Origin of the sequence: Nocardioides sp. R-C-SC26, from assembly GCF_021246465.1 — a bacterium.
Lineage (GTDB): Bacteria > Actinomycetota > Actinomycetes > Propionibacteriales > Nocardioidaceae > Nocardioides.
This window is the reverse complement of sequence record NZ_JAHRHK010000014.1, coordinates 1-57671: the sequence shown is the minus strand read 5'-3', so window position 1 is coordinate 57671 and position 57671 is coordinate 1. Positions and strand designations below refer to the sequence as shown.

At 71.8% G+C, this 57671-nt stretch carries 43 protein-coding genes and 1 riboswitch; of the genes, 15 read left to right on the top strand and 28 right to left on the bottom strand.

Annotation, left to right across the window (positions count from 1 at the left end; all coding sequences use genetic code 11):
- Positions 1-195: 195 nt before the first annotated feature.
- Both KSO97_RS13310 and KSO97_RS13305 read right to left on the bottom strand, forming a co-directional pair.
- Positions 196-459, bottom strand: a complete 264-nt coding sequence (locus KSO97_RS13310; RefSeq protein WP_232679660.1) for a glutaredoxin family protein — start codon at positions 457-459, stop codon at positions 196-198.
- Entirely contained in the window at positions 456-2036 is a 1581-nt protein-coding gene (locus KSO97_RS13305) for a class I adenylate-forming enzyme family protein (protein ID WP_232679658.1), read from the bottom strand. Before KSO97_RS13305 ends, KSO97_RS13310 begins: the two co-directional genes overlap by 4 nt.
- Before the next feature lie 276 nt (positions 2037-2312).
- Here KSO97_RS13305 and KSO97_RS13300 point away from each other — a divergent pair, with 276 nt between their 5' ends.
- The 3 genes from KSO97_RS13300 (at position 2313) to KSO97_RS13290 (ending at position 5373) form a co-directional block, all read left to right on the top strand.
- Entirely contained in the window at positions 2313-3110 is a 798-nt protein-coding gene (locus KSO97_RS13300; RefSeq protein WP_232679657.1) for an HAD family phosphatase, read from the top strand.
- 160 nt (positions 3111-3270) lie between these two features.
- Entirely contained in the window at positions 3271-4098 is an 828-nt protein-coding gene (locus KSO97_RS13295; protein WP_232679655.1) for a sigma-70 family RNA polymerase sigma factor, read from the top strand.
- 111 nt (positions 4099-4209) lie between these two features.
- Complete coding sequence (locus KSO97_RS13290) at positions 4210-5373, top strand: DUF5667 domain-containing protein (RefSeq protein ID WP_232679653.1); 1164 nt, start codon at positions 4210-4212, stop codon at positions 5371-5373.
- A 60-nt stretch (positions 5374-5433) separates the two neighbouring features.
- Here KSO97_RS13290 and KSO97_RS13285 read toward each other — a convergent pair whose 3' ends face one another.
- From KSO97_RS13285 to KSO97_RS13265, 5 genes are all read right to left on the bottom strand, one after another.
- Positions 5434-6699: a lysophospholipid acyltransferase family protein gene (locus KSO97_RS13285; RefSeq protein WP_232679651.1), complete on the bottom strand. Its 1266-nt coding sequence runs from the start codon at positions 6697-6699 to the stop codon at positions 5434-5436.
- Between the two features lie 5 nt (positions 6700-6704).
- Entirely contained in the window at positions 6705-7820 is a 1116-nt protein-coding gene (locus KSO97_RS13280; RefSeq protein WP_232679649.1) for an NAD-dependent epimerase/dehydratase family protein, read from the bottom strand.
- Between the two features lie 44 nt (positions 7821-7864).
- Positions 7865-7966, bottom strand: coding sequence for a 30S ribosomal protein bS22 (locus KSO97_RS13275; protein WP_008356322.1), 102 nt, complete (start codon positions 7964-7966; stop codon positions 7865-7867).
- A gap of 151 nt (positions 7967-8117) precedes the next feature.
- Positions 8118-8327, bottom strand: coding sequence for a helix-turn-helix domain-containing protein (locus KSO97_RS13270; RefSeq protein ID WP_308188304.1), 210 nt, complete (start codon positions 8325-8327; stop codon positions 8118-8120).
- Positions 8328-8460: 133 nt separating this feature from the next.
- Positions 8461-9657 carry an acetoin utilization protein AcuC gene (locus KSO97_RS13265; RefSeq protein WP_232679647.1) on the bottom strand — a complete coding sequence of 399 codons (1197 nt, stop codon included), beginning with the start codon at positions 9655-9657 and terminating at the stop codon, positions 8461-8463.
- Between the two features lie 163 nt (positions 9658-9820).
- Here KSO97_RS13265 and KSO97_RS13260 point away from each other — a divergent pair, with 163 nt between their 5' ends.
- Positions 9821-11146 (top strand): hypothetical protein, encoded by a 1326-nt coding sequence (locus tag KSO97_RS13260; RefSeq protein ID WP_232679645.1) that lies wholly within the window; start codon positions 9821-9823, stop codon positions 11144-11146.
- A gap of 82 nt (positions 11147-11228) precedes the next feature.
- A complete protein-coding gene (locus tag KSO97_RS13255) occupies positions 11229-12899 on the top strand; it encodes a DUF885 family protein (RefSeq protein ID WP_232679643.1) in 1671 nt (556 codons plus the stop codon).
- Between the two features lie 67 nt (positions 12900-12966).
- Here the strand turns inward: KSO97_RS13255 and KSO97_RS13250 are convergent, their stop codons facing one another.
- The 4 genes from KSO97_RS13250 to KSO97_RS13235 form a co-directional block, all read right to left on the bottom strand.
- On the bottom strand, positions 12967-14835 hold the full coding sequence (locus tag KSO97_RS13250) for a Na+/H+ antiporter (RefSeq protein ID WP_232679641.1): 1869 nt from the start codon (positions 14833-14835) through the stop codon (positions 12967-12969).
- Positions 14836-14983: 148 nt separating this feature from the next.
- Positions 14984-16585 carry a 2-succinyl-5-enolpyruvyl-6-hydroxy-3-cyclohexene-1-carboxylic-acid synthase gene (menD, locus tag KSO97_RS13245; protein ID WP_232679639.1) on the bottom strand — a complete coding sequence of 534 codons (1602 nt, stop codon included), beginning with the start codon at positions 16583-16585 and terminating at the stop codon, positions 14984-14986.
- Positions 16582-17556 (bottom strand): o-succinylbenzoate synthase, encoded by a 975-nt coding sequence (locus tag KSO97_RS13240; protein WP_232679637.1) that lies wholly within the window; start codon positions 17554-17556, stop codon positions 16582-16584. Before KSO97_RS13240 ends, menD begins: the two co-directional genes overlap by 4 nt.
- Positions 17553-18548, bottom strand: coding sequence for an AMP-binding protein (locus KSO97_RS13235; RefSeq protein ID WP_232679635.1), 996 nt, complete (start codon positions 18546-18548; stop codon positions 17553-17555). Before KSO97_RS13235 ends, KSO97_RS13240 begins: the two co-directional genes overlap by 4 nt.
- 192 nt (positions 18549-18740) lie before the next feature.
- Between KSO97_RS13235 and KSO97_RS13230 the strand changes: the two genes are divergently transcribed.
- Positions 18741-20111, top strand: coding sequence for an MFS transporter (locus KSO97_RS13230; protein ID WP_232679633.1), 1371 nt, complete (start codon positions 18741-18743; stop codon positions 20109-20111).
- A 164-nt stretch (positions 20112-20275) separates the two neighbouring features.
- Entirely contained in the window at positions 20276-21169 is an 894-nt protein-coding gene (locus tag KSO97_RS13225; protein WP_232679631.1) for a 1,4-dihydroxy-2-naphthoate polyprenyltransferase, read from the top strand.
- A gap of 76 nt (positions 21170-21245) precedes the next feature.
- On the opposite strand, the gene KSO97_RS13220 is transcribed toward KSO97_RS13225, so the two are convergent.
- Complete coding sequence (locus KSO97_RS13220) at positions 21246-26396, bottom strand: Ig-like domain-containing protein (RefSeq protein ID WP_232679629.1); 5151 nt, start codon at positions 26394-26396, stop codon at positions 21246-21248.
- An 8-nt stretch (positions 26397-26404) separates the two neighbouring features.
- Positions 26405-26944 carry a hypothetical protein gene (locus KSO97_RS13215; protein WP_232679627.1) on the bottom strand — a complete coding sequence of 180 codons (540 nt, stop codon included), beginning with the start codon at positions 26942-26944 and terminating at the stop codon, positions 26405-26407.
- Between the two features lie 64 nt (positions 26945-27008).
- On the opposite strand from KSO97_RS13215, the gene KSO97_RS13210 reads away from it, so the two are divergent.
- A complete protein-coding gene (locus KSO97_RS13210) occupies positions 27009-28484 on the top strand; it encodes an MFS transporter (protein ID WP_232679625.1) in 1476 nt (491 codons plus the stop codon).
- Here the strand turns inward: KSO97_RS13210 and KSO97_RS18045 are convergent.
- Together KSO97_RS18045 and KSO97_RS13200 are read right to left on the bottom strand one after the other, a co-directional pair.
- Positions 28444-31005 carry a LuxR C-terminal-related transcriptional regulator gene (locus KSO97_RS18045; protein WP_269782506.1) on the bottom strand — a complete coding sequence of 854 codons (2562 nt, stop codon included), beginning with the start codon at positions 31003-31005 and terminating at the stop codon, positions 28444-28446. The genes KSO97_RS13210 and KSO97_RS18045 overlap by 41 nt on opposite strands.
- Positions 31006-31100: 95 nt before the next feature.
- Positions 31101-31361: a DUF4229 domain-containing protein gene (locus KSO97_RS13200; RefSeq protein ID WP_232679624.1), complete on the bottom strand. Its 261-nt coding sequence runs from the start codon at positions 31359-31361 to the stop codon at positions 31101-31103.
- 57 nt (positions 31362-31418) lie between these two features.
- Between KSO97_RS13200 and KSO97_RS13195 the strand changes: the two genes are divergently transcribed.
- Positions 31419-31691 carry a hypothetical protein gene (locus KSO97_RS13195; RefSeq protein ID WP_232679622.1) on the top strand — a complete coding sequence of 91 codons (273 nt, stop codon included), beginning with the start codon at positions 31419-31421 and terminating at the stop codon, positions 31689-31691.
- A 101-nt stretch (positions 31692-31792) separates the two neighbouring features.
- On the opposite strand, the gene KSO97_RS13190 is transcribed toward KSO97_RS13195, so the two are convergent.
- From KSO97_RS13190 to KSO97_RS13165, 6 genes are all read right to left on the bottom strand, one after another.
- Positions 31793-32473 carry a class I SAM-dependent methyltransferase gene (locus KSO97_RS13190; RefSeq protein ID WP_232679620.1) on the bottom strand — a complete coding sequence of 227 codons (681 nt, stop codon included), beginning with the start codon at positions 32471-32473 and terminating at the stop codon, positions 31793-31795.
- Positions 32474-32489: 16 nt separating this feature from the next.
- On the bottom strand, positions 32490-34517 hold the full coding sequence (locus KSO97_RS13185) for an acyl-CoA dehydrogenase (RefSeq protein ID WP_232679618.1): 2028 nt from the start codon (positions 34515-34517) through the stop codon (positions 32490-32492).
- A gap of 202 nt (positions 34518-34719) precedes the next feature.
- Complete coding sequence (locus KSO97_RS13180; protein WP_232679616.1) at positions 34720-35805, bottom strand: phosphatase PAP2 family protein; 1086 nt, start codon at positions 35803-35805, stop codon at positions 34720-34722.
- Positions 35806-35830: 25 nt separating this feature from the next.
- Positions 35831-36841 (bottom strand): ABC transporter ATP-binding protein, encoded by a 1011-nt coding sequence (locus KSO97_RS13175; protein ID WP_232679615.1) that lies wholly within the window; start codon positions 36839-36841, stop codon positions 35831-35833.
- Positions 36842-36851: 10 nt separating this feature from the next.
- The gene (locus KSO97_RS13170; protein ID WP_232679613.1) at positions 36852-38519 is read right to left on the bottom strand and encodes an iron ABC transporter permease; all 1668 of its coding nucleotides are present in this window, start codon (positions 38517-38519) and stop codon (positions 36852-36854) included.
- 40 nt (positions 38520-38559) lie between these two features.
- Positions 38560-39627, bottom strand: coding sequence for a thiamine ABC transporter substrate binding subunit (locus KSO97_RS13165; RefSeq protein WP_232679611.1), 1068 nt, complete (start codon positions 39625-39627; stop codon positions 38560-38562).
- Positions 39618-39725, bottom strand: a riboswitch (TPP riboswitch). Its footprint overlaps the gene before it by 10 nt.
- 138 nt (positions 39726-39863) lie before the next feature.
- Between KSO97_RS13165 and KSO97_RS13160 the strand changes: the two genes are divergently transcribed.
- Positions 39864-40769 (top strand): alpha/beta hydrolase, encoded by a 906-nt coding sequence (locus KSO97_RS13160; RefSeq protein WP_232679610.1) that lies wholly within the window; start codon positions 39864-39866, stop codon positions 40767-40769.
- A gap of 14 nt (positions 40770-40783) precedes the next feature.
- On the opposite strand, the gene KSO97_RS13155 is transcribed toward KSO97_RS13160, so the two are convergent.
- The 4 genes from KSO97_RS13155 to KSO97_RS13140 form a co-directional block, all read right to left on the bottom strand.
- The gene (locus KSO97_RS13155) at positions 40784-41893 is read right to left on the bottom strand and encodes an MBL fold metallo-hydrolase (RefSeq protein WP_232679608.1); all 1110 of its coding nucleotides are present in this window, start codon (positions 41891-41893) and stop codon (positions 40784-40786) included.
- 10 nt (positions 41894-41903) lie between these two features.
- On the bottom strand, positions 41904-42707 hold the full coding sequence (locus tag KSO97_RS13150; RefSeq protein WP_232679606.1) for an SDR family oxidoreductase: 804 nt from the start codon (positions 42705-42707) through the stop codon (positions 41904-41906).
- 89 nt (positions 42708-42796) lie between these two features.
- Complete coding sequence (locus KSO97_RS13145) at positions 42797-43909, bottom strand: diacylglycerol kinase (protein WP_232679604.1); 1113 nt, start codon at positions 43907-43909, stop codon at positions 42797-42799.
- Between the two features lie 81 nt (positions 43910-43990).
- Positions 43991-45238 (bottom strand): NADH:flavin oxidoreductase, encoded by a 1248-nt coding sequence (locus tag KSO97_RS13140; protein ID WP_232679602.1) that lies wholly within the window; start codon positions 45236-45238, stop codon positions 43991-43993.
- 136 nt (positions 45239-45374) lie between these two features.
- On the opposite strand from KSO97_RS13140, the gene KSO97_RS18365 reads away from it, so the two are divergent.
- Positions 45375-46997: a metallophosphoesterase gene (locus tag KSO97_RS18365; RefSeq protein WP_232679600.1), complete on the top strand. Its 1623-nt coding sequence runs from the start codon at positions 45375-45377 to the stop codon at positions 46995-46997.
- 40 nt (positions 46998-47037) lie between these two features.
- On the top strand, positions 47038-47949 hold the full coding sequence (locus KSO97_RS13130) for an oxygenase MpaB family protein (protein ID WP_232679598.1): 912 nt from the start codon (positions 47038-47040) through the stop codon (positions 47947-47949).
- A 136-nt stretch (positions 47950-48085) separates the two neighbouring features.
- On the opposite strand, the gene KSO97_RS13125 is transcribed toward KSO97_RS13130, so the two are convergent.
- Positions 48086-48517 (bottom strand): MarR family winged helix-turn-helix transcriptional regulator, encoded by a 432-nt coding sequence (locus KSO97_RS13125; protein WP_232679596.1) that lies wholly within the window; start codon positions 48515-48517, stop codon positions 48086-48088.
- 132 nt (positions 48518-48649) lie between these two features.
- Here KSO97_RS13125 and KSO97_RS13120 point away from each other — a divergent pair, with 132 nt between their 5' ends.
- Positions 48650-50101 carry an MFS transporter gene (locus tag KSO97_RS13120; protein ID WP_232679595.1) on the top strand — a complete coding sequence of 484 codons (1452 nt, stop codon included), beginning with the start codon at positions 48650-48652 and terminating at the stop codon, positions 50099-50101.
- Between the two features lie 28 nt (positions 50102-50129).
- Here the strand turns inward: KSO97_RS13120 and KSO97_RS18360 are convergent, their stop codons facing one another.
- Complete coding sequence (locus KSO97_RS18360) at positions 50130-52382, bottom strand: SpoIIE family protein phosphatase (protein WP_232679593.1); 2253 nt, start codon at positions 52380-52382, stop codon at positions 50130-50132.
- Positions 52383-52478: 96 nt separating this feature from the next.
- Positions 52479-55322, bottom strand: coding sequence for an FAD-binding and (Fe-S)-binding domain-containing protein (locus KSO97_RS13110; protein ID WP_232679590.1), 2844 nt, complete (start codon positions 55320-55322; stop codon positions 52479-52481).
- Positions 55323-55469: 147 nt separating this feature from the next.
- On the opposite strand from KSO97_RS13110, the gene KSO97_RS13105 reads away from it, so the two are divergent.
- Together KSO97_RS13105 and KSO97_RS13100 are read left to right on the top strand one after the other, a co-directional pair.
- Positions 55470-56054 (top strand): TetR/AcrR family transcriptional regulator, encoded by a 585-nt coding sequence (locus KSO97_RS13105; RefSeq protein ID WP_232679588.1) that lies wholly within the window; start codon positions 55470-55472, stop codon positions 56052-56054.
- Between the two features lie 70 nt (positions 56055-56124).
- Positions 56125-57671: MMPL family transporter (locus KSO97_RS13100; RefSeq protein WP_232679586.1), on the top strand; the 1547-nt coding region annotated here is incomplete at its 3' end.

Below are 57671 nucleotides of genomic sequence, written 5' to 3'. Positions count from 1 at the left end.
GACGGGACCGGCGGGACGCCTCGGGAGCGCCACTGCGGGCTCGCGGCCCGCTCACTGTAGGAGTTTGTGAACGCGAGAACAAAATGAACGACCGGACGGGCTAGCACACGTGAGAAGTGCCACACGCGGCGGGGGTCGTACCCAGGAGTCGTCCCCCCGACCGGCTCCGGAGGTCGGCCGGCGGCGCGGCGTCGATCAGGAGTCCGGAGCGGTGAGCGCCGCTCGCAGACGTCCGGCGTCGACGCGCCAGAAGTCGTGCTGTCGACCGTCGACGAAGGTCACGGGGACCTCGTCGGTGAACTGCCGCCGCAACGCCGGGTCGAAGCCGGGGTCGTCGATGAGGACGACCTCGTAGCGCTCACCGAGCGCGGCGCAGACCTCGCCGACGACCTCCTCCGCGATCTCGCACAGGTGGCATCCGGCGCGCGAGTAGACCCGGACCCGGGCCGCAGTGCTCACGAGACGGACCCGCCGGGCTCGTCGACCAGGCTGAGCGCCCGGCGCCGCTCGCGCCCTCGCAGCCGGCCCTTCTGCACCTTGCCGGTCATCGTGAGCGGCAGCTCCGCCACGACCTCGATCCGCCGGGGCACCTTGAAGCGAGCCAACCGCGCCTCGCAGGCCGCACGGACTGCCGCCTCGATCGCGGCGGGATCACGCTCGGGAGCGACCACGAAGCACAGCACCGCCTCCCCCGTGATCTCGTCGGGCATGCCGATCGCCGCGACGCCGCGTACACCGTCGACCTCGCCGACCACGGCCTCGATCTCGGCGGGGTAGACGTTGAACCCGGAGACGATCACCAGCTCCTTGACCCGGTCGACGAGCACGACATCCCCGCGGTCGTCGATGAAGCCGACATCGCCGGTGGACCACCACCCCTCGGCGTCGGGTCCATCGGCGCCGTCGGGCCAGTAGCCGCTGAACAGGTTCGGCCCCCGCAACTGGATCTCGCCGGGGTCGTCGCCCTCGACGGGACGGCCGTCGTCGTCCACAAGACGCAGATCGATACCGCCCAGCGGCGCACCGACCGAACCCACCCGCGGATCGTTCGAGCACAGCGTCGAGGTGACGACCGGCGCGGCCTCGGTCAGGCCGTAGCCCTGGTGGACCGGCACTCCGGTACGCGCACCGAACTCCTCGATCACCTCCGCGGAGAGGGGAGCCGAACCCGAGAGCACCATGCGGACCGGGCCGAGGCGACCCTCCAGGTCGACCCGGCTCCAGTGCGCGAACACCGGCGGCGCCGCGGGCACCACACTGATCGCCTCGTCGTCGATGAGGTCGAGGGTGTCCTGCGGGTCGAAGCGGTCGGCGAGGACGAGCTTGGCCCGATGGCGCAACACCGAACCGAGCACCGCATTCAACCCGTAGACGTGGAAGAGCGGCAGCACGCCGAGCACGACGTCGTCGCCGTGCACCATCGGCGGCTCGACCGCGGCCACCTGCTCGATGTTCGCCATCAGCGCGCGGTGGGTGAGCATCACGCCACGCGGCAGCCCGCTCGTGCCGCTGGTGTAGAGCAGCGCCGCGAGCAGCTCGTCGTCCAGCAGCGGCGGCGTCGGGCGTGCGGGCATGGCCCGCAGCTCGGCGTAGGACCTCTCCCCCTCGCGCAGCTCGACATCGACGACGACCGTGCGCAACGACGTCTGGCCGGCCGCTGTCGCGGCGTAGGCGTCGACGGCCTCGCGGACCGTCGTCGCGGCGTGGTCGTCGGTCACGACGAGACGCGGTGCGCAGTCGGCGAACAGCAACGCCAGCTCGGTCGGAGTGGCGCCCGGGTTGACCGGAACGGCGACACCGCGCGCCCGCAGCACGCCGAGATAGGTCGCGACGAACTCGAGACTGTTGCCGAGCACCATCACCACGCGGCTCCCGGCGAGGACGCCGAGCGTGGCCAGCCCGGTCGCGACGCGGCCGACCTCGTCCTCCAACTCACCCCAGGTGACCGAACGGCCGCTCGCCTCCACGATCGCGAGCCGATCCGGCGTCTGGGCGGCAGCGTCGCTGACGAGAGCGGAGACGTCAGCCGCAGGCATGGCGAGAGTGTAGTGAGCGCACGACGGGTCCGCTGGAGACTGCGTCCACCGCCTCCTCGGATCAGTACTGTGACGGCATGGCCCCCAGCGACCGGCCCCGGCGCCTCGATCTGCAACAGCGTTCGACGCTGGCCGGCGAGGCTGCGGCGGGGGGCGCCGGGGGGGGGGGCGCGCGCGGCCCCCCCCCCCCCCCCGCGGCGGCGGCGCTCTTCCCTGGGNGGGGGGGGGCCCGCGGCGGGGGCGGGGCGGGGGGGGGGGGGGGGGGCGCCCGCCGAGGTGGAGGCCGCGCTCGACCTCCCCCCCGACCCGTCGGCAGCGGCGTTCTTCGACGTCGACAACACCGTGATGCAGGGCGCGAGCATCTTCCACCTGGCGCGCGGCCTGCACCGGCGCAAGTTCTTCACCACCCGCGACATCGTCGGCGCGGCCTGGAAGCAGGCCTACTTCCGCGTCGTCGGGGTCGAGGACCCCGAGCACGTCGCCGAGGCCCGCACCTCGGCACTCGGCTTCATCGCCGGGCACACCGTCGCCGAGCTCGAGGAGCTGGGCGAGGAGATCTTCGACGAAGGCATGGCACACCGGATCTGGCCCGGCACCCGCGCGCTGGCCCAGCTCCACCTCGACCAGGGGCAACGCGTCTGGCTCGTGACCGCGGCGCCGATCGAGATCGCCCAGATCATCGCCCGACGCCTCGGGTTGACCGGGGCCATGGGCACGGTCGCCGAACACGTGGACGGCGTCTACACCGGGCACCTGGTCGGCGACATGCTCCACGGACCGGCCAAGGCCGTCGCCGTCCGAGCGATCGCCGAGCGGGAGGGGCTGGACCTGAGCCGCTGCTCGGCCTACTCCGACTCGGCCAACGACCTGCCGATGCTGTCACTGGTCGGCGACCCCGTTGCGATCAACCCCGATGCACGCCTGCGAGCCCACGCCCGCGAGCAGGGCTGGCGCATCCGGGACTACCGCACCGGCCGCAAGGCGGCCCGAGCCGGGCTCGTGGTGGGCGCCGCCGCCGGCGCCGTCAGCGGTTCGATCGCGGCCGGTGTCGCGCTCCGGCGACGCCGCGGCTGAGAGGTCGCCGAGAGGGGTTGTCGAACCCCACTCGCCACTCCGCGTTCACGACCTGGTATCGAATTTCTCCGTTCCCTGTGAGAAAGCCTCATTCTTCGCCTACCATCGCCGATGGCTCGCTTGAGGGATTTCAGGGGTGCGAGCCACCGGGGAGGGCGCCATGCCGGCACGGCCGCAACTGGCGCGTGGGCTCGACGCCCTACGCGCGGCCGTCGCGCATGCCCTGACGCCGTCGTGCACCGGCCCACTCCTGGCCCTTGCCGGGTCAGGCGACCTCCGCCCGACGCCTGCGCGTCCGACCGTCGGGCCCGCGCACCAGCACGGCATCGCCTGGTCCGTCGCCGACGACCTCACCCGCACCGTGGCGCCGTCTGGCGGCTCCGGAGCCGGATTCGGCGATGCCGACCTGGCGACCTCCTCGGAGAACTCCGAGGGCGACCGCGTGCGGATCATCGCGCTCGTCGAGCTGGCCCGCGGCGGCGACTCCGAGGCGTTCGGCCAGCTGTACGACCATTACCACGCCTCGGTCTACCGGTTCCTCTACTACCGGACGCGCTCGGCCACGATCGCCGAGGACCTCACCTCGGACACCTTCTTCCGCGCGCTGCGGAGCATGACGACCTTCCGCTGGCAGGGCAAGGACTTCGGCGCCTGGCTGATGACCATCGCGCGCAACCTCGCGACGGATCACTTCAAGGCCAGCCGCACCCGTCTCGAGCTGACCACCGACGACATGGGGGACCATGACGACGCGACCGACGGCCCCGAGACGGCGGTACTCAGCAGCCTGACCAACGAGCTCCTTCTGCAGGCGCTCACCCAGCTGCCCACCGAGCAGCGCGACTGTCTGGTGATGCGATTCCTCCAGGGCATGAGCATCGCCGAGACCGCCGACGTGCTCGGGCGGAGCGAGGGAGCGGTCAAGCAGCTGCAACTGCGCGGCGTCCGCAACCTGGCGAAGCTGATGCCGGAGGGGATCCGTGACTGAGATGCGATCCGTGATCCACCCAACATCGCCCGCCTCTGCCGTAACTCGGCGCCGGTCCGGTTCGTTGCACCAGGTGACAGGCTCCCCCGAAGCGATGACAGGACGATCGTCATGAACCCCGTGTTCCCGGCACGCCGACGTGCTGAGGAGTTCCACGCCCACCTCGAGCGCGGCGCCTCCGCCGGTGCCGAGTGGGACGAGCTTGCGGGAGTCGTCGCGGCGCTGCGCACCATCGAGCGCCCCGATCCCCGCCCGGAGTTCGCCGCGGACCTGCGGTCGCGCCTGATGGCAGCAGCCGAGAGCGCCCTCGCGCCCGACACCGCCGTCCAGCTCGCCGCCCGTCAGGCCCCGGCACCCGCGCGCAGCCGCCGCGATCGTCGTGTGGCGGCGACCGTGGGTGGCTTCGCGATCCTCAGCGCCGGCACCTCGATGGCCGTGGCGGCCCAGTCCGCGCTGCCGGGCGACACCCTCTACCCGCTCAAGCGAGCGATCGAGAACGCCCAGGCGGGCATCACCGACGGCGCGGACCAGAAGGGCACCGTCCTCCTCGACAACGCAGCCGGACGTCTGGACGAGATCGACCGGCTCACCCGCAACGGTGGTCAGGACGACGCCACCGTCATCGCCCGCACCCTCGACGACTTCGCACACCAGGCGACGCAGGCTTCGGACCTGCTGCTCGGTGACTACGCCGCCTCGGGCAGCGCGGCGGCCATCGAGGAACTGCGCACCTTCACGGCCACGAGCCTGGCGGCCCTGCGCGACCTGGAGTCGTCGGTGCCGCGTGAGGCACGTGCCGCCCTGATCGCGGCAGCGAAGGTGATCGGCCTCATCGAGCAGCAGGCCGCAAGCCTCTGCCCCAGCTGCTCCGACGCCCCCCTCGCCTCGCTCACCACGGCGGCCGCCGACCTCGGTGGGCTGGTGCGCGACATCGTCGAGAAGTCGACGTCCGCCGTCACCGCCTCGCAGGACGCACCGCGGCCCGCCAAGCAGCGCGGCAAGCGCCCCTCGAAGTCCACCCCGGCGTCGCCCGCCCCGGAGACCGCCTCCTCGCAGGAGGAGATCCCCCCGAGCCGCGCACTCCCCGGTCGCTCGACCGACGAGGCGTCCTCGACCAGCACCGGTCGGACCAACGACAACCCGTTGGGGGAGCTCGTGACCAACCTCGACACGGCGCCGATCACCGACCCGCTGACCGAGGCGCTCACCGAGACCCTGACCCAGGTCCAGGACCTGACGTCGGTGCTGCTCAACGGCAAGAAGTCCCAGAGGTAGGTCCGGGACGAGTTCGTCCGTCGCACTCCCCGGAGCGCGACGAGGTCATCGGGCGCGGGGTCAGCGGAAGATCGACTGCCGCTGCATGAGCAGCGAGTACAGCGTCTGCTGGATCGTCTCGCGCACCTGGTCGGTGACATCGAAGACCAGCATCGGGTCGTCGGCGGCACCCGGCTCGTACTCGTCGGTGCGGATCGGCTCGCCGAACTCCAGCAGCCACTTGGACGGCAGGGGCACCAGGCCCAGCGGGCCGAGCAGCGGGAACAGCGGCGTGATGGGGATGTAGGGCACCCCCAGCAGCCGGGCCAGGGAGGGGATGTTGCCGACCAGCGGGTAGATCTCCTCGGCTCCGACGACCGCGAGCGGGATGATCGGGACGCCGGTGCGCAATGCGGCGGAGACGAATCCGCCTCGACCGAAACGCTGCAGCTTGTAGCGGTCGGCGTACGGCTTGCCGATGCCCTTGAATCCCTCGGGCCACACGCCGACCAGCTCGCCACCGCGCAGCATCCGCTCGGCGTCCTCGCTGCAGGCCAGCGTGGCGCCGCCCTTCCGGGCAGCGGTGCTGACGATCGGCATCTTGAAGACCAGGTCAGCCCCGAGCGCGCGCAGGTTGCGGCCGGTGTGGTCGAAGACCGAGACCGCCGTCATCAACCCGTCGACGGGCACGGTGCCGGAGTGGTTCGAGACGACCAGCGCGCCGCCGGTCGTGGGAATGTTCTCCACCCCCCGCACCTCGATGCGGAACCACTTCTGCGCGATCGGACGCAGTGCCGCGATCAGGAACCGCTCGGTGATCTCGGGGTCGAAGCCGTACTCGTCGACGATGTAGTCGCCGGTGACGCGGCGGCGCAGGAACGCCAGGAACTCCGCGAGCTTGGGCTCCCACTGCTCGCCGAACAGCTCCACGGCAGCGTGCTGGAACGCTGCGAGCCATTCGCCGGTGGGGATGCCGCGCAGCGGGTGCCGCTCGCGCGTGGTGACCGCGGCGCGCTCGGCCTCGGCCAGCACGTCCGCGACCGGCGTCGGGCGCTGCTCGGCGGCTCGGCCACCCGGAGCCCCCGGACCGCGGTAGGGGCGAGCCTGCGGGCCTCCGCCCCCGGGCTGAGCATCGTGCGGGGTAGCGTCCGCTTCGGCCGGCGCATCGGGGTGCAGCGCGACCGGATCCTCGGCGGGTCGCTGAGAGTCCGCCTGCCTCTTCGCGGCGGACCTCGCCCCACCACCCTTGGACGGCGCGAGCCCACGCGCCGCGGACGAGGGCTGCTTGCCCGCGCCCCGACCCGGCCGGCCACGCGTGCCGATCGGAATGATCTCGGCGTCACCCATGTCGCTCACCTCGTCTCGACAGCCTCGACAGGACCCGTCGTCGTCGGCACCGAGGACGGCGGTGCGGCGGCGGCCCGGGAGAGCGCGGCCGTGCTCGGCAGCCGGTCGGCGACAGCGCCGAGCACCCGCTCGGTGCGGCCGCCCGTCGGCGTCAGGTCCCGGGCGAAGTCGGCGAACGCCTCCGCAGTGGTGAAGCGCGGCTGGAAGCCCAGCACGTCGCGCATCTGCGTCGTGTCGACGCCACGACCGTAGGTCAGGAACGCCTGCTGCTCGGGCGAGAAGTCGGCCAGACGCGCCGAACGCAGTGCCGACCCGACCCCGCCCACGGCGAAGCCGGGCAGCGGGATACCGGGACGCTGGAGACGGCGGAGCGCCTGCGAGAGCATCACGATGCCCTCGCCGGCGATGTTGAAGGTGCCGGCGACGTCGGACTCCAGGGCATGCCCGAGGACGTCGACGAGATCGTCCTCGTGCAGGAACTGCAGCCGCGCGTCGTATCCGAGCACGGTCGGGATGACCGGCAGGCGGAAGTACGACGTCAGCGGGCTGTCGACGTGCGGACCGATCACGTTGGCACACCGCAGCATCAGCACTCGGCAGTCGCCGCGACGGCGGGCGAAACCACGGACGTAGCCCTCGATCTCCGCGACGTCCTTGGCATAGCCCGCGCGCGGAGCGCGTCGGGGCTGCATGTCCTCGGTGAACATGGCCGGGTCGCGGTTGCTCGCGCCGTAGACCGTCGTCGTCGACTTGACGATGAGGTTCTGCACGCTCGGCGCCTTCTGGCACGCAGCGAGCAGCTGCATCGTGCCGATGACGTTGAGCTCCTTCATCGTGTTGCGTCCACCGGCGCTGCCGGGGGTCGCGATCACGCTCATGTGGACGACGGTGTCGACGTCCTCCTTGGCGATGACCTTGGCGATGACGGGGTTGCGGATATCGGCCCGGACGAACGAGACGTCGCCGATGTCACCGCGCGGGGGCACGACGTCGACCCCGATGACGCGGCGCACCGAGGGGTGCTCGGCGAGAGCGCGGGCGCAGCGACGTCCGAGGTCACGAGAGACCCCGGTGACCAGGACGACGTGACCGCCCTGGGGCGTACCCGCTGCGTCAGCCATCAGATCGCCGCCCGCGTCAACTCAGGAGTTCGGTGCCCGCAGCGTCACTTGCCGAGCTTGCGACGCTGCACGCGCGTCTTCTTGAGCAGCTTGCGGTGCTTCTTCTTCGCCATACGCTTGCGGCGCTTCTTGATGACAGAACCCACGACTACCGACTTTCCACGATGTACGGCGCCCGGGGGTGCCCGGACGATCCCGAAAGCCTAACCGGCGTGACCGAGGCGCGCGGAATCGGGCACCCCGAGATCCTGCGCCGACATCGGCCCACCGGCGCCTGCCGCGAGCCGCCCTCGAACGTCAGCCGGCGTTGTAGAAGCTCTTGCGCAGGTACTCGTCCACGTCGGACTCCTGGACACGGAAGGAACGGCCGACCCGCACGGCGGGCAGTTCGCCGCCGTGCACGAGCCGGTAGACCGTCATCTTCGAGACGCGCATCATGGTCGCGACTTCGGCGATGGTGAGGAACTTGGGGTCCGAGAGCCCTGAGGAGTGAGACACGGTGAGCACCAGATCTTTCTTAAGTACCCGCCACCGGCTTCCCCGCCGGCGTGACACGGGCACGACGAGCCTGAGAATAGGGCTAGATGTGACGCGTGGGGAAGACGTTACAGCAGAAACTTGTGAGGATCCGGCGTGTCACTCAGGGCATCGGATCGAGCCCGTGATACGGGAAGACCTCCATCCGGGTCGCATGGACGACCCGGTCGACCCATGCGGCGGGGTCGTACCCCTCCTCCCACGGCCGATAGGACGGCGTACGCCCGTCGGTCATCGTGGTCGGTGCCGCCCGACCGGCCCGTTCGCGCACGAACTCGCGCCAAGCCGCCGGCGTCGGGGTGTCCGGCGCGAGCGGCCGGCCGGCCACCGCCGCGAGCAGATGGGTCCACGCCCGCGGGGCGACGTGCACCAGCGCGTAGCCGCCACCGCCCGTCGCGACCCAGCGCCCACCTGCGGCCTCGTGCGCGAGGTCGTGCTGGGCCAGGTAGGCCTCGCGTTGACCGTCCACGCTCAGCATCAGGTGCGCGAGCGGGTCCTCGGCGTGAGAGTCGCAGCCGTGCTGGGTGACCAGCACCTCGGGCTCGAAGGCTCGCACCAGCGGCGGCACGACGGCGTGGAAGGCACGCAGCCACGCGGCGTCTCCCGTGCCCGGCGGGAGCGGCACGTTGACCGCCGAGCCGAGCGCCTCGGGGCCGCCGACGTCGCCGGTGTCACCGGTACCGGGGAAGAGGAACTGACCCGACTCGTGCAGCGAGATCGTGAGGACGCGTGGGTCGTCCCAGAACAGCCGCTCGACACCGTCGCCGTGGTGGACGTCGACGTCGACGTAGGCCACGCGCTGGGCGCCCTGGTCGAGCAGCCACTGGATGCCGACCGCGAGGTCGTTGTAGATGCAGAAGCCGGCAGCACGGTCGCGCATCGCGTGGTGCAGGCCGCCGGCGACGTTCGCGCTGTGCAGTGACTCGCCCGACCAGACCTGACGGAAAGCCTCGAGGCTGGCGCCGACGACGTGTGCGGCGGCATGGTGCATCCCGCGGAACACCGGGTTGTCGTCGGTGCCGAGGCCGTGCAGCTCCTCCCCGGGGCCCGGCCGCTCACCCATCCGCTGGACGGCCTCGATCAGCCGTGGGTCGTGCACCGTGGCGAGCTGGTCGAGGGTGGCGACCGGAGCGGGGACGGTGCGGAGACCGGCGCCACCGCCATCGCTCACGATCTCGAGCTGACGAGCCAGCTCGAGCGTCAGGTCGACCCGGATGGGCGCCATCGGGTGGTCAGGGCCGAAGTCGTACTCGGTCAACGTCGGGTCGAAGACGACCGTCGACGCTCCGGGACACTCCACACCGCGAGCCTATTCCAGCGCGCCGGAGGCTCGCCGCCCGTGCCCGCCTCGGCTGTGGGCGCAGTCGGGGCCGAACCAGGGTGATGGCAGGATCGCCGCGTGGTCAGGACACGGGGCGACCGGGCAGAGCGCGGCGACGTCATGATCCGGGACTGAGCGCGGCATGAGTGCCGACGTCGCCGTCACGCACCTTCCGCTCTGGCAACGGCTGTGGTGGCGCTTGGAGGTGCGGGCCGCCGTGGTCTACCTCGCGCTGCGCGTGGTCTCCGCGGTGCTGCTCAACTTGGCCGCGCGGGACCAGGAGTGGTTCCCGGGAGTGACGGGACCGCGTGAGGACGACATCGACCTCGCCATGTCCTGGGACGCGCAGTGGTACCAGCGGATCGCCGACGACGGCTACCCCGCCGAGATCCCCGTCGGTCCGGACGGCCGCGCCCAGCAGAACCCCTGGGCCTTCTATCCCCTGTTCCCGCTCTCGGCGCGCTGGGTGGGAGCGGCCACCGGTCTGGAGTTCGCGACGGTCGCCCCGCTGCTCGCGCTCCTCGCGGGCCTCGGCGCCGCGGTGCTGATGGCACGGTTGCTGGCCGATACCTGGGCCGGCGCCCTGGCCGGCGCAGGAGCAGGCGCAGGAACGGGAACGCTCACCGATGCCGAGCGCGGCCCGTCACGCCGACGTCTCCGGGACGGGGAACGGGTCGCCCTCGCCGCCGTCGCGGTGTGGGCCGCGTGCCCGGTCGCGCCGGCACTGCAGTTCGCCTACACCGAGTCCTACTCGATGCTGCTGCTCCTGGCCTATCTCCTCCTCCTGGTGCGCGAGCGATGGTGGGGCGCCGGCATGGTGGCGCTCGCGCTGGGTCTCACCCGCCCGATCGCCCTGCCCCTGGTGATCGTGGTGCTGGCCGCCCTGGCGCTGCGCTGGCACGCACGCCGCATCCGTCCGATCGGCCGCCGCGAGGGCGCCGCGATGCTCGGTGCCGCCGCCCTCACCGGGGGCTCGGGACTGCTGTGGACGACGCTCGCGTGGTGGGGCACCGGCGAGCGCGACGCCTATCCCCGCACCATGACGGCGTGGCGCGGGGTCGATGAGATCCAACCGTTCCGTCCGTGGCTCAACGCGATCGAGTGGGCCTGGACCTATCACGACCGGATCTGGGTGCTGCCCGCCCTGGCCATGATGGCGGCGGCCCTGTTCGTGCTCGTCACGCTGGTGCCGCGCGTCGCCCCGCGCATCGACGTCCGGCTCCGCGTGTGGTGCCTGGCCTACACGCTCTATCTGCTCGCCGTCGTCGACGGCACGACCAGCATCTTCCGCTACCTGCTACCGCTGTTCCCGCTGGCGATCGTGCTCGTCGGCGCAGCACGCGGTCGGGTGCGACCGGTCGCGCTCTGGTCGCTGACCGCCTTCTGGGTGCTGGTCGGCATCGCCGGGCAGATCGGCTGGATCCGCTGGCTGGTGCTGTTCAGCCCACCGTCGGACTTCCCGCCGTAGGGAATCGCAGGCTGTCGGGGATCGGGGGGGGGGGGAGATTCTCCGGTGTGCGGGTCCCGCCATTGGCTCTACTGTCGTCAGCATGAGCGCTGCTGAACTCGACGACCTCGCCGCGACCTTCTGGGACGACTTCCTGCGTGCTCGACCGACCGAGGCGCACCTGCTCGGCGACTATCGCTTCGCGAACGCCTACGAGCGCGCCGACCGCGCGAGCGAGGACGCCGACGTCGCGGCGCTGCGCGACGTCAGCGCTCGAGCCGCGGCGCTGGACGACGCCACGCTCGACGCCGCGGGCAGGCTGACCCGCGACGTGCTGGCGCACAGCGCTGCCTCCTACGCCGACGTCGCGGAGACGCGGCTCGCCGAGATCGATGCGGACCCGATCTTCGGCCCGCAGGTCGAGGTGCCGATCGTGCTGCCGATGCTCAACCTCCCCGATCGCGACGTCGCCGCCGCGATGGCCGACAAGCTGCGCGGCGTCGCACAGAACTACCGCGACCGGATCGAGCGGCTGCGCGAGGGCCTGGCCGCCGGGCGCACTCCCGCTGCGTTCGCCGTCGCCGACAGCGTGGAGCAGCTCGACGCCCAGCTGGCCTCGACGCTCGCCGACTCCCCCGTCGTCGCCGCGCTCCCCGCCCCGCCCGAGTCGATGAGCACGTCGGACGCGGAGGCGTGGCGCGAGCAGATGACGGGCGTCGGTCGCGTGGCCCTGCTCCCGGCGATGGCCGACTACCGCGACGCGCTGCGCGACGTGGTGCTGCCGCGCGGACGCTCCGACGAGCGGTGCGGCCTCGGCGCCATCCCGGACGGCGATCGGGCCTACGCGACGATGCTGCGGTTCTCGACCACGACCGACCTCACCGCGCAGCAGATCCACGACCTCGGCGTCGAGCAGGTCGCGCGACTCGCCGAGGAGTACCGCGCGCTCGGGCCCGCCGTCGTCGGGAGCGACGACCTGGCCACCATCTTCGATGCGATGCGCCACGACCCGGCGCTGCACTTCACCGACGGCCAGCAGATGGTGACGGCATCGGAGGTCGCGATGGCGCGCGCGTGGGAGGCGATGCCGGCGTGGTTCGAGGTGCTCCCGCAGGCGCCGTGCGCGGTGCAGGGCACCGAGTCGGGTCCCAAGGCCTTCTACTTCCCGCCGTCGGCCGACGGGTCGCGCGGTGGCACGTTCTTCATCAACACCGACGACCCCGGCTCCTGGGGCACCTTCGAGCTGGAGTCGATGGCCTTCCACGAGGGCATCCCGGGGCACCACCTGCAGCTGACGATCGCCGCCGAGCTCGCCGGCGTCCCGGAGTTCCGCAAGCACCTGCACAACAACGCCTATGCCGAGGGCTGGGGGCTCTACACCGAGCGGCTGGCCGACGAGATGGGGCTGTACTCCGGGCCGATCGACCGGATCGGCATGCTTGCCGCCGACTCGATGCGGGCCTGCCGGCTCGTCGTCGACACCGGCTTGCACGCGCTGGGGTGGAGCCGCGACCAGGCCGTCCGGTACATGGTGGAGAACTCGCCGCTGGCCGAGGCGATGGTGCGTCCGGAGATCGATCGCTACATCTGCACGCCGGGGCAGGCCACCAGCTACATGGTCGGCCGTCTGGAGATCCAGCGGATCCGCGCCGCCGCGGAGGCGCGCCAGGGTGCGCGCTTCGACATCAGGGCGTTCCACTCCGCCGTCCTCGACAACGGCTCGCTGCCGCTCGGCGTCCTCGACGAGGTGGTGCGGGAGCGGCTGCCCGCCTAGCGGTCTCGAGACGGTCGCAGGGCGACCTCCTCGACCACCGAGGTTCCCAGCGCCAACCCGATCAGTGTCAGGCGGTGAGGTGGTGCGCATAGCACCACCGCCAGTCCTCGCCGGCCTCGGCGGACTGCATCACCGGGTGGCCGCTGTCGTGGAAGTGCGCCGTGGCGTGCTGACCGGGCGAGGAGTCGCAGCACCCGACATGGCCGCAGTCCAGGCAGCGGCGCAACGCCACCCACCGGGTGCCGTCGGCCAGGCAGCGCGCGCAGGAGTCGGCGCCGTCCGCGGCGTCGGGGTCGACGGGATGGGAGAGCAGATGGTCGCACTCGTCCATCGGACGACGAGTGCGCGCCGTCGAGCGAACCTCGGCCCGCTCCTCGGTGGCGACGTCGAGCATGGACTCCTCCACATCGAGCAGCGCGAGCACATCGGCCACGACGTCGGCGGGCGTCGTGCCCGAGGATCGGATCTGCAGCACCCGCTCCCGCTCGGCCTCGATCATGGCCAGGCGCACCCGGGCATACAGGTCGCTCGGCGACTCCTCGTCGACGGTGGTGCTGAGCCGCTCCCACGCGGCGAAGTTCCGCTGGTCGACCCGCTGGCGGATCAGCTCCACGACGCCGTGCGGATCGTCGATGCCCATCGACTCGAGTCTCGCGAGCCCGGACTTGGAGGCCTGCTGGAGCAGCGTCGCTCGAGCCAGAGCATCGTCGAGCGGGTCGGGTGAGGGCACCCGCAAGCGTCGCGCGATCCAGGGCAGCGAGAGGCCCTGGATGAGGAGCGTGCCCGCGACCACGGTGAAGGCGACCAGCAGCAGCACCTCCCGATGCTCGGTCTCGACCGGGATCACGAAGGCTGCGGCGAGCGTGACGACGCCGCGCATGCCTGCCCAGCCCAGCAGGAAGGTGTAGGACGGCGGCGGGAGCTGACCGCTGTCGGGGTCGGCACTCGGTCGCACGATGAGGTACCGGGCCGGGAAGACCCACAACATCCGCAACACCACGACGGCGACCAGCGTCAGCCCGCAGACCGCGACGACGCGGCCGCCCGAGAGCGAGCTGCGCCCGACGTCCTCGATGAGGCTGGCGGCCTGCAGGCCGATGAGCAGGAAGACCGCGTTCTCGAGGACGAACGCGATGGTGCGCCAGTTGGTGCGCTCCGCCACTCGCGACTGCGCGCTCTGCAGGAGCGGCGCCTTGTGCCCCAGGAAGAGACCGGCGATCACGACGGCGATGACGCCCGAGGCGTGCACCTCCTCGGCGATCACGTAGGCGGCGAAGGGCACGACGAGCGAGAGCGCCGTGTCGATGAGGTGGTCGTGGATCCGCCGCCGCACCTTGGCCACGACCAGGAACACCGCGACGCCCGTCACGACGCCGCCCCCGGCCGCGACCAGGAAGTCACGGCCGACCTCGGTGGCGGTGATGCCGACGCCGCCCGCGGCGATCGCCGTCCGGAGCGCGACCAGGGCCGTCGCGTCGTTGAGCAGCGACTCGCCCTCCAGGATCGTCACGATCCGGCGCGGCAGACCGATACGCCGTCCGACGGCGGTCGCTGCGACGGCGTCCGGCGGGGCCACGACGGCGCCGATGGCGAACGCCGCCGCCCAGCCGACCCCCGGCACGAGCGAGTGCACCACCAGTGCCACGCCGGCGGTGGTGAAGACCACCAGCCCGACCGAGAGCAGCAGGATGGGCCGGCGGTTGGCGTTGAAGTCGACGAGCGAGGTGGACAGGGCCGCGGAGTAGAGCAGCGGCGGGAGCAGTCCGAGCAGCACGACCTCGGCCTCCAGGTGCACCTCCGGCATGCCCGGCAGGTAGGAGGCGACCGTGCCCACGACGATCAGGCTCAACGGCGCCGGGATGCCGGCCCGTTCGGACAGCCCGGTGACCACGAGCACCGCCACGGCCAGGCCCACCAGGATCAGCGCGATCTCCACAGGAGCAGTGTGCTCCGCTCAGCCTGGATCCGCCGATTGTCGAGCCTGTCGAGACCCCCGCCACCGGTGGTCGAGCCTGTCGAGACCCCCACCGCATCTCGACAAGCTCGATGACCGGCCGGCCCGGTGGTCGAGCCTGTCGAGACTCTCAGCCGCCGAGGGCGAGGGCGCGGAGCCGCTCATCGAGGTCGCGCCGGTTGTCGCGACGGACCCGCACCTCGACGACGTCGATGCCGCCGTTGGGCGTCGCAAGGGCCTGCTCGAGCTCGGCGAGGCTCTCCACCCGCCAGTGCGGCGTCCGCGACGCCGCGCAGAGCCCGGCCAGGTCGACGCCGTGCGGTGCGGCGAAGAGTGCCTCGAATCTGTCGGCGTGCTCGGACGCGCCCTGCTCGAGCATCGCGAAGATCGAGCCGCCGTCGTCGTTGACGACCACGATCGTCAGGTCGGGCTCGGGCTGACCGGGACCGAGGAGGAGCCCGTTGGCGTCGTGCAGGAACGTGACGTCGCCCATCAGCGCGATCGCGCGGCTGGAGTCGCGGCGTCCGAGGGCTGCGCCGATCGCGGTGGAGACCACCCCGTCGATGCCCGAGAGACCACGGTTGGCGATGACCTTGCGACGCTGGCCGACGGGATACGGCGCGGCCATCAGGTCGAGGTCGCGGATCGGGCTGGACGGGCCGAGGACCAGCAACCCCTCAGGCGGCAGCGCCCGGCTGACCGCCCCAGCGACCTCGTACGGCGTGAGGTCGGGCTCGGCGGACAGGACGGCGTCGATGCGTCGTGCGAGGTCGCGGTCGGCGGTGCGCCAGGACTCCAGCCACGGGGCGTTGGCCGCGTCGAGGCTCGGCACGACGACGTCCTCGACCGATGCCGCGACCGGGAACGGACGTCGTGCCGCGGCGCCAGGGCCGGGCAGGGCGATGACCTCGACGTCCTCCCGCGCGAGAAGTCGGGCGACCGGTCGCGAGAGGGTCGGCCGCCCGGCGACGACGACCCGCTCGATCTGCCGTCCGAGGTCGGTGCCGAGCAGCAGCCGGTAGGTGCGCAGCGCCGGACCGGTGCGCGAGCCGCTGCTCGGCTCGGCGAGGAGCGGCCAGCCTCCCGTCTCGGCGATCCGGCGGGCCTGTGGGCCCGCGTCGTCACCGGCGACGACGACGGTCCGCGGTCCGAGCGGCAGCGGCGTGGCGGTGACCAGTCGCTCCGGGCGACGCGAGTGCGGCGGAGCAGACGGCGTCCAGGGCGACGTCCCCTCCGGCATCAGCGGGTCGTCCAGCTGCACGTTGAGATGCGTGGGGCCCTCGGCGGTCGAGATCGTCGGTCCCCCCAGGTGGGCCACGTCGTCCAGGTCGGCCAGGTCGTGCCACGGCACGAGAGGTCCGAAGATCGCGGGCTGCTCGGTCGTTTGGTTGGCCGAGGTGCCGCGGAGGCGGGCGGGCCGGTCCGCGGTCACGAAGACGACGGACACGCCGGCGTGGGCGGCCTCCAGCGCGGCCGGGTGGAGGTTGGCCACGGCGGTGCCGGAGGTGCAGATCACCGCGGCGCGACTGTGCTCGCGGGTCAGGCCGAGCGCGAGGAACCCGGCGCTGCGCTCGTCGAGGCGGGTGTGCAGGCGCAGCAGGCCCGCCGTCGCGGCGTCGAAGGCGGCGAACGTCAGCGGTGCGTTGCGGCTGCCCGGCGCGATCACGATCTCGCGCACGCCGACGTCGATGAGCCGCTGCACGACGGCGCGTGCCAGCGCGGTCGCGGTCATCGGCGGTACCGGTGGGGCTCGGATCGGGACTGCACGGCCGCCAGTCTGGCCGACCACCACGCCACGCGCTCGGGCGAGGCGGCGAGTCGGTCGAGCGCGGCGTCGTCGACCACGGGCCGGCCCACCGGCAGCACCCCGTCGACCGGCAGCAGCGGCGGCACACCGACGTCGTCGGTGAGCAGCTGCACCGTGGCGAGGCCGCAGGCGTAGGGCAGCTCGGGCAGGGCGGCGGCGAGCGCCACCCCCGCGGCGATCCCGACGCTGGTCTCGAGCGCGGAGGAGACGACGACGGGCAGAGCGATCTCCTCGGCGATGCGCAGGCAGGCGTGCACACCACCGAGCGGCTGCACCTTGAGAACGGCGATGTCGGCGGCCTCCAGATCGCGCACCCGGTAGGGGTCGGCCGCACGGCGGATCGACTCGTCCGCCGCGATCGGCACGCCGACCCGACGGCGGGCGGGGGGGAGAGCCTCGGCGCCGGCGACCGGCTGCTCGGCGTACTCCAGACCTCCGGCGGCGCGGTCCAGCGCACGGATCGCGGCGACGGCGGTGTCGACGTCCCAGGCGCCGTTCGCGTCGATCCGGACAGCTCCGGCCGGACCGATGGCGTCGCGGACGGCTTCGAGGCGCGCCTCGTCGTCGGCGAGGCTCTGGCCGGGTTCGGCGACCTTCACCTTGGCGGTCGCGCAACCACCCCGCACGACGATGTCGTGCGCGACCTCGGGCCCGACGGCGGGCACCGTCACGTTCACCGGGACGACGTCGCGCAGCGGCGTCGGCCAGTCACCGGCGGCCGCCTCGCGGGCGCAGGCGAGCCACGGCGCCGCGACCTCGTCGTCGTACTCCAGGAACGGGCTCCACTCCCCCCACCCGGCTGCACCCTGCGCTGCCTCCCGCCCGGGAAGGAGCACGACCTCGCGGGTGGTGATGCCACGGAAGCGGGTGCGCAGCGGGATGGCGAGCACTCTCATCGCGCGGCTCGTTCGGCCAGTGAGGTGAGCGCGAGGCGGTCGGGCTTGCCGTTCGGCAGGAGCGGAATCGCAGGGACCGGCACGACCTGCCGCGGCGCCCAGGCTCGCGGATGCGCCAGCGCGACCCAGGCCCGCAGCGCGTCGGCGGACGCCGTGCCCACCACGAACGCGACCAGCCGCTGCCCCCACTCCTCGTCGTGCACACCGAGCACCTCGGCCGCGTCGACGTCGGGGTGCGCACGCAGGCGCGCCGCCACCGCAGGGCCGGGCACGTTCAGACCGCCGCTGACCACGACGTCGTCCATCCGGCCGAGGACCCGCAGGCGTCCCTCGTCGTCGAGCTCGCCGGCGTCGCTCGTGCGGAACCAGCCGTCGACGAACGACTCGGCCTGCAGGTGGGGGGCGTCGAGGTAGCCGTCGGCGAGCACCGGACCGCCGAGCCGGATGCGCCCGTCGGCCTCCAGGTCCACGCGGACGCCGTCGAGGGCCAGGCCGTCGTAGACACAGCCGCCCGCCGTCTCCGCCGCGCCGTACGTGGCCACGACGCGGATGCCGGCGGCGGCGGCACGCCCGCGCAGGGCCGGGTCGATCGGCCCACCGCCGAGCAGCACGGTGTGGGCCCGGGACAGGGCCGACGTCTCGTGCGGGTCGTCGAGGAGGCGGTGCAGCTGGGTGGGCACCAGCGAGGTGAACCAGCCGGTGCCCTCGGGCCACTCGAGCGCCGGCACGTGCCCGGCCAGCAGCGAGCGGCAGACCACCTGGAGGCCGGCCACGTAGTCGACCGGAACCTTGAGCACCCACCGACCCTGGTCGCCGAGACGCGTCGTCGTGGCGGAGGCCGAGGCGAGCACCGCCCGGCGGGAGAGCACCACCCGTTTGGGAGCACCGGTCGAGCCGGAGGTCTCGATGATCCACGGCGGAGGATCGGCAGCCTCCAGCCACGCAGCCGCGCGGGCGACGACGTCGTCCACGTGGTCGGGCTGATCGGGCATGCCTGGACGTTAGTGGTTCCGCGGAGAGGGGCTGTCGTGGTGGGCGTCGTTCCGGTGCGTGCATGAGTGCCGCCGAGGAGAGCCGTGCCGGGGGCACGGCGACCGAGTCGAAGGGGCTCAGGTGCGTGCGGGAGCGGCGCCCGGCCGACATCTGCCCTCTCCGCGGAAGCACTGAGTGGTTCAGGAATCCAGGTGCGCCTGTCGGTGGCCGGTGGTCTCATGGACGACGTGCCTGCTGTCGTCGACTCGCTGCGTCGCTACGCGCGGCCGCCGTCCCCTCTGGCGGGACGGCTCTCGGTGCAGTCGCTGTTGTTCGCCGTGGGCGACGGCACCTTCATCACCGTCGGCGCCGTCTTCTTCACCCAGATCGTCGGGCTCTCCGCCGCCCAGGTCGGTGTCGGCATCACCGTGGCCGGGGTGGTGTCCATGATCGTGGCCGTGCCGGCCGGCAAGCTCGCCGACCGGATCGGGCCGCAGCGGATGTGGGCTCTCGGCGCGCTGGGCACGGCATCGATGTACGCCGTGTGGCCATTCATCGAGGGGTTCGCTGCGTTCCTGGTGATGAGCGTGGTCATCGAGGTGGTGAACAGCTCGGGCGGGGCCGGGCGCGGCGCCTACGTGCTCGACATCCTCCCGCAGGCCGAGCGGGTGTCCTCCCAGGCCTACATGTATTCGGTGCTCAACCTCGGCTTCACGCTCGGCGCGAGCCTGGGCGGCCTCGCGCTGCTCTTCGACGACGACGTCGTCCGCGCACTGCCGTGGCTGGTCGCCGTCCTCGCGCTCGTCAACGCGTACTGGATCACCCGGCTCCCCGCCGCCCCGCACCGCAGCGGACCGCCCGTCGAGGAGCCGCCCGACGCCGCGTCCGCCGAGGTGCCGGACGCCGTCGCCGTCGAGCTGGCCGTGGAAGGCGCCGTCGAGGATGCCGCCGGCGAGCGGGTCGTGCCCGGCGCGCTGCGCAACCGCGGGTTCTTGTCGGCCTCGTTCTTCGGCGGGGTGCTCAACACCAACCAGGTGCTGCTGCAGATCGTGATCCCGCTGTGGCTGGTGGAGGAGACGGACGCACCGCGGGTGCTGCTCGCCTGGCTCTTCGGCACCAACACCGTGATGTGCATCTTCCTGCCCATGCTGGCCTCACGGGGGGTCCGCGATGTCCCGACCGCGCTGCGTGCCGCGCGGATCAGCTCGGTCTTCTTCGTCGTCTCCTGCCTGATCACACTGATCACCCACGACACGCTGGGGTGGACGACGATCCTGCTGGTGTGGGCCGGGCACGTCACGGTCACCGGCGCGGAGCTCTATCTCTCGGCCGCGAGCTGGGCGCTCGAGGCCGGCCTCTCCGACCCGGACAAGCGCGGCGAGTACCAGGGCGCCGGCAACCTCGGCAGTTCGCTCGGCTACGTCTGGGCGCCCGCGGCCTACACCTTCTTGGCGATGGAGTGGGGCGCCGAGGGCTGGCTCGTGATCGCCGGCATCGTCGTCCTCGCCACGGTCGGCCTGCATCCCGCCGCCCGCGCAGGCCAACGCTTCCTCGATCGGTACGACCTCGACCCGACGCGGTAGCCGCGGCTGGTGGGCCGGCGGCGCGGTGGGCCGCTGGGCCGGTCGGTCTGCAGTTTTCTCGGTCGGCCGACGGAACCGGACCTTGGCCGGGGAAGCTTCGTCGGCCAAGGTCCGGTTCTCTCGGTCGGCCGAGAAAACCGCCCGACGTGCTTGAATCACCCCTCGTGGCAACGGCTTCGCAGTGGGTGCAGGGCGCCCGACCTCGCACACTCCCGGCGGCGATCGCACCGGTGGTCGCCGGCGTCGGCGCAGCCGGGTACGGCACGGCCTCCGCCCAGGTGAGCTGGGGTGAGGACTGGTGGAAGGCGCTGCTCGCGCTGGTGGTGAGCCTGGCGCTCCAGGTCGCGGTGAACTACGCCAACGACTACTCCGACGGCGTGCGCGGCACCGACGACGTCCGGGTCGGTCCGATGCGGCTCGTCGGCTCCGGCGCCGCCACGCCCGACGCCGTCAAGCGTGCCGCGTTCCTCGCGTTCGGGGTCGCGGGGGTGGCCGGGCTCGGCCTGGCCGCGGCGACCGCCTGGTGGCTGGTGCTCGTCGGGCTCGTCTGCGTGCTGGCGGCCTGGTACTACACCGGCGGGTCCAAGCCGTACGGCTATCTCGGCCTCGGCGAGGTGATGGTGTTCGTCTTCTTCGGGCTCGTCGCCGTGATCGGCACGACGTACGTGCTCATCGAGGACTGGTCGTGGCCCGCGCTGTGGTGCGGCGTCGGGGTCGGTGCGCTGGCGTGCGCGATCCTCGTGGTGAACAACCTGCGCGACATCCCGACCGACACCGTCGCCGGCAAACGCACACTCGCCGTTCGACTCGGAGATGGCGGTACCCGATGGCTCTACGCGGGCCTGGTGTTCGACGCCGCACTCGCCGTCGTGCTGGTCGCGTGGGCCTCCACGTGGTGGGCGCTGCTCGGCTTGGCCTTCCTGCTGATCGCGGCGCGGGGCCTCAGGATCGTGCTCGCGGGAGCGGTCGGCCCGGCGCTGATCCCGGTGCTGCAGACGACCGGCCTGGCCGAGCTGGCCTGGGCCGGGCTCGTCGGGGGCGCGCTGCTCATCGCCTGACCTTCCTCACCGCGCGCCGGAGTCCGAGCAGCGCGGAGCGCGCCGCACGTGGCCGTCGCCGCGTCACCGTCGCCGGCTACCGCGCCGCCGCTCCCCCACCAGGACCGGCCACAGGCATCGCGGTGACGATCAGGTACCGGGCCCGCACACCTCGGGACGGACCAGCACCGGCCTTGGTGACCAGCGTCAGCCGGTGGATGCCCGAGGTGGAGGTCGAGGGGCCGGGCAGGCTCCGCGAACGCACGCGGGTCTCGACCCGCGTGATGCGGTAGCGCCGGACGCCGATCCCATCGGCGCGGACCGTGACGACCTGCCCGCTGCGGACTCGACGCAGCGCCGTGAGGGCGCCTCGACCACGCGCAGCGACCTGGCCGGCGATCACGGTGGCACCGACCCGCTCACCGGGAGCCGCCGACGAGACGAGCCAGCCCGCCCGATCCCGGCGCCCCGGGACGAACATGGTCTTGCCCCGGCGGCCGACAGGGTCGACTCGCACCCGCACGCCGACCGACGGGATCGCCACCGTGCCCATCCGAGCCTGCATGCCCGAGGGTCGGCCGTTCCGCACCGAGCCCGTGGTCACCCGCAGGGCAGGGAGCCGCGGCCGGTGGGCGAGGGTGCCCGCCGCCTTGGCCCCACAGGGAGTCCCGGCAGCCCGGTTGCGAGAGTCCGCCGCCGTCGTCACGACCCACGTGTGGTGACCAGGCTTGCTCACGACGACGCGGGGTGTGGTGATCCTGCCGTTGCGGAGCGGGAACGCGACCCGCGCGACCCGGGCGGACGGCGTACACATCCGGGAGGTGCGCCGAGGCGCGGGGCCGTACAACGTGGCCGTGGCGCGACCAGCTCGTGCCGAGCCGTATCCGGAGACGACGACGGTGGCGGCGGTCGCGACCTCCGCGGGCTCGCCGGCTCGGCTCACCGGCAGCACGATGCGCTTCGGAGCCCGCACACGCAGCCTCGGCCCGACCTGGGACGGCGCGCCGACCGTGACGGTCAGCCGGATGTCGGCGCACTGCACGGGCACCGAGGTGTCACAGACACGGATCACGTACTCGTCGGGTCCGACGAACCCCGGGTCCGGGAGGTAGGTCACGGCCCCGGTCACGGCGTCGATGGCCACGCTGCCCCCCCGAGGCTCCGTCACGACGACCACCGAGCTCGGATCGAGCGGACGACCGTCGGTGGTGACCAGATCGCTCAGGCCGACGGTGCTCGGCGAGTTCGGCGTCGTCACCTGACTCGGTCCCGGGGTGAAACCGTTCCGCACGGTGATGCTGACGGTCGCCGTGTCGCACGCCGACGTCGCGGCCGCGCAGACCTGGTAGGTGAAGGTGTCGACGCCCGAGAACCCGGGACCCGGGGTGTACTCGAAGCCGTCAGGCACCGCGGTCACGGTTCCGTGCGACGGCGGGGACACGACCGTCGGCGTACTCAACGGGACACCCGATGCGGCGGCGTCGTTGCGGACGACGTCGGTGCGCACCGCCGTCGCCACCTGTGTGGTCGAGGTGTCGTCCTCGGCACGGATCACCGGGCCTCCGGGGCCACCGGGGCCGCCCGGATCCACCGGGGGCGGTGCGACGACCGTGACCGGCACGGCGACGTCGGCGCACTGGACGGGTGCGGAGGTGTCGCAGACCCGCACGGAGTAGCTGTCGGCACCGATGTGACCCGGGTCCGGGGTGTAGGTCACCGCGCCGGTGGTGGCGCTGATGGCGATCGCGCCGTGGTCGGGCTGGGTCACGGCCACGACCTGGGTCGCGTCCAGCGGCCTGCCGGTGGTGGTCGCGATCGCCGACAGCGGCGTGGTGATCGGCGTGTTCTGGAAGACCATCACGCCTGTCCCAGGGGCGAAGACGTTCTGGACGGTGACGCTCAGGCGCGCCGTGGCGCAGATGTTCGCAACGGTCGCGTCGTCCACCCGGTACTCCACGACGTCGACACCGGAGAACCCGGCGCTCGGGGTGTAGGTGATCTGGCCGTCGGTACCGACCGTTGCGGTGCCACCGGCCGGTGTCCCGATCACGGTGGGAGCAGACATCGCGGGCGAGGCCGGGGCGATGGTGTCGTTGGATCGGACGTCGGCGGTCACCGCCGTCTGCACGGTCGTGGTCGCGGTGTCGTCCTGCGCGCTGAGAGTCCGCTTGCGCAGGGCGACGACCTGCTGGGCGTCCCGGTCCGTGACGAGCAGGTCGCCCGACGCCATCGTCGCGACCCAGGTCGGCGTGGCGGTGCCCCACACGGTGAGAGTCTCCTGGGCGTAGCCGGTGCCGTTCGGCACCAGGCGCAACACTCGCTTGTTGCCCGAGTCGCCGACGATCAGCGTGCCGTCGGCCTCGACGACGCCGTGCGGGTTGGCGAGACCCAGCGCCACCACGGACCTGGTGTAGCCGGCACCGGACGGGCTGAACCTGACGATCTTGTCCTCGTCGGCCCAGTCGGCGACGAACACGTTGCCGTCGGCGTCGACGGCGACCCCACGCGGACGCTCGAGGCCCGAGCCGACCAGCGAGGTGGTGTAGCCGCCGTCGGACGGCGTCAGCTTGTGCACGTCGCCGCTGGAGTTCTCGCTGAAGTAGACGTTGCCGTCGACGTCCACCGCGATGCCGGAGGGTCGCTGCAGATTGCCGGCGAGCACGGTGCGGGCCCAGGTGTAGCGGTTCGGCTGGGTCAGCTTGACGATCTCGTGGTTGCCCTCGTCGGCGTAGTACACCGCGCCCACGGCGTCCATCGCGATGCCCTGCGGGTCGATGCGGTCCGCGCTGTCGATTCCGTTCGGGGTGTAGTTCGATCCCGGCCACCCGATGAACACCATGCCGGAGCCGGCGTCGCCGGCCCAGATCGTGTTGTTGGCGTCGCTCACGATGCCGGTCGGCTCCTGCAGGGTCATGACGGCGGCGCGGGAGAGGTAGGCCGACGCGGGGATCGCGCCGCAATCGGTCTCCGAGGTCACGGTGATCGTGACCGTGGCGATGCCGCACACGCGAGCGGGGTTCTCGTCGTCGCGGACCAGGTAGCGATAGGTGTCGGTTCCGGAGAAGCCGGCGTCGGGGGCGTAGGTGATGGTGCCGTCGGCGTTCACCGTCGCCGTGCCGTTGGCGGGCGCGCTGATGACGGTCGGGGCGCCCAGCCGGACGTTGGCGGCGTCGTTCGCGCGCACGTCTGTGGTGACCGACCCAGGAGCCGTGGTCGTGGCGGTGTCGTCCGTCGTCCGCAGCGTGGTGGGGCCGAACGTCCACAGGGCGTCGAAGGAGGAGACGAAGAGGGAGCCGTCCTCACCGATCTTGAGGGTCGTGGCGTACTCGGTGCCCCAGGGTGCGTGGAGCTGCTTGGGGCCGTAGCCCGAGCCGGACGGTGTCACCGTCCACACGCCGGGGTCCTCGCTGGTGCTGACCCAGAGCGTGCCGTCGTGGTCGACCGCGACGCCCTGACCGCTGCCGAGGCCGGACACCGCGTTGGTCTGCGCCCAACCCGAGCCGGTGTCCACGAGCTTGACCACGCGGGTGTAGCTGGCGACGTAGACCGCGCCGGCGTCGTCGACGGTGACCTGGTGCGGGAACTGCAGGCCCGTCGCCATCGAGGGCGACGCTGCGTAGCTCGCCGACTTGTCGAGCCGGACCACGCCACCGCTGCCGTAGGACGTGGCGTTGGTGCTGACGAAGACGTCGCCGTTGGGGGCCACGTCGATGCCACCGATGTTGACCAGGAGCGGGGAGGTAAACGTGCCGGCGAGCGAATAGGAGGATCCCGACGGGACGAGCCGGAGCACCTGGTTCGCGGAGTAGCGCACCACCCAGATCGCACCGCTGGCATCAGAGTCGTCGACCGCGATCGAGCCCGTGCCGCCGAGGCCGGAGGCGACGACCGAGCGGTCGTAGCCCGACGCCGTGGGCGTCAACCTGACGATCTGGTCGGTCTCGGAGTCGGTGAGGAAGATGGAGCCGTCGGAGTCGACGTCGAAGCTCTGCGGGTAGTCGGTGCCGGTCTCGATCGGCAACGGGATGTCCGCCCCGAAGGTGCCGAGCGGGTCGCAGGCGTTGCCCTGCGTGACCGTGACGGTGACCTCCGCCGTGGCGCAGGCGACGCCCGCGGCGTCACGCACGGCGTAGGAATAGGTGTCTGTACCGGAGAAGCCGGCGTCGGGGGTGTAGGTGATGGTGCCGTTGGCGTTGACCGTCGCGGTGCCGTGCTTCGGGTTCTCCGCGATGGTGGGCTCGGCGAGTGTGCTGCCGGTGGCGGTGTCGTTGGTCCGCACGTCGGTCGCGACGGCGTTGCCGAGGGTCGTGCTCGCGGTGTCGGCGTCGGCCGTCACCGAGACGGGGTCCAGCCGCACCACCCGGTTGTTGTCGGTGTCGGCGACGTACAGCCGGCCCTGGTCGTCGACCGCGATGTCGCGCGGAGCGAGGAGTCCGGTCGTCGGGATCGTCTCCTGGACGAAGCCGTCGCCGTTCCACCTCAGCACGACGATCCGGTCGTTGCCCGTGTCGACGACGAAGATCCGGGTGCCGCCCGGTTCGGCGTCCAGACCGCCAGGCGAGGACAGGCCATCGGTCGGGAGCGTGGACAGGGCGGCACCATTGGTGGACAACGCCTGCACCACGTTGTTCGCCAACGTGACGTAGACCGTCGATGCGCTCGCCACCGCCAGGCCCGTGATGTCGGCAGCGGTGGGCTGAAGAGCCGTCTGGCTGTAGCCACCCCCGTTGGGAGCGAGCTTGAGAAGCTGCCTGCCGGCTCCCCCGGCATAGACGATGCCGGCGCCGTCGACGTCGAGGGCCGGCAGTCGCCCCAGCCCGGAGGCCACCGTCGCCAGCGCGTAGGAGGAGTTCGAGAAGGTCAGCTTCTCGACCGTGCCCGACTGCGTGTCGGCGATGTAGGTCAGACCGTCGGCTCCCAGCGCGAATCCGCCCACGCTGAACGGCGGAAGGTCAGAGGGGGCGGACGTGCTCGTGTACGCCGAGCCCTCAGGCGTCAAGCGGAAGACGACCCCGAGAGCGTCGACGACGTGGACGACGCCGGCGGCATCGACGTCGATCCCGACGGGCACGCCGAGACCCTGGCCGATCGTCGTCTGCCGGTAGCTCGACGCCGGAAGGGCGGCGCAGGAGATCGTCGGGGGCGCCGCCTGGGCGGTGGGCGCGACCGCCGCGCCGATGCCGGTGACCACCAGAGCGCCCGCGGCTGCGACCAGCCCGGCGAGGACGGGATGCAGGAACTTCCTCATGATGCGACTCACTTCTTCCCCATGACGGACCGCACGAGACACCGCGTGCCTTCAGGTGCGGAGAACTTCTGCTCTGCAGTCCAGGTCTCGCTGCTGTCGACGGGCACGGTCACCGTCGTCGACGCCGAGTCCACCGTCCGCGCCTGGGCGTCGGTGAAGAGCACCAGGACCCGCAGCGTCTGCTCGGTACTCGATTCGTTCGCCGCGGTGCCCGTCGCCTGCCAGCCGTCGGCAGTGGCACCGCAGCCGGTGAGCGTGACCTGCTCGTACAGCCTCGGCACGTTCGTCAGCGCGGCCCCCATCGGGATCGCATGCTGCACCCCCACGAACCCCGGCGCCTTCTTCCTCGGCGACCGCCCCAGGACCGGCGGTGCCGTCTGCTCGGCAGGCTCAGCCGACGCGTCGACCACGGCCGACGGCGTCGGCGCGGCTTCCTGGGCCGCCGACTCCGAGCCGGAACAGCCACTCGATACGAAGAGCAGCACGAGCGCGACGCCTGTCCTCCCGAGGACGCGACGGCAGGGGGCAGCGACGTGGGCGACACGCATGCAGGAGCAACTTTCGGTCCGAGGTGCGGACCACTCGCACCGGCTAGACCAGTGAAACGGCACCATGACGGGCGTGACAACGCCCCGCCGCGAATGTCGCCCGTCGCGTCACCCGGTGGTGGCGGTGATCGCCCTCCTGGCCGCGGTCGAGGTGGCCAGTGGCGCCATCCAGGGCTACTACGGCCCCGTGATGGTCGACCTCGCCGACGACCACAGCGTCAGGTACGCGGACCTGAACTGGCTCGAGGCCTGCCAGCTGATCTTCTCCGCCCTCGTGGTGCCACCGCTCGCGCGGCTCGGTGACCTCGTCGGCCACCGGCGGGTGCTCCTCGGGGCGACAGTGGTGACCGCGTTGGCGACGTGGGGCATCGCATTCGCGCCGAGCTTCCCGTTGCTGCTGGCGGCCTGGACGGTGCAGGGCGTGTACGTCGTCTGGCTGCCGATCGAGATCGCGATCATGCACCGGCGCACCGCCGGCCGTCCCGACCAGGGTCGGATCACCCGTCGTACCGCCGCGATCCTGGTCGCCACGCTCCAGGTGTCGATCATCGTGTCGGCGGGCACGGCCGGCCAACTCGCCGACCGCGTCTCGACGTCGACGATGCTGGTGGTGCCCGCGGTCGTGGTCACCCTGTGCCTGCCGCTGGTGGCGGTGCTGGAGGACGTGCCCGGCTTCCCCGGAGGCCGGTTCGACTGGGGCGGTCTCTCGCTGCTCGCGGCGATCGTGCTCGCCGTGCTCGGCGGCCTGGTGCTGATCCGGGTGGATGGCGTCGGATCGCTGCCGGCGTGGTCGGTGGTCGCGGCGGGTGTGGCGTTGGCGGTGCCGTGGTGGCGCTACGAGTCGCGGCACGCCGACCCGATGGTCGACGTGCGACTGCTCGCCCATCCGGCCCAGTGGAGCGTCCAGGCCACGGCCTTCCTCGTGGGCATGTCGCTGCTCGGCGCGCAGGTCCCGTTGTCGACCTACTTCCGCAGCGACCCGGTGGTGCACGGCTACGGCTTCGGTTTGACCGCAGCACAGGGCTCGGCCCGGATTGCGCTCTACGTCGCCTGTCTGGCGATCGGTGCGCTGCTGCTGGCGCCCCTGAGCCGGCTCCTGGGGATGCGCCTGGCGATGACCGTCCACTGCCTCGTCTATGCGGCCGGATACGCGGCCTGGCTCCCGCTTCACGGGAGCCCGTCTGCCGCCTGGGGAGTCATGGCGGTGATCGGACTCGGCACCGGCGGCCTGATCGCGGCCATACCCGCGGCGGCTGCCGCCGTCGCCCCGCCCGATCGCGTCGGATCGGCAACGGGCCTCACGAACGCGGCGAAGACCGTCGGCGGCGGCATCGCCTCCGCTGTCTTCGCGATCTGCTTGACCCGTACCGGCTCGCTCGAGGTGGGCGGTGGTTGGCTGGGCGGCTACTACGTCGTCTGGTCGATCTGCGCCGTCTCAGGACTCCTCGCAGCGCTGGTGCTGGCGGGGACCGCACGCGTCGCCGGTCCGCGTCCGACGGCTACTGCGTCAGCAGATCGAGCTCGATCGCCCTCTCGATGAGCGCTTCGCGGGAGTTGACCCCGAGTTTGCGGTAGATGCGCTGGAGGTGGGTCTTCACCGTGTTCTCGCTGATGTGCAGCGACGCGGCGACTGCGGCGCGGCTGGGATGACGCGAGAGGGCCACCATCACGGCCGACTCCTGCGGAGTGAGGGACGCCGGCATCGTCTCCGCGGAGATGCTCACCGGGACAGGACCGTCGAGGTAGGCCCGCAACGCGGCAGCGTCACGGGCGTCGGCGAGGTCCCGGAGGGCGGCGAGGTCCGTCGGCGGAAGGTACATCAGGTGAGCCCGGGCACCGTCAGGTCCGACGAGGGCCAGAACCCTGTCCATCAAGGCAGCCGCGGTGTCCGGGCGCGCGACGCGCAGTGCCGCCGCCGACCCGAGGGTCAGGGTGGCCACCCGGGACCGGGTCGTGTGGCCGGGTCGTGCCTCCAGCCTGGGCAGCGCGGCCAACGCAGGGCCCGCGTCGTCGTTGAGCAGGTAGGACAGCATCGCCGCCGGTGCCACCTGACCCGCATACCGAGTGCGGCGCCGCAGCAGCGGACCCGCCTTCGCGCGGTTGCCGGACGAGAGCCAGAGGATCGCGAGAGCCGACCGGACGGCGGCCGCACCGAGGCCGTCCGCCGAACCTGGCGGTGACGGCGTGTTCTCCAGCGCCGACTCGACGCGATGCGTCTCGGCGGTGGCCCGCCCGAGGCCGAGGCGGGCGTGCATGAGCGTCCAGGTGATGAACGGCCAGAACTCGGAGGTGACGACGAAGGCGCAGCCGTCGTACCGAGCGATCGCGCCCTCCAGGTCGAACTCGTCCAAGCACAGCGCCGCCTCGCCGATGCGCCCGAGCGCGTTCCCGTACCCGGTGGCCTGCCCGGGGCGCCATGCGGCCGGGTCGATGTGGGCGAGCGCGGCCCGCGCTTCGGCACCACGACCATCGAGCGCATTGAAACCCGCGGCGTAGACGGCGTTGTGGTTGAGCGACTCGGGGCGGGTGCTCGACGCGATGGCCCGCATGGCCGTGATCCGCGCGACGTCGATCTGCCCGTCCTGGAAGAAGGAGTAGGACAGGTGCCGCAGCACGGTCGCGCCGAGGTCGGTGATGTGGTGCTGTTCCTGTTCGGAGATGCCGTCGAAGTAGGCCAGCGCCTGTCCGGCAGCGCGCGCCGACTCGTCGAAGCGCCCGAGGATGCGCAGGCTGGCGACCTTCGCGGTGTGCCCCATCAACACCTCGCCCGGCCCCATGTCGGGGAGCCGAGGTCCGGTCCACGACGCCGGGATGCGGAAGTACTCGGCGGCGGCACCGAGCAGCGCGGGATCGCGATGGCAGGCCAGACCTCGACCGAGGGCGAGCGCGGGGTACTGGGCGAGTGCGTGGTGCGGCACCGTCGCGAGCTGACGGTCGAAGCGCGGCGACGTGATCATCTCGGGGTTGCTCGCCACGAGTGCCGCGTAGACCCGGCCGGCGACGCTGTACTGACGAGCGGAGACGGCGATCTCGAACGCCGTCTCGAAGATGCCGTTGCGATGCAACCAGCCCGCGGCCGCCTGTGCAGCCCGAGCCCGCGTGGCGGCGGGTAGCGCTCCGGACTCGGCCAGCATCGCCGAGCGCAACGACTCCACGTACTGGAACACCTGGCGCCCTGGCGCGAAGGGGATCCACCGGCCGAAGCCGTGCCAGGCCAGCTCGGCCAGGATCGACCTCGCGTCACCCACTCCGCTCAGCTCATCGGCGAGGTCGACGTCGAAGTACGGCGGCAGGCAGGTGGCGAGCACGAACTCGTACGCCGCCCGTCCGGGGAGCTGCGTGCGTAGGTCGTCCGCGACGAGCGAGCGCCACTCGAGCGCGCCGAGATCGACGTCGGGCCTGGCCAGCGACAGCATCGCGGCCCGGACCGCGAGCGGGAAACCGGCCGTCGTGGCATGCAGCTCCCCGGCCAAGTCGGCCAGCCGCGCGTCGCCGAAGGTCGTCAACAACGCGCGCGTCTCCTCGAGGGTGAACGCGAGGTCGGACGGACCGATCGAGGCGATCTCACCGCGCAGCGTCCGACCCGGACTGGCGATCCCGGTCGTGGTGCGGGTCGTGATGACGACCCTCAGCTCCGGGCACAGCCGCACCAGGCGCGTCAGGTCGTCAGCGACGACGTCGGCGTCCTCCCGCAGGCGCTCGAAGGCGTCGAGCACCAGCAGCACCTGGCCGCGGTCCGCGAGCGCACCCGCGACCACCGAGGGGATGTCTCCGATGCGCTCGACGTCGCCCATCAGACCGACGGCCTCGTCCATCGGCAGGACGTCGAACCGGCCCGCCGCGGTCAGGACCGCCTGCCAGAAGTTCACCCGCCCGGGTTGCTCGCCCTCCAACGTCAGCCAGGCGACCGCGGCGCTGTCACGCGAATCGACCCAGCATCGGACGAGACTGGTCTTGCCCGATCCGCTCGGCGCGGAGAGCACGGTGAGGCGAGGAAGCTCGCGATCCAGCTGCGCGTGCAGACGCGGTCGGGTCAGGAGGTCGGGGCTCGCCGGGGGCATCGACACCCGCACATCATGACGGCCGGCAGGTGGATGGTCGGACGAGGGAGTCCGGAGGGAGGACCCTGACGACCGCTGGGCGGTCACCGAGCCGATCAGTCGGTGTCTTCCTTGGAGCGCATCTCCTCGTACCGGGTCGTAGCGCTGGCGGCACGCGTCTGGACACGCTGGGCCAGCGCTTCGCGCGGCCCCTGCAGGACGACGTAGGAGCCGATCCCGCTGAGGATGAAGGCGATGATGAGGCTCCACCCGAGCGAGGCCTCACCCGTCACGAGCAGCCACGCGCCGGCGACCATTCCCCACGTGACCGCGAAGAGGGCGATGCGGGCCAGGGTGTAGATCCAGAACTCCTTCACTCGGCCAAGGGTAGGCGCACCCCGCCGGGTCACCACGCGCCACCTACCATGGGCACTGTGTTGCGGTTCCTGTTGATGTTCGCTCTCTTCGTGCTCGCCACGTACTTGCTGGTGCGGGCACTGCAGCGCGCGACGAACTCGCAGCACCCCGCGGGCGGCGGACGTCGCCCGCAGCAACGGCCGATCTGGCAGCCCAAGCCACGCCCGAAGATCGTCGCGCCCGACGACGACGAGGACTTCCTGCGCGACCTCGATCGCAAGCGGCTGCGGCCCGACGACGCCACCGACGCCCAGCCGGAGGACGACGAGAAGAGCCCCGGCGCGAGTTGAGGTCGGCGGTGGTCTCGTGACGCCCGCTCGTTCCTCGCGGGCTCCTCGACCATCGGGACACTCGAACGCGGTGTCGTCGACCGCGGAGCCGGTCGTGCCGGTCACGCCGTGGCGCGCTTGACCCCGCGGAAGTATCCGATCGCACCCGAGCGGACGAGCTCGACGTCGACACCCTGGGCGGCGAGCCAGTGCACGATCTCGGTGCCCGTGCATCCGGGCCCGAGCAGACCGGCGACGCGACCGACCCGACGGATCGGTTCGTGGATCAGGCCCGAGTCGTTGAGCAGGGCGCTGCCGCTGATCACTCCGCCGGGCTTGAGCACCCGCACCATCTCCACGACGGCGGCCGCCGGGTCGGGGAAGCAGTGCAGCCCGGTGAACGAGACGACCATGTCGAAGGACTCACCCGCGAACGGGAGGTCGCCGACGTCGGCGATCCGCGGCGTCACCTGGTCGTCCAGACGACGCTCGCGCGCGGCGTCCATCGTGCGGTCGAGCATCGCCTGTGCGATGTCGGCGGCGACGTAGTCGACGCCTTGACCGGGCGTGAGGCCCCGGAGCGCGACGCCACCCCCGCACGGCACGTCGAGCACGCGGGAGCCCGGCGCCAGCAACGACAGCTCGTGGGCGGCGTCGTAGAGGCGGCGCAGGTTGCTCTGCAGCCCGGCCGCCCAGATCGCACCGCCGAGGTGGGGGTGCTCGACGGTCCAGTCGTAGAAGGACGCCCAGAGCGGGTCATCGCTCCAGCCGCCGAGCCCGGGGATGCGGGAGATGATCGTCACCCGGTCAGACTACGGATCAGCCGACCAGTGCCGGCGCCCGCAGCAGTTCCGGCGGCACCGCGAAGGCATCCGCCAGATCTCCGGCGAGCGGTCGGATCTTGCGACACAGGCTCGCGACCTCACGCGAGATCGCCTTGCTGCGCTGCACGCTGAGCCGGCCGTGCTCCATGAACCAGGCCCGATCCGCCTCGATCCCGGCCAGGGCGTGCAGGTCGCACAGCAGGTTGAGCGCCACCTTGAGGTCGCCGTCGGGCAGCGTCGCCACCTTCTCCACGAACGCCTCGAGCACGAGCCGCTCCATGTGGGCCCGGGCCGCGGCGATCACGTGGTCCTGCACGCGGGAGAAGACCTCGCCGGCGTCCATCCCGTCGTCGATGCCCCGCTTGAGCCGACGGGCGACGCCGCCGATCATGTGTTCCTCGCGGAACCGGTACATCGCCAGGTGGTAGTCGGGGTCGAGCAGTCCGGCGTCGGCGTCCCAGGCGTCACCGCCGGGGAGCACGTCCTTGATCCGCTCGAGCAGTTTGTGCACGGCCGTCTTCTCGATGACGGTGTCGACGGCGAGGCCGGCGACGAACCGCACCATGCCGAACTGGTCCAGGTCCTCGAAGTCGCTGGCGTAGTCGGTCAGCAGGCCCTTGGCCACCAACTGCAGCAGGACGTGGTTGTCGCCCTCGAACGTGGTGAAGACGTCGGTGTCGGCCTTGAGCGCCGCGAAGCGGTTGACCGCCAGGTACCCGGCGCCGCCGCATGCCTCGCGGCACTCCTGGATGGTGCGCGTCGCGTGCCAGGTGCCCAGCGCCTTGGTGCCCGCCGCCCGCGACTCGAGCAGACGACGGGTGACGTCGTCGTCCTTCTCGCCGGAGAAGACCTGGTGGAGCTGATCGGCGACGACCTCCTGGGCGAAGTGCAGCGCGTAACTGCGGGCGAGCAGCGGTAGGAGCCGTCGCTGATGCAGGCCGTAGTCGAGGAGGAGCTCCTCCTCCTCGCCCGTCGCCTCGAACTGGCGACGACGATTGCCGTAGGTCACCGCGATGGCGATGGCGACCTTGGCGGCGTTGATGCCCGCACCGCCGATGCACACCCGGCCCTGCACCAGCGTTCCGAGCATGGTGAAGAAGCGGCGGCCCGGGTTGTCGATCGGGCTGGAGTAGACGCCGTCCGCGTCGACGTCGGCGAAACGGTTGAGCAGCGCCTCGCGCGGCACCCGGACGTGGTCGAACCAGATCCGTCCGTTGTCGACGCCGTTGAGGCCCATCTTGGCGCCGTCGTCCTCGATCCGGACGCCGGGCGCGACCTCGCCGTCCACCCGGATCGGCACGAGCAGGGCATGGACACCGTGCTGCTCACCGCCCACCTCCAGCTGGGCGAACACGACGGCGAGCTCGCCGTGGCAGGCGGCGTTGCCGATGTAGTCCTTGCTCGCGTCCTCGCGCGCGGTGTGGACGACGAACTCGTCGGTCTCGGCGTCATAGGTCGCGACGGTGCCGAGCGCCTGGACGTTCGAGCCGTGACCGGTCTCGGTCATCGCGAAGCAGCCCAGCAGCCGGCCGCTGACGACGTCGGCCAGGTAGCGCTCGTGGTGTCGCTGGGTACCCAACTGGAGGATCGCGCCGCCGAAGAGACCGAACTGGACCCCGACCTTCGTCATCACCGAGAGATCGCCGAGACCGAGGGTCTCGAACGCCGCGATCGAGGCACCGATGTCCGCGCCGCCGCCGTACTCGGCCGGGAAGCCGAATCCGGTCTGCCCGGTGCCGGCCATCTCCTGCACCAGCTCGAGCACACGCTCGCGGTACTCGGCGCGGGTCGACGTCTCGGCGTCCTCCAGGATGCCCGCGTGCTCGGCGAGCTGGGCACGCACGCTGCGACGGACCTCGGCGTAGCGGCCGTCGAGCACGTCCGTCAGTGCGGCGACGTCCACCTCCGGCTGGAGGTAGACCCCCTCCTCCTCGGCCGCCGCCCGCTCCGCGCCCGGCCCCGCAGCCGCGGGATCGGCGGCGTCGGGATCGACGGCATCGGGCAGGACGGTGTCGGTCGCCATGAGGCAGACGGTACCGAGCAGCGCCTCACCCTCCCGGGGTCCCCAAGCCCGACCACCGGCTCACCCTCCCGAGGTCTCGACGAACTCGACCACCGGGGGCGCAGTCATCGAACGGACCTCCCGGTCACCGAGCGGACCTCCCGGTCATCGAGCTTGTCGAGATGCCCGCCGGGTCTCGACAAGCTCGACCACCGACGGCCGATCAGTCGGCGTGCACCGGCACGGCCGACGTGGTCGTCGTCGGATGGGATCTGAGCGAATGTCGATCGAACTTCTGCCCGGTGGCGATGCCTCCCAGGTAGAAGGCGACCAACGCGATCATGAACCCGGCGACGTCGTCGGCGAGGTAGTGCCAGCCGAAGTAGATCGTGGCGATCACGGTGCAGCCGAAGTTGATCCAGAAGATCCACTTGAGCAGCTTGCTGCGCAGGGTGAACTGCACCATCAGCGCCCAGAGCAGGGTGATGCCGCAGTGCAGGCTGGCGAAGCCCGCGACCGAGTTCACGATGCCCTCGACGCTCTGCCCGTCGTACCCACCGTGGACGACGAGATCTCGGGTGCGGTCCAGCGACTCGATCAGGTCGGTCGTGGGCGTGTGCGCCAGGTCGGTGTACCCGGACGGGAAGTGGAAGGCCGGGCCGAGCGTGGGCAGCGCGTAGTACGACAGCGTGCCGAGCGACCACGCGATGCCCTGCGACGTCACGAACCAGTAGCCGAAGGAGATGTTGCGCGACCACACGATCCAGACGGTGACCAGGATCGGCACCATCGGCACGAACAGCAGGTAGATCCACGAGAGCACGTGGGCAGCGATGTTCGTGCCGAGGACGTCGTGCAGCACCGGCCCGGGCCGGCCACCGAAGAACAGCACCTTGTCGAGCAGGTTCAGCTCGCGGTCGAACATGTCGTTGGGATTGTCGAAGTCGCGCACGAAGGGCAGCGCCGACTTCAGGTTCCGGTAGCTGACGTAGGTCACGTAGAAGCAGACGATGCCGAGCACCACGAGCAGCGAGCGATCGCGCGTCCAGTGGCTGCGCAGGCGCTCCTTGATCACCGTGACCATCACCGTGGGTCGCATGCGCGAGAACCACAGCGCACGCGGCACCAGGTCGAGCGCGAGCGCGAGCGCGACGAGCAGCGGCAGGCGCGCCCACGACGGACCCAGGAACTTGCCCTCGGGGTCGAGCAGCGGACGGTCGTACTGCAGAGACACCACCAGGGCCAAAGCGCCCATGACGGCGGCGACCGCGACGAGGGTCACGTAGGCGCGGCGATACACGGCGCCCATCGTAGTGCGCGGACCTCCGGGGTGCTCAGAGCAGCGCCACGCGAGCGGCGTCGAGACGGAGCCGCACACGGTCCCCGGGCGCAGGGACGCCGGCCGCCGAGACGGCGTCGAGCACGCCGACCCCCTCGACGTCGACGACGAGCCGGACGGCGTCGGGGGTGGCACGGGCCGAGACGACGGCCCCGACCAGTCCCGCCGCCCCGGGCGCGTCGACGGTCGTGGCGTCCGCGACGAGCGCGGAGCGACGCAGGGCGACCTGCCCCGCCGTGCCGGGCGACGCCTGCCGCTGGGGCAGTGCGGCGAGCACCCGGCGCGCGGGTTCGCCGTCCAGCACGCGCGCGTAGCCGAGGAACAGCGCGGTCTCGGCGTCGACCGGCCGGGCCCACACCTCGCGTGCGCTGCCCTGCTGGACCACCCGTCCACCGCGCAGCACCACCAGCCGGTCGGCGAGCGCGAACGCCTCCTCCTGGTCGTGGGTGACGAGCAGCGTCGTGGTGCCCGACTCGGTGAGGATGCGACGCAGGTCCGAGGCGAGCCGCTCGCGCAGGGCGGCGTCGAGCGCCGAGAGCGGCTCGTCGAGCAGGAGCGCCCGCGGTGCGGCGGCCATCGAGCGGGCGAGCGCGACGCGCTGCCGCTCACCGCCGGACAGCGTGCCCGGCAGTCGGTCGGCGTACCCGGCGAGACCCACCAGGTCCAGCAGGTCAGCGACCCTCCGAGCGCGGTCGGGCACCCGGCGCAGACGCAGCGCGTACCCCACGTTCGCAGCGACTGAGAGGTGCGCGAAGAGCTGGCCGTCCTGGAACATCAGGGCGAAGCCCCGGCGATGCGTGGGCACGCCCGCGAGGTCCGCGCCGTCCCAGGTGATCCTGCCCGCGCTCAACGGCTCGAGCCCCGCGACGGCGCGCAGCAGCGTCGACTTGCCGCACCCCGAAGGCCCGAGGACGGCGACCACCTCGCCGTCCTCGATCCGGACGTCGGCGTCGCTCAGGGCGGGCACGCCGTCGTAGTGCACGCTCACAGCGTCGAGCTCCAGCATCGTCACATCCTCACCATCGACCGACCGAGCGCACGCGCAGCCGCTCCACGAGCAGCACGACCAACGCGGTGGTGGCGGCGAGCACCACCGACGCCGCCAGGGCCATGCCGTAGTTGCCCTCCCCGGGGCGACCCAGCAGCCGCACGATGACCACCGGCAGGGTCGGGTGGTCGGCGCGGGTCAGGAACGACGTCGCGCCGAACTCGCCCAGCGAGATGGCGAAGCAGAAGCCGGCGGCCGCCAGCGTCGGTCGCCACATGACGGGGAGGTCGACCACGAGCAACGAGCGGAGCGGACCCGCGCCGAGAGACGCCGCGGCCTGGCGTTGGCGATCGTCGATGCCCTGCAGCACCGGCACCAATGTGCGTACCACCAGCGGCAGCGCGACCAACGCCTGTGCGATCGGCACGAGCAGCGGCCAGGTGCGCAGGTCGAGCGGCTCGCGGCCGAGGGTCACCAGGAACCCGAAGCCGATGGTCACCGCAGAGACCCCCAGCGGCAGCATGAAGACGGCGTCGAGCACCGACCGCACGTGCCGCTCCGTGCGACTGCGGGAGCGCCGGGTGACCACGATCGAGACGAGGAGGCCGAGCAGGAGCGCGATCCACGTCGCGTCGATCGCGGTCTGCAGCGAGTTCGCCAGGGCCTGCGTCGCCGGCACGACGAGGGCTCCCTCGCTGCCCGTGGTGCCCAACGCGCGGTAGTGCCCCAGGCTCCACGCGCCGTCGACGCGGAGCGACTGCACCACCAGCGCGCCGATCGGCGCCGACAGGAACGCCGCGAACACCGTCATGACGACGAGCTGCGGCGCGTCGGCCCGACCTGGACGACGGGGATCGGCGACGTGCCGCGTGACCGTCGGGTCGGCCACGCGACGGGTACGACCGGCCACGACCAGGAGCACCGTGACCGCCGCCAGCTGCACGAGCGAGAGCGCAGCCGCACCCGGCAGATCGCGGATCACCGTCGTGAGCAGGTAGATCTCGGTCTCGACCGAGGCGTAGCGGACGCCGCCGAGGATGAGCACCACGCCGAACGCGGTCGCGCAGAACAGGAACACCACCGACGCAGCCGCCACGACGGCCGGCCTCAGCGTCGGCAGGGTCACGGTGCGGAACACCTGCCAGGGGGTCGCTCCGAGCGCGGCGGCCGCCTCCGCCGGACGAGAGTCGAGGCCCTCCCACGCCGCGCCGACGGTGCGCACCACGACCGCGACGTTGAAGAACACCAGGCCGGCGATGACGGCGACCGGGGTGTGGTCCAGGCCGAGCGCGCCGAGCGGTCCGCCGTCTCGGAGGAGCTGACGGAACGCGACGCCGACCACGACGGTCGGCATCACGAACGGCACCAGCACCGCCGCCCGCAGCACCGCGCGGCCGCGGAAGCGGAGCCGGTACAGCACGTACGCGACCGGCAGGCCGACCGCCACCGCGATCGCCGTGGCGACGGCGGAGGACCACGCCGTGAACCAGACGACGCGCCCCACCCGCGGCCGCGACAGCACGTCGAGCACGGCCCGCGGCGCCAGCTCGCCGTCAGGCCAGAGCCCCCGAGCGAGCATGCCTCCCAGCGGCAGCAGGAAGAAGACGGTCAGGACGGCGAGCGGCAGCGCGGACAGGCCGATCAGGGTCAGCGTGCCCCGCGCCCTCACCCGGACCGGGCCGTGCGGTGGACGCATCGCCGCCCTCCGCCCCACAGATCCGCGCTTCCCCCGGCGTTCAGCGGCTGACGACGTCGGTCCACTCCAGGAGCCAGTCCTCGCGGTTGGCCTCGATCTCGGCGGGGTCGACCATCAGCGGGTCGCTCGGCCGCTGGGCGAACGTCGCCCAGTCGGTCGGCAGCTCCACACCGGCGCGGGTCGGGAAGACGTACATGCTCTCGGGCAGTGCGGCCTGCACCTCCTGGCTCACCAGGAACTCGACGAGGTCCGCCGCACCCTCGGGGTTGTCGGCACCCTCGAGCACACCGGCGTACTCGACCTGACGGACGCAGGTGTCGAGCAGGGCCGCGGTGCCGGTGGCGCCGTCGGCGACGGTGAACGCGGGCGAGGAGTCGTAGCTGACGACGATCGGGCGGTCTCCGCCACCCTCACCGGCGGTGAACTCGACGTTGTAGGCGTCCGACCATCCGTTGACGACGAGCGCGTCGTTGGCCATCAGGTCGGCCCAGTAGTTGCTCCAGTCGTCGCCGAACTCGGCGATGGTGCCGAGCAGGAACGCCATGCCGGGCGAGCTCGTCGAGGCACCCGGGATCGCGAACAGGCCCCGGTAGGCGGGCTCGGTCAGGTCGGCGAAGGTCGTCGGCGGGGTCATTCCCTCGGCATCGAACCAGGCGGTGTCGACATTGACGCACACGTTGCCGCTGTCGACGCCGACCAGCGCACCGTCGTCGTCACCGGCGAGGGCGTAGTCGGCCACGCCGTCGGGCAGTTCGCCTGCGAACGGCGCCACGGCGCCGGCCTCGAGGACGCGCGAGGCGAAGGTGCTGTCGACGCCGAAGACGACGTCGCCCGAGGGCTTTCCGGCCTCGTCGGCGACGAGGTTGGCGAGGTCCCCCACGCCGTCGCTGGGGCGGACGTCGAGCACGTAACCGGTGTCGGCCTCGAACGTCTCGGTCAGGTCCTCGGGGAGGTAGAAGTCACCATGGGTGAGCAGTACGACGTGCTCCGAGGTGCCACTCGCCTCCCCCTCCTCGGTGACGAACGAGCACGCACTCAGGGCGGTGATCCCCAGTGCGCTGACGGCGGTGACGGCGGCGGCCTTGCGGGTGAGCGCGCGCACGAACATCTCGGACTCCCTTCGCCGGTACTAACCGGAGCAGGTTCTAAAGGGTCTGCGGCTCATCCGCACTCTCAGCCCGTGCTCGGGCTCCCCTGTCTGACGTCGTCAGCGTAGCCCGCGCGGGCTACACGCCGTCCGGTGGGGCCGGGCCGGGCTGGAGAGCTCGCGACGGCGACGCGGCTTCCTCCGTACGTCACCGCTCCCCGGGGCCCCGCCACCGCCGCGCATGGCAGGCTCGGGGTGTGCCCAGCCTGAGCCACGACCTGCTCGCCCGCGTCGTCCCGGCGATGCGCAAGGCCAGCGACCTGCAGCCCGACGACGTCGACGCCGAGCGCGCCCGCCTGGAGCGGTGGCACGCGGGGATGGACCGATCGCTGCCGCTGCGGGCCGTGCGGGGAGCGGAGCAGCGCTACGACATCAGCACCCGGACCCACCCGTTCCCCTCCCACACCATCCGCCCGCGCGGACGGCGACCGCAGACGACGCTGTACTACCTCCACGGCGGTGGCTACGTCGCGCCGATCGACGCCGTCCACGTGCGGTACGCCGTCCGGTTGGCGGCAGAGCTGGACGCCGAGGTGGTGATGCCCGACTACCCGCTGGCTCCGGAGTTCACCTGGCGCGACAGCCACCGCGCGCTGGTCGACGAGCTCGCCGCACTGACGGCGACCCGCGATCGCGTCGTGGTCGCCGGTGACTCCGCCGGAGGCGGACTGGCGGTCGCGATCACCCAGACCCTGCGCGACCTGCGCGGCCACCTGCCGAGCCACCTGCTGCTGCACGCGCCTTGGGTCGACGTCACGTTCAGCCACCCCGACTCCCCGATCTACGACGCCCGCGACCCGTGGCTCTTCCAGCGCAAGCTGATGGCCTACGGCGCGTGGTGGGCCGGTTCGGACGACGCCACGCGACCCGAGGTCTCCCCCCTCTTCGGCACGCTCGACGGCCTACCGCCCGCCTTGATGTTCTGCGGCACCCGCGACCTGCTGGTGCCCGGGTGCCGCCAACTCGCCGACGCCGCAGCGGCCAGCGACTGGTCGTTGACCTACCTCGAGGCGCCCGACCTCATCCACGTCTTCCCGCTGCTCCCGGGGATCCCGGAGGCGCGTCGCTCCTGGCGCCACACCCTGGACTTCCTGCGGAGCTGACCGGGTCCGGAGCGTCAGACGCGGGAGAACACCTCGCCACCCGCGGTGTCGGCGACGGTGGCGCGGCCCTGGGCGACCAGCAGCTCCAGGTGCGCCTTGGTCTCCATCGCCGCCATGCCGCGGCTGAACCAGTCGAGCTGGTCGAAGGCGTGCAGGTGCCGGGTCCACCCGAGCTGCTGGGCGACCTCGTAGGCCGTCGAGCCGCCCGCGACGACGGCGTCCAGGCTCTGCCGCAGGCGGACCTCGTGGTGCTCCAGCAGCTGCTCGGCGCGCGCGTGCGAGGACGGCGCCACCGGACCGTGGGCAGGAAGCACTCGCAGGTCCGGCAACTGGCGCACGCGGGTCAGCGAGGCCATGAAGTGCCCCAGCGGATCCGGGGCCGGCGGCACCGTGAACCCGATCGACGGCGTGATGGTCGGCAGCACGTGGTCGCCCGCGAAGAGCAGCGAGGCCGCGGCGTCGGCGAAGACGTAGTGCCCCGGGGTGTGGCCGGGGGTGTGGACGGCGTCGATCGTGCGCGTGCCGACCTCGATGGAGACGTCGCCGTCGAGCCATCGCGTCGGCCTCGCCCAGAGCCGGGGGTCGGGCGTCTCCCCGTCGTCGAGACGCTGCCACTCCTCCACGATCGGATGCGCCCCCGCTGTCCGCAGGACGTCGTGGAACGGGTTCTCGTCGAGGTCGTCGACGTTGTTCAGCAGGTCGAGCGCCGCCTCCTCGCCGCGGCCGAGCGCGACCTCGGCCCCGAACTCGTGGCCGAGCACGGTGGCCATCGTGAAGTGGTCGCGATGCACGTGGGTGACCAGGAAGCGACGGATGTCGCCGAACCCGGCGCCGATGTCACGCAGACACCGTGCCAGCAGGTCCCGCGCGACCGGGATCGCCCAGCCGCCGTCGACGAGGGTCAGTCCGTCGTCGGCCTCCAGCACGTAGACGTTGATGGCCTTGAGGCCGTCCATCGGCAGCGGCAGCGGGATCCGCCACACGCCGTCGTCCACACGCCAGGCACCTTCGGCGCTCCAGTGCTCCCCGGAGTCGGGTGAGACGGCGAGCGCCGTCGGGGTGCCCGGGTCGTGACCGGCACGACCGCGGTCGGCGTGATCGGGGGCGGTCTCCTCGTATGGCACCTGCGCGACCCTACGAGACGTCGGGGAAGCCCAGGTCGAGGGTGGGCTGCTGGATGCCGCCGTCGATCTCGAGCAGTTTGCCGGTGATGTACTGCCCGGCACGCGAGGACAGGTACAGCACGCCGGCGGCGATGTCCTCGGGCTCACCGACGCGGCCGAGCGGCGTCTTGCCCTCCAGCTGCCCCATCAGATTCGGGTCACCCGCCACCATCTCCAGCGCACTGGTCATGATCGAGCCGACATAGATGCCGTTGACGCGGATGCGGGGCGAGAGGTCCTGCGCGGCCATCTTGGTCCAGTGTGCCAGCGCTGCCTTGGCCGTGCCGTAGGCCACGAACCCACGGTCGGCCGTGCGACCCATCATCGACGACACCGTGACGACGGACTTCTGGGCGCCGTCGTCGTTCGCCATCAGCAGGGGCACCGCTGCCCGGGTCAGGGCGTGCGCCGTGCTGACGTTGAACGAGAACGCCCGCTCCAGGTAGCCGGGGCTGGTGTCCAGGAATCCACGTGGTCCGGTGCCACCGACGTTGTTGACCACGGTGTCGAGACGACCGAACTCGTCGTAGGCCGCCTGGGCCAGCCCGGCGACGGCGTCCAGGTCGCTCAGGTCCGCCGCGACGACGACGCACCGGCGTCCGGCGGCACGGACCTGGTCGGCGACGACCTCGAGCTGATCGGCGGAGCGCGCCGAGATCAACACGTCGGCGCCTGCCTGCGCGAGCGCGACGGCCGTCGCGGCACCGAGGCCGCGGCCGGCGCCGGTGACGATCGCGCCGTGGCCGTCCAGGGCGAAACGGTCGAGGATGCTCATGCGTGATGTGGTCCTTCGTCTCGGCGGGTTCCGGCAGGCTCTGTCACGGCATCCCGCGTCGGCCGTGGTCGCTGCTCGACCACCATCGGTCACACCCGCTTCGCGGGCGTGACCAGCCCTCGTCCGGTCACCAACGGCAGGTCGATCGCGCGCACGATGCCGGGCCTGGCAGCGACGACGGCGGGAGCGGCGTTCACGATCCGCTGGGCGGTGGTGATCATGCCGCTGACGTTGTGGTCGCCGTGCTCGCCGTGGTGGGTGAAGTCGACCTGCATCATCGGCTCGCCGGTGATCCTGACCCGGTAGCAACCGTCGGTGCCGGCAGGCGGCTGCTCCCAGTCGTCGTGGTCGGCGGCGTCGGTGCGGGTGATGTGCTCGCAGACCACCCTCGGCACGCCGTCGACCTTGCCGATGAGCTGGAACCGGAAGGCCCCCATCGTGCCGGCGGCGATGTCTCCGGAGACGCTGGCGGTGTCGCGCGTGGCCGGCCGGCGCTCGACCTCCTCGGTGAGCGGCTCGTCGAGAGTGACGCCCAAGCCTGCCGCGATCTGGCGCACGACGCTGCCCCACGCCATCGAGAGGATGCCGGGCGCCCACATCATGCCGGGCTCGTCCATGGGCTTGCCGAAACCGAAGATGTCGCCCATCACGACCGGCTGGTAGTAGGTGGAGTAGTCGCAGATCTCCATCACGCGCACCTCGTCGATGCGCTGGGAGAGGCTCGTCATGACCAGCGGCAGGAGGTCGTTGGCGAACCCCGGGTCGATGCCGTTGATGTGCATGCTGGCGTTGCCGCGAGCACAGGCGTCCTCGATGCGGGCGATGAATTCGGGCGGCAGGATCTGCTCGGGCCACTGCAGCAGCACCGGCCCCGAGGAGGTGACGTTGATGCCGGCCTCGACGAACGAGATGAGGTCCTCGATGCACTCGAAGACGCGGTCGTCGGCCATCGCGGTGTGCACGATGACGTCGGGAGCCAGGGCGATCAGCTCGTCACGGTCGCTGGTCGCGCGGATGCCGAGCTCGCGCCCGAGCTCGGCAAGCTCCCCGGCATCCTTCCCGTGCTTGGCCGCGCTACTCACCCAGACCCCGACCAGCTCGAGGTCGGGGTGGGCGTCGATACCGGCGATGGCGTGCCGGCCGATCGTGCCGGTCGACCAGACGACGGCGCGCAGGGGCTTCTCGGGAATGACCTGGGACATGGCGTGAGAATAGAACAGGTTCTATTTCTCGACCAGATGTTTCATAGACCTTTCTACGAAAACACCGGTCCGCCGCCCACCTCAGACGGTCGCCCTCGCCGCCGGCTCCGGGATCAGCGGGCAGCGCGTGCCCGAGTAGATCGTCGGCATGCAGCGGTTGCAGTGGATGCAGACACCGGAGACGGCCTCGCTGCGCGCGAGCCGGTTCACCAGGTCGGGCTCGCGCAGCACGGCGCGGCCCATGGCGACGAAATCGAACCCGCCCGCCATCGCTCGCTGCATGGTGTCGAGGCGGTTGATGCCGCCGAGCAGCATGAGCGGCATCGTCAGGCCCTCGCGGAACCGGACGGCCTTGTCCCAGAAGTAGGCCTCCTCGAAGGGGTACTCCTTCATGAACGAGCGGCCGATCGGCGTCTTCATGCCCCACCGGACGGCGGCAGGCATCGAGGCGGCGAACTCGGCCACCGGGGCGCCTCCGCGGAACAGGTACATCGGGTTCATCAGCGACGAGCCGCCCGACATCTGGAGAGCATCCAGATGCCCGTCGGCCTCGAGCAGCTGGGCGAACTCCAGCCCCGACTCGGTGGTCACCCCGCCACGGAAGCCGTCACCCAGCGAGACCTTCGCGGTGACCGCTGCTGCGTCTCCGACCTCTTCGCGCACGGCCTTGGCGACCTGACGCGCGAGCCGCGCCCGGTTCTCCAGCGGACCACCCCAGCGATCCTTGCGTTTGTTGAGCCCGGGTGCGAGGAACGAGGAGATCAGGTAGCTGTGCGCCATGTGCAGCTCGAGGACGTCGAACCCCGCGCGCACGAGCGTGCGCGCCGCCGCGACGTAGGCGCCGGTGATCCGTGTCAGGTCGGCCTCGGAGGCGGAGCGGATCATCTGCATCGAGAGGGGGCTCGGCATCCGCGAAGCAGCCAGGGCCTTCACCCCGTTCGAGCGTCCGTTGGCGACCGGACCCGCGTGCCCCACCTGGGCTGCGATCGAGGCACCGGTGGCGTGGATGGCCTCGGTCATCCGCGCCAGCCCCGCCTCGGTGTCGGGTCCGACGACGATCTGCTCGCGGTGGGTCCGCCCCTCGGGCGCCACGGTGAGGTAGGCGACCGTCGTCAGACCGATGCCGCCCTCGGCCACGGCGAGGTGGTAGTCGATCAGCTCGTCGGTGACCTGGCCGTGGGGCGTGCGGCCCTCGAAGGTCGCGGCCTTGACCGTCCGGTTGCGCAGCGTGACCGGCCCCAGCATCGCCGGCGCGAAGACGTCGGGCGCGGCTGCGCCGCCGGGATCGGCGGATGCGGGCGTCGACGACGGGACAGCGGCCTCACTCATGGCCAAAATGTAACGTGTTCTACTTCACAGGGTCGACCGGCGTGAGATGGGCGGCGTGGTGCGGGCCCTCGGTGGCTCCCGGGCGCCACGACCACCGTGCGGGCCAGCTCGGCGACCTGGCTCGCTACGCTGAGGCGTGCTCCCCGACCGCGCTCGTCTGCGCCTGCTCTCCGCGGCGGCGACGGCATCCGCCCTCGCACTGGGAGCCTGCGCCAGCCCGGACAGCGCGGACGCCGACCGCGCGGGCGACACCCGCGAGGCCCAGGGCGCGAGCCTCGCGATCACCGCGGCTGCCGCTGCCGCGCCGGGCGATGCCTCGTGGACCGACGGCCGCCCGCTGGTGAACTCGCTCGACCCGGTGCGCGCCCGGGTCGACATCGCCGCCGGCACCGAGCAGCTCGTCGTCCGGCTGCAGCACGCCCAGGTGACCGCGATCCCGCAGGCATGCCTGCCCAGCACCGTCACTCGACGACGCTCCGACATCGTGGGCGCCGCCACTCTCCAGTGCCAGCCGCGGCCCGACGCCCGCGTCGTGACCATCGACGCGCTCGCGATCGGCGAGACCGGCGACCGGCTCACCGGCACCGCGACCGTCGTCCGCGACGGTCGGACATCGACCTCGTCGCTGCCCGCCCGCACCATCGCCCTCGGGCGCGCCCTGCGGCCCGACACCCGCCTCGTCTCGAGCCCGGACTTCCTCAACGGGGACGTCGGCGACCTGCGCGAGGGCCCGTCGTCGTGGACGCCCCGGCGCTCGACCAACTCGACCAATGCCGCCTACGAACGCACGTTGGCGAAGGTGCTGGACGACTGGGCCTCGCTGCGCCCGCTCGCCGTCCTGGTCGCGGGCGACCTGGTCGACGGCCGCTGGGGCTACGACGACCACGACACCGGCAACTTCGGGCCGGTCGAGACCATCCCGCAGGCTCGCCGGGCACTGCGCCGCGCGGCTCGTACCTACTACCCGCAGTGGAAGGCGCGCTTCACCGAGCGCGGACTCTTCCCAGTGCCCGCCCCTGGCGACCACGAGTACGGAGACAATCCGTGGTCTCGCAAGAAGCTCGCTCTCGCCGGAGCCTTCAAGAGCGAGTACGCGCGAACCTTCACCCGCGACGCCGAGGGCCGTCCGGTCTTCGCCGATCATCCCGAGGGCCCCGCCGCCACGACCGCCTACGCCGGACGGCCCACACCCGACGTGCAGGTCGTCTCCCTCGACGTCTTCTCCCCCTCCCCGCGCGGCATGAGGATCGGCCTGGACCCCCAGCAGTTCGAGTGGCTGCGCGGCGTCCTGGCTCGCGCCAAGCGCGACCGCGTCGAGTGGATCCTCGTGCAGGGGCACACACCGATCATCTGGCCGGTGGCCTCCCGCGGGTCCAGTCGACTGCACTACCCGGGCGGTACGTCGTCGCGGCTGTGGAAGCTGCTGCGCCGCTACGACGTCGACCTGTACCTGGCGGGCGAGGTGCACGACACCACCGCCGTCGAGCGCGACGGCGTCGTCCAGATCTCACACGGCGGCATCTTCCAGTTCGGGCTCACCACCGCGCTCGTCATCGACTTCTACGGTCCTGCCGCCTACCTGACCCTGCGCGACTACGACATCCGCCACAGCGACGTAGGGCCGCGACTCTGGGAGACCCGGCGCGAGGGCATGCCGGCGCAGTTGCGGATGGTCGGGACGCCGTTCACCATCGGCACCGCGATCCTGCAGAACGGACGCCTGGTCGCGCCCAGCGGGATCCTCCAGCCGCGCGGCTGAACTCGACGCCCCGCATCGACGTGCGGCCTAGTGTGTCGCCATGGCGAGGACGTACGGGCCCAAGCGGTACTGGCAGAACCGGATCGCTCTGCTCGATCCGGAGGTCGACCACGCGGAGATCTATCGGATCCTCGCGCTGCACGAGTTCCCGTGGGACTTCAACCAGTCGCTGAGCTTCGCGCTCTTCCGTACCTACGCCGTGCCGTCGATCGGTCGGCTCCTCGACGAGACCGGTGAATTCACCCGCGCGTGCCAGAAACGCTACGACGACACAGCGCTCCTGCTCGAGGCCCCGCTCGTGCACGGTTTCGACTCCACCGAAGGACGAGTCGCCGTGCGGCGGATCAATCAGATGCACGCCCGCTACGCGATCAGCAACGAGGACATGCTCTACGTGCTCGCCACCTTCGTGGTCGTGCCCAAGCGCTGGATCGACGACTTCGGCTGGCGCCCGCTCAGCCCGGCCGAGGTGCGCGCCTCGGTGCTCCACTACCGCGAGCTCGGCCGCCGGATGGCGATCAAGGACATGCCGCAGACCTACGACGGGTTCGCCACGCTGATGGACGACTACGAGCGTGAACACTTCGGCTTCGACGCCGGCGCCCGCCGCGTCGCCGACGCGACCCTGGCCCCGCTGGCGTCGTTCTATCCGGCAGCGGCCGCGCCGCTCGTGCGACGGTTCAGCCTGGCACTCATGGACGTGCCGTTGCTCGAAGCCTTCGGCTACCACGACCCCGGCCCCGCCTGGCGCTCGGCGTCCGAGGGGGCGCTGCGCGCCCGGGCCCGCCTGCTGCGCTACTTCCCGACCCGGCGGCGTCCCTTCCTGAGCCTGGAGTCACCGCGCATCCGCGGCTACGACGCGGACCACCGCCCGGACTTGGCTCGGCTGGGCACCTTCGCCCCGGGCTGTCCGGTCTCCTCCGGCTCGGCCGCGCACCCCGCCGGTGGTTGAGGAGCCCGTCCCGAGGAACGAGGACCGTCTCGAAACCCGGCGAGGGTCTCGACAAGCTCGACCACCGGTGGCCGGGGTCTCGACAGACTCGACCACCGGTGGCCGGGGTCTCGACAGGCTCGACCACCGTCGGGGCTCACTCCTCCAAGGCGGCGTCGAAGGCGTCGTTGAAGGCCCGGAGGTCGTCGATGAGACGCCGGGCGCGATCGACGCCGACGGTGTCGATCGCCTGCTGGTAGCGAGCCGCCCGGACCCGGCCGTCGTTGTCGTAGAGCTCACGTCCGCGCTCGGTCGGGCGCACCATCTTGCTGGCCTGGCCGGGGACGTCGAAGCGCTCGAGGTAGCCGGCGGCGATGGCGGCGTTGACCTGACGGTTGACCGTCGACTGCTCGAGGTCCAGATCGGTGCCGATCTGCCGCAACGTGCGCGGCTCGCCGTCCGAGAGCACCCACAGGATCCGGAACGCGGAGATCTCCAGCGTCGATCCCGCGAAGGCCACCGTGCGACGACGTTGAAGCCGCAGGAGCTGATGTCCCAACGCGGTCACGTCGGCGTAGTCGTCATCCATGGTGGTGGCCGTCCTCGGATCGGGAGCAGTCGGGGAGAGCGGTCGCGGACCAGGACGACGGCCGTGCCCAGCCGTCGTGACCTGCCTCACGGATCATTCCAGATCGCGGATATGTATGTATCGTACATAAACGTGTCGTCTCCTGCTGCACCGTCGCGTGCCCTGCTCTCGGTCGTGACGTTGTGCTTCGGCGGCATGACCGTCGCGCTGACCCAGACTCTCGTCATCCCGATCCAGGGCCGCCTCCCCGAGCTGCTGGACACCAGCGCCACGAATGCGGGATGGGTGGTGACGATCACGCTGCTCGCGGCTGCGGTCGCGATGCCGATCAGCGGAAAGTTCGGCGACATCTTCGACAAGCAGCGGGTGCTCCTGGCCAGCGCCGCTCTCCTCGCCCTCGGCTCGCTGACCTGCGCACTCTCCGATGCCTTGGCCCCCATGCTTGCCGGCCGCGCACTCCAGGGCCTGGCGATGGGGTTCATCCCCGTCGGCATCGCCCTGATGCGTGAGATCACGCCCCCGCATCTGACCGCCACCGGCATCGCCGCGATGAGCGCGACGCTGGGCGTCGGCGGGGCGATCGCGCTCCCGCTCTCCGCGTGGATCGTCCAGTCCTTCGACTGGCACGCGCTGTTCTGGATGGCGACCGCACTCGCGCTCGTCGTCGCCGCCGCCGTGCACCTGGTCGTGCCGCACCGCAACGACGCCCAGGGCGGACGGGTCGACGTCGCCGGTGGGGTCCTGCTCGCACTCGGTCTGGTCGGCGCGCTGGTGTCGATCTCCAAGGGACACGAGTGGGGCTGGACCAGCGCCCGCACCCTCGGGCTGGGCGCCGGGGGCATCGTCGTGCTCCTCGCGTGGGGGCGGTTCGAGCTCCACCAGCGCGCTCCGCTCGTCGATCTCCGCGTCAGCGCACGTCGTCCGGTGCTGCTGACCAACATCGCCGCGATCGCGATCGGCTTCGGGATGATGGCCCAGTCGATCGTGATCCCCCAGTTGCTGCAGCTGCCGACCTCCACGGGTTTCGGGCTCGGCCAGACCCTGCTCGCGGCGGGCCTCTGGATGGCGCCGGGTGGCCTGGTGATGATGGCCTTCTCGCCCGTCTCCAGCCGCCTGCTGCGCGTCGTCGGGCCCAAGACGACGCTGATGCTCGGTGCCGCGGTGCTCGGCGCCGGCTACCTGCTGGCGTTCTTCTTGATGGAGGCGCCGTGGCAGCTCCTGATCGCATCCAGCATCGCCTCGGCCGGCGTCGGGATCGGCTACGCCGCCATGCCGACGCTGATCATGGCGTCGGTGCCGCTCGCCGAGGCCGGCTCGGCGGTGGGCATCAACGCCCTGATGCGCTCGATCGGCACCACCTCGGCCGCGGCCGTGATGACCACGGTGCTGGCCAGCACGACGTCCAGCACGGGCCTGCCGTCGGAGAGCGGCTATCAGCTCTGCTTCCTGATCGGTGCCGTCGCCGCGTTCGTGGGCGTCGCGATCACCGCCTTCGTGCCGCACGTGCACACGCGCGTGCTGGCGCCCGTCAGCGACGCCCAGGTGACGGCGGACGCGGACCGGCGCGCGACCGTGGCCTCCTGACCCCGGCCGAGTGGTCCGACCCGGGCTCTCAGCCGCGGCGGACGGCGATCAGGGTCGTGTCGTCCTCGGGGCTGTCGAACGCCGCCAGGACGCGGTCGGCCCACAGCTCGGCGGACTCCCCCGACCGCCAGCCCGAGGCCAGTGCGAGGAGCTGCTCGGTGCGCTCGCCGATGTCGACACCGCGTCGCTCGACCAGTCCGTCGGTGTAGGCGACGAACAGCGCATCGGGCGGAAGCACGACCGAGGTGCGCGGTGCGTGACCCATCCCGACGCCGAGCAGCGGCCGACGCTCGACGTCGATCGGCTCGGCGCGCCCGGCGCGCACCATGAGCGGCACGGGATGCCCCGCCGAGGCCAGCTCCAGTCGTCCGGTCGACGGCTCGAGGAGACCCACGAGCGCCGTCGCGACGCCGAGGCCGAGCAGGCCCTCGGCGAGCCGGTCCAGCCGGTCCAGGCACTCGGCGGCGTCGTGGCCCTCGAAGAGATAGGCGCGCAGTGCCGTGCGCAGCTGAGTCATCGCCGAGGCCGCCGCGACGCCGTGGCCGGCGACGTCGCCGACCACGAGGGCGATGCGTCCGCCGGGCAGTTCGAAGGCATCCCACCAGTCCCCACCGAGCTGGTAGTCCGACGCCGGGCGATAGCGCGCCACGACCGTGGCGTCGGCGAACTCCGGGGCGCGATCGAGGACGACGCTGCGCTGCATCGACTCCGCCATCGCGATCTGCTCGCGTGACCGGAGCGACAGCAGTGAGTTGGTGTGCCGGCCCAGCGAGTCGGCGACCTCGAGCTCCCAGGCCGTGAACGGCACCGCACGACCCCGGGTGACCTCACGCCACCGCTCGAACGAGCGTCGAGGGCTCAGCCGCACGTGGGCCGGCTCCTCTGCCGCCAGTCGCTTGTTGCTCGGATCGCCACCCCAGTCGACGATCTCGCGGTGCTCGGGGCGGAACCACATCAGCCAGCGGCCCGGCGTCGACCCGAGGCGCAGGACGCCGGCTGCCACGGGAGCGAACTCGGCGAGGTCGGCGTCGAGGGCGCTGATCTCCGGATGCTGGACGGCGTAGTGCTCGGGGTCGTGGGTGAGCTCGGCGATCCGCTCGAGCAGGTACCGCGGCGGCACGGCGCCGCGCACGTAGACGGTGCCGTCGAAGTTCAGGGCGAGACCGCTCGCGCCCACCAGGTCGAGGGCCAGGGGGTCGTTGACCAACGCCTCGATCGGCGAGACCACGTTGGCCGACATCCGGGCCGTCATCTCGGCGAGCATCGAGCGGCTCGCCACGGCGAGCTCGCGCGCCTCTGCGCGCTCGCGGTGGGAGATCAGGTGCGACGCCGTCTGGCTCACCAGCTCGGCCGCCGCGCGCGCCTCGGGCATCGGCCGATGCGGGCCCGAGTAGTGATGGCACGCGACCAGGCCCCAGAGCGTGTCGTCGATCAGCAGCGAGACCGACATCGACGCCGTGACGCCCATGTGCGAGAGGTACTCGACGTGGATCGGCGAGACGCTGCGCAACGCGGCGAACGAGAGGTCCAGCGCCTCACCGGTCTCGGCGTCGAAGACCGGCTCCAGAGGCACCGGGCGATACTCGATGTCGACGATCAGGCGGATCGGGTTGAGCTCGTAGAGCCGGCGCGCCTGCGCGGGGATGTCGGTCGCCGGGTAGTGCAGGCCGAGGAACGGGTTGAGATCCGGACGTCGGACCTCGGCGACGACCTCGCCGTTCCACTCCTCGTCGAAGCGGTAGACCATCACCCGGTCGAAACCGGAGAGCCGCTGCACCTCGTGGGCGAGCTGGTCGGTCAGGCTCGCGAGGGTGGGTTGCCCGGCCAGACGGGCCACCGCCTCGTGGACGAGCCGGTAGCTGCCCACCCCTTCGCCGCCCACGTCGATCGGCTCCAGTTCCACCACCAGCCGGTCGCCGGAGTGGTGCAGGCGGACGTCGACCAGGGCTCCGGCGAGGTCTCCGGCGAGCTCGGTGGGCAGCACGAGCTCGAGCGAGGTCTCCGGCAGCCCCGACTTCACGCGCTCACGGACCGACGCAGCCACCTCGCACCCGACCAGGTCGTCGAGCGGGACGCCCAGAGCCTGCTGAGCAGGCACGCCGACCCGGTCGCCCAGATTCGCCGAGCACATCACCGCCCGCAGCTCGGGGTCGAGGGCGATCAGGACGCCGTGGGGCTGGATGGCTCCGGGTACGTGGATCGGCTCCGCGTCGCAGGTCGCGAGAGTGGCGACGTCGTAGGCGGGAGTGTGCGCCGCCGGTGGCGGCGTGGTGGCAGTCACGACGACTCATTTCATAGGGAGAGGCTCGAACCGTAACCCGAACCGTCCTCGCCCGAGCACGTTCGGGTCACGACGTGCCTTCCGAGCCGCCCCGAATCACCTCGCCGGGTCGAGCAGCTGCGCCAGGTGCAGCGAGGGGCGCTCACGCAGATCGCTGACCTGGGTGCGGCAGGAGAAGCCGTCGGCCAGGACGACGGCCTCGGGCGCGGCGTCCAGGGCGGGCAGCAGGTTCTGCTCGGCCACCGCGACCGAGACGTCGTAGTGACCGATCTCGACGCCGAAGTTGCCCGCCAGGCCACAGCAACCGGCCAGCGTGCGGACGTCGGCACCGGTGTCGGCCAGCAGGGCGCGGTCCGCGCTCCAGCCGAGTACCGCGTGATGGTGGCAGTGCGGCTGCGCGACGACGGTGGTGCCCGTGAGGTCGGGTGGCTGCCAGCCCGGCGTCTGCGCCAGGAGCTCGGCCAGCGTGCGGGTGGCGTCGGCGACCACCCGTGCGTCGTCGTCGCCGACGAGCTCGAGGGCATCGTGGCGCAGCACCGCGGTGCACGACGGCTCGATGCCCACGATGAGCACGCCGTCACGGGCTGCCGGCGCCAGGCTGCGCACCGTCGACCCGAGGATCCGGCGCGCGGCGTCGAGCTGGCCGGTGGAGATCCAGGTCAGCCCGCAGCAGAGCTGGGTCTCCGGTAGCCGCGGGGCGTATCCGGCCGCTTCCAGCACACGCACCGTCGCCGCGGCGACCTCGGGGTCGAAGGAGTTGGAGAAGGAGTCGGCGAAGAGGATGACCGGGGTGCCGGTGGAGTCCGAGCCGACGAAGGTGCGACGGAACGAGCGGCGCGCGAACGCCGGGACCGAACGCCGACCGTCGACGCCCGCGACCCAGAGCATCAGCCGGCCGACCAGCGGCAGCCGCATCATCAGGTTGGCCAGACCGGGTGTCCACCCGGCCAGACGTGCCCACAACGGCAGCCGGCCCAGGCTGTAGTGGGAGCGCGGACGCAGACGCCCGCGGTAGCTCTGGTGCAGCACCTCGGCCTTGTAGGTCGCCATGTCGATGCCGGTCGGGCAGTCGGAGGCGCAGCCCTTGCAGGAGAGGCAGAGATCCAGCGCGTCGTGCACCTCGGGGGCGCGCCAGTCCAGCTCGCCGCGCACGACCTCCTGGAGCACGCGGGCACGGCCGCGCGTGGAGTCCTTCTCCTCCCGGGTGGCGAGGTAGGAGGGGCACATCACGCCACCGGACGCCGTGTTGTCGGCGCGGCACTTGCCGACGCCGGTGCAGCGGTGCACGGCCTGAGCGAGGTCGCCGTCGTCGTGGGGGTAGACGAAGGCCAGGTCGAGGCCCTGGCGGCCACGACGCACCGGCGGGACGCCGATCACGCGGACCTCGGCGTCGATCGGGTCGGGGTCGACCAGCACCCCTGGGTTGAGCAGGTTGTCGGGGTCGAAGGCGTGCTTGACGGCCCCGAAGAGTGCGATCGCCTCGGCGGAGTACATATGCGGCAGCAACTCGCTACGGGCGCGGCCGTCGCCGTGCTCGCCGGAGAGCGAGCCGCCGAACTCCCCCACCAGCCGCGCGGCGTCGGTGAGGAACGCACGCAGCACCTGCGCGCCATCGGGCCGATCGAGGGGGAGGTCGAGGCGCACGTGCATGCAGCCGTCACCGAAGTGGCCGAAGGGAGCGGAGGTCAGGCCGTAGCCGGCGACGAGTTCGTCGAAGCGGGCCAGGTACGCCCCGAGCATCGCGGGGGGCACGGCGGCGTCCTCCCAGCCGGGCCAGGCCGGTCGGTCTGACGGCGCACGCCCGGCGAGCCCCGCACCATCCTCGCGAATGCGCCAGAGCCGCGCCTGCGTGGCCGGGTCCTCCACGACGAGCGCGTCGACCCCGAGCCCGTCGTCGGCGAGCCGCCGGGCGCGCTCGAGCAACTCGTCGCGGTCCTCGCCCGTCATCTCGACGAAGAGCCAGGCTCGACCACGCGGCAGCGGCGGGACGGCGTCGGCTCCACGTCGCGCACGGAGCACGTCGAGAAGGCGGGAGTCCAGCCCTTCGCACGACGTCGGACCATGCGCGACGACGGCGGGCGAGGCGTCGCCGGCCGCGACGATGTCGTCGAAGCCGAGCACCACCACGACCCTCAGCGGGGCATCGACGACGAGCCGCACCGTGGCCTCGGTGATGACGCCGAGGGTCCCCTCGGAGCCGACGAGCGCCTGGGTGAGGTCGAAACGCTCGGGGAGCAGGTGGTGCACGGCGTAGCCGGAGACCTGGCGACCGAACCGATCGAACTCGGTGCGCGCCGTGGCCAGGCCCGTCGCCATCGCCGCGCGGACGCCGTCGACCACACCGACCGCCCCGGCATGGGTCGCGGCACCGGCGGAGTCGTAGCCGGTGACCAGCTCGTCTCCCGCGGCCGTGAGCAGGCGCAGGCCGGCGACGTTGTCGCTGGTGCGGCCGTAGGCCAGGCTGCGGGAACCGCAGGCGTTGTTCCCGATCATCCCGCCGATCGTGCAGCGCGGGTGCGTCGAGGGATCCGGACCGAACCGGACGCCGTGTGCCATCGCCGCCTTCTGCAGCACCGCGTGCACGGCGCCGGGCTCGACGACGGCGATACGCGCCTCGGGATCGAGCGAGAGCACCCGGTTGAGATGGCGGGAGAAGTCGAGCACGATGCCGCGACCCACGGCGTTGCCCGCGACCGAGGTTCCTGCGCCTCGGGAGGTGACGGGCACTCCGGTCTCGCGCGCGACCGCGAGCGCGAGCGCGACGTCGTCGACGTGCCGCGGACGCACGACGGCCATCGGCGGGATGCGGTAGAGCGAGGCATCGGAGGCGTACATCCCACGGGTGGCCGCGTCGGACCGTACCTCCAGGCCGGCGCGGGCGAGGGCGGACAGCACGTCGCCACCGCGCTCATCTGCGCGGATCGCCATGGCCTCGGTCACGGACCAATCGTAGAGACCGCGCGGGAGACGACTGACAGGCCCGTCACCCTCGACGACGTCTCACCCTCGTGGCCGCTGCCCCCGTGAGTCCAGCATCACACCTCCGCCAATGTGCACTAGAGGCTCGAAAGTGCAAGAGTGCACTTCATGGCCCAGAGTGCAAACGAGCGGAGGCTCCGCACCGGCGCGAGCATCATGCTCTGCGCTCAAGAGCTCACCGATGCGCGCGGCCTGGACGGCTTCACGATGGATGACCTGAGTGCCGCCTGCGGCGTCTCCCGGCGCACCCTGTTCAACTACTTCCCGAGCAAGGTGGATGCCATCCTCGGCATCTGGCCGACACTCGACGACGACGACGTCGACGAGTTCCGCTCGGGCGGCCCCGACGGCGACCTCCTCGCCGACCTCCGCACTCTCATCGCACCGCTGCTCGACGACCCCACGCTCGAGCGCACGATGATCGCCCGCCACCGGCGCATCCTGCTCGCCAACGAACGGCTGATGACGGCGGTGCACCTGCGTTACCAGGCTCTCAGCGCCGACATCGTCGAGCACATCGTCGAGCGCGAAGGGGCTGCCTTCGGAGCGCGTCGGGCCCGCATCGCGGTGAACGTGCTCGCCGCTGTCTTCGACTCCTCGATCGACGAGTTCCTCGAGGACTCGCGCGAGCGCCGGCTCCTGCACCACTTCGACGAGGCGCTCGCGACCGCGCGTTCCCTCTTCGGCACGTAGACCCCACCCCGCACCTCACGGCGCCACCCCGACCGACGACCTCACGGCACCACCCGACAGGAGACCTCCGATGGCCACCCTGCTCTACCGACTCGGCAAGACCGCCTTCCGACGCTGGCCGCTCTTCATCGGCGCCTGGCTGGCACTGCTGGTCATCGTGGTCGGCGCAGCCGCCCAGTTCAGCAAGCCGTTCGACGACTCCTTCAGCATCCCGGGCATCCCGTCGGAGAAGGCGGCGGACCTGCAGCAGGACCTGTTCCCCGGCTCCGCCGACGCCTTCGACCAGGCGACCGTCAACGTGGTCGTTCAGGCCCCGGAGGGCAGCACGCTGACCCAGCCGAAGTACCGGAAGGCCGTCGACGCGCTCGTGGAGGAGCTGGCGAGCCTGCCGCAGGTGGCTGCGGACCCTGCGACCACGAACCCGCAGCTCGGCAACCCCGTCGACCTCGCGAAGGCCCAGGCCGAGGCGGCCCTGGAGGCCCAGCAGAGCGCCGGGACGCCGATGGAGACGGCACTGGCGAACTACTACGCCACTGCTCCCCTGACCGAGGACAACCGCTCGGGCATCATCTCCTTCAACCTCGACGTCGACAGCCCGACCAAGGTCGAGGGCGACACGGTCGACGCGCTCGACGAGGTGCTCGACACCGCCCGCGAGTCCGGCCTGACCGTCGAGGCGAACGGTTCGGGCTCTCGCGTTCAGACCCTCGGCGGCACCGCCGAGCTGATCGGGATCGGCGTGGCGCTCATCGTGCTGCTGCTGACCTTCGGCTCGATGATCGCCGCCGGGCTGCCCATCTTCAACGCCCTCATCGGCGTCGGCGTCGGCCTCGCGGGCGTCGTCGCGATGACCGCCTTCATGGACCTGAACTCCAGCACGACCACGCTCGCCTCGATGATCGGCCTGGCCGTCGGCATCGACTACACGCTGTTCATCCTGGCCCGGTATCGAGCGGAGCTGGACCGGACCGACGATCGCGAGGAGGCCGTCGGGCTCGCCGTCGGCACCTCGGGATCTGCCGTGGTCTTCGCCGGACTCACCGTCCTCATCGCACTCTCGGCGCTCTCGGTGGTCGGCATCCCCTTCCTCACCGCGATGGGCCTGGCCGCCGCCGCGACCGTGCTGATCGCCGTCCTGGTCGCGCTCACGCTGCTTCCCGCACTCCTGGGCATGCTCAAGTCCAGGGCCTTCGGCGCCCAGATCCGCCGCTACCGACCGACCCGCGAGGCCGACGGGACGATCCTCAACAACGGCGTCCGCTGGGCGCGGCTGATCGGGCGCCGCCCCGCGGCCGCGGCGCTGGTCGCGACGGTCGCCCTCGGTGCGCTCGCGATCCCGCTGAGCGGGCTGCACCTGGCCTTCCCGACCGACTCCACCTCCGCACCGGACACGACCCAGCGCAAGGCCTCCGACATCGTCGCCGACGAGTTCGGCCCCGGCCGCGAGGCGCCGCTGATCGTGGTCGTCGACGCCAGGGGTGCCGATGACGCCGGCGCCGCGTTCGGCGACGTCGCCACCTGGGCGAGCGACCAGGACGGCGTCGCGGACGCCCAGGTGGTCGCGACCAACGCCGACCCCAGCGACCCCGACGCGGTTCCGGCCGGTGGGCTGAGCCA

Coding starts and splice junctions, on each gene's coding strand:
- KSO97_RS13305 (WP_232679658.1), bottom strand. CDS start 2,036: ATGCCTGCGGCTGACGTCTCCGCTCTCGTCAGCGACGCTGCCGCCCAG.
- KSO97_RS13295 (WP_232679655.1), top strand. CDS start 3,271: ATGCCGGCACGGCCGCAACTGGCGCGTGGGCTCGACGCCCTACGCGCG.
- KSO97_RS13290 (WP_232679653.1), top strand. CDS start 4,210: ATGAACCCCGTGTTCCCGGCACGCCGACGTGCTGAGGAGTTCCACGCC.
- KSO97_RS13285 (WP_232679651.1), bottom strand. CDS start 6,699: ATGGGTGACGCCGAGATCATTCCGATCGGCACGCGTGGCCGGCCGGGT.
- KSO97_RS13280 (WP_232679649.1), bottom strand. CDS start 7,820: ATGGCTGACGCAGCGGGTACGCCCCAGGGCGGTCACGTCGTCCTGGTC.
- KSO97_RS13260 (WP_232679645.1), top strand. CDS start 9,821: ATGAGTGCCGACGTCGCCGTCACGCACCTTCCGCTCTGGCAACGGCTG.
- KSO97_RS13255 (WP_232679643.1), top strand. CDS start 11,229: ATGAGCGCTGCTGAACTCGACGACCTCGCCGCGACCTTCTGGGACGAC.
- menD (WP_232679639.1), bottom strand. CDS start 16,585: ATGACCGCGACCGCGCTGGCACGCGCCGTCGTGCAGCGGCTCATCGAC.
- KSO97_RS13240 (WP_232679637.1), bottom strand. CDS start 17,556: ATGAGAGTGCTCGCCATCCCGCTGCGCACCCGCTTCCGTGGCATCACC.
- KSO97_RS13235 (WP_232679635.1), bottom strand. CDS start 18,548: ATGCCCGATCAGCCCGACCACGTGGACGACGTCGTCGCCCGCGCGGCT.
- KSO97_RS13220 (WP_232679629.1), bottom strand. CDS start 26,396: ATGAGGAAGTTCCTGCATCCCGTCCTCGCCGGGCTGGTCGCAGCCGCG.
- KSO97_RS13215 (WP_232679627.1), bottom strand. CDS start 26,944: ATGCGTGTCGCCCACGTCGCTGCCCCCTGCCGTCGCGTCCTCGGGAGG.
- KSO97_RS13210 (WP_232679625.1), top strand. CDS start 27,009: ATGACGGGCGTGACAACGCCCCGCCGCGAATGTCGCCCGTCGCGTCAC.
- KSO97_RS18045 (WP_269782506.1), bottom strand. CDS start 31,005: ATGCCCCCGGCGAGCCCCGACCTCCTGACCCGACCGCGTCTGCACGCG.
- KSO97_RS13185 (WP_232679618.1), bottom strand. CDS start 34,517: ATGGCGACCGACACCGTCCTGCCCGATGCCGTCGATCCCGACGCCGCC.
- KSO97_RS13180 (WP_232679616.1), bottom strand. CDS start 35,805: ATGGGCGCCGTGTATCGCCGCGCCTACGTGACCCTCGTCGCGGTCGCC.
- KSO97_RS13175 (WP_232679615.1), bottom strand. CDS start 36,841: ATGCTGGAGCTCGACGCTGTGAGCGTGCACTACGACGGCGTGCCCGCC.
- KSO97_RS13170 (WP_232679613.1), bottom strand. CDS start 38,519: ATGCGTCCACCGCACGGCCCGGTCCGGGTGAGGGCGCGGGGCACGCTG.
- KSO97_RS13165 (WP_232679611.1), bottom strand. CDS start 39,627: ATGTTCGTGCGCGCGCTCACCCGCAAGGCCGCCGCCGTCACCGCCGTC.
- KSO97_RS13150 (WP_232679606.1), bottom strand. CDS start 42,707: ATGAGCATCCTCGACCGTTTCGCCCTGGACGGCCACGGCGCGATCGTC.
- KSO97_RS13145 (WP_232679604.1), bottom strand. CDS start 43,909: ATGTCCCAGGTCATTCCCGAGAAGCCCCTGCGCGCCGTCGTCTGGTCG.
- KSO97_RS13140 (WP_232679602.1), bottom strand. CDS start 45,238: ATGAGTGAGGCCGCTGTCCCGTCGTCGACGCCCGCATCCGCCGATCCC.
- KSO97_RS13130 (WP_232679598.1), top strand. CDS start 47,038: ATGGCGAGGACGTACGGGCCCAAGCGGTACTGGCAGAACCGGATCGCT.
- KSO97_RS13125 (WP_232679596.1), bottom strand. CDS start 48,517: ATGGATGACGACTACGCCGACGTGACCGCGTTGGGACATCAGCTCCTG.
- KSO97_RS13105 (WP_232679588.1), top strand. CDS start 55,470: ATGGCCCAGAGTGCAAACGAGCGGAGGCTCCGCACCGGCGCGAGCATC.